We start from the raw sequence: 57,671 nt of genomic DNA on the forward strand, positions 1-57,671 counted from the left end.
GAATAATTCAAGTGAATTTGTTTGAAAGAAGAACTTTAAAAGCTTTATTTTCACCCGATAAAATACCCATAAAACAAGAGGAAGCTCAAATGAGCTTCCTCTTGTGAAAAATTGTGGGACAGCAGTGGCGTGGTCGCCTCTTTTTTATGCGGTAGGGATTAGAACTTTTCTAGATGTGCCATATTCCACATACGGAAATAGAAGTTTTCTTCATCTTTATTTTCACAACTGAGCAGCTCACCATCTTTTAACCAAAAATGTAGCTGTGCATAGTTTTTAATTTCACGGTTATTAATGCGCTGCGCTAGATGGTGTGCACGGATATCCGATGGATGTTGTAAACCTGCTGAGGCAATAAGTTCAGATAAACCATGCATGGTGTTTTTGTGGAAATTAAAAACACGTTCTGCCTTTGTAGGAACATGAATGGCTTTTTGACGGTCTTTGTCCTGTGTTGCAACCCCAACAGGACATTGGTTGGTATGACAGCTTTGAGCTTGAATACACCCGACTGCAAACATAAAGCCACGAGCTGAGTTCACCCAATCTGCGCCAATCGCCATGGTACTGGCAATATCAAAAGCACTAATAATTTTACCACTGGCACCGACTTTAATTTTTGCACGTAAGCCTGCACCAATTAGGGTGTTATTGACAAAGAGTAGGCCTTCACGCAGTGGTGTCCCCATATTATCAATCAGTTCAATCGGCGCTGCGCCAGTCCCACCTTCAGAACCATCCACCACGATAAAATCAGGTGTAATACCTGTGTGTAACATGGCTTTTACGATACTCATAAATTGCCACGGTTGCCCGATACACAGTTTAAAGCCTACAGGTTTACCTTCGGAAAGCTCGCGCAATTGCTGAATAAATTGCATCATTTCAATAGGGGTGCTAAAGGCAGGATGGCTAGATGGAGAGATACAGTCATGTTCACGGCTGACACCACGGATTTGAGCAATCTCTTCGGAAATTTTGTCTTTAGGTAAAATACCACCATGGCCTGGTTTTGCACCTTGAGATAATTTGATCTCAATCATTTTGACTTGAGGGTGCTTGGCTTGTTCAGCAAAACGTACAGGATCGAATTGACCATCAATGGTACGACAGCCAAAGTAACCACTACCGAGTTCCCAAACAATGTCGCCACCATTTTCCAAGTGATACGGACTAATACTGCCTTCACCGGTGTCATGGTAGAAATTGCCCATTTTTGCACCTAAGTTTAAGGCACGAATGGCATTGGCACTTAAGCTACCAAAGCTCATCGCAGAAATGTTTAATATCGATGCACTATACGGTTGCTTACATTGTTCATTACCGATGTTAATACGGAATGTTTCAGGAATGGCAGGAATGCAAGGTGACAAGGAGTGATTAATAAAGCGGTAATCATTTTGGTAAACATCAACAATTGAACCAAATGGTTTATCTGCATTTTGGTTTTTTGCACGTTGATAGACCAAACTACGCTGCATACGAGAAAAGGGCAGAGCATCTTGATCAGATTCAATAAAATATTGGCGAATTTCAGGTCGAAATTCTTCAAATAGAAAACGAAAGTGCCCCATGATGGGGTAATTTTTTAAGATCGAATGTTTGTTTTGTATGACGTCATACAAACCCAATAAACTCAAAAGCCCAGTAATGACCCAGATACTATTCAATAAGGTTTGTGGAATGAAATATTGAATATAACGAGGGGAATAACCTAAATGAAAACTCGAAATGAGTAGGAAGATAAAAATACAAGCAAACCAAATGGAATGCCGAGAAAAAAAAGTATTTAGTAGCTTGTGGCGAATAGTTTGCGCTGGACTGGCCATATTTTGAAAAATCTTATTCAGCTCATTTGCTCATAATTTGCCGAGTTTATGCACAATGCTCAAGCTTTAATTTGTTGATTCAGTGTAGCATTTATAAAAAGCAGCACTGAAGTTGGATGATTTTTTCATTTAAAGCCAAATGAGATAAGAAAAGCAGGAATGTTCTTTAAGAAAATTTATGAAAAGTAGCGCGGTTCTTGTTATTTCACAGTGAACAAAATGGAGGTTATAGTGATTTTACTTTCTAAACACGAGGTGCTGAATATGACTATGAAATCTATTCGTTATAATAATGCCGACCTAGCCTGCCTATGTCAGTAATTGATTATAGCCATGAGAAATTAGCGCTACGGCATAAGGTATTCAGCAGGTACTTATGCTGTAGTTCCTTTGACCTAAACGACTAAAATTACAAAAATATTCTAAGAAATTATCCAGTCCCAGCGTTGGGACTTTTTTATGTGTTGATATTTTAAGGGAAAATCTAAGCATAAATAATGTACTAGATATTCATTATGCGTTAGAAGTTGTCACCTCAAATAAAAGAATGATACGCGGTAAGGTCATCCGCAAGTGTTTGAGACAGGACTACATTTATTTAAAAATGTTTTTGCGATACTTTGAATAAGTAGACGTTAGTGAACGAGTTTTGCGGATGACAATGGTTTTGGGTACTTTTGCCGAAACAAAAGTACCTCCAGCCGAAGGCTAATTCCTTTATTTAAACCCTAGATGTAAGACTCCGTCGAATAGACTTAAAAATCATTTTTAAAATGCGAAATTACTTTTATGTGCGTAACATTAGTTAGTATTTAAGGTAGCAGAAAACCTTAGATCGGTTTAATCATTGCGTTGTTGTACAACTATAGCGACTTCTTCGGGTTCAATTTTCTGAATCTTTTTCCCAAAACTACGCAGCCACCATGTTAACTGAGAGGTAAATGGTACTGTTGCACTAACTTCAACCCAGCCATCTTCGGTTTTTTGAATCACTTGATCTTTACTTAGCTGACTTTCTTCAAAATAAACTGCTTCTGATTCCGACATGGTTAATTTGAGCTGAATCATTTCAGTCGGCTTATTGAAGTCCACACGGAAGCCAAGCGCTCCAGAGTCAATATAGGCATCAATATCAAAATCGACAGGGTGTAATGCACGTGAATTTAAGACTGTAGCTGATTTAAAACGATGTAAAGCAAAGGTTTGGATGTCTGTTTTGTCATGACGTGTGCACACCAAATAAATAATTGCACCTTTTTGGACCAACGCCAGTGGATTTAAAATATAGGTCTTTTCTTCGCTTTGTTGTCCACGACCTTGATATAGACATTCCAGTTGTTTGTCTTGTAGTAAGCCTTCATAAATCGATTGCTGTGCGACTTTTTCAACCACAGGAGGAATCAATGGCTGAGTAGCTGGCACGATCCGCACGCGGTTAATCCACTGACGGACATTATTTTGCGACGACAGACTTCGACGTGCGAGGTCAAACCAAGGATTCATTTCTTCAATTAAGCTCGGTGGAAGCAAATGCTTTAGATGCTCCTCCACCATCATAAAGGTGACCGCTTGCGAGCTGGTCATATGTGGCAAGCTTTGAATCGGTGCATCAGAACGCCAACGCCAGCCTTGCGGCGTTGTTTTACTGCTCTCAATTGGGAAACGTAGAGAAATTTGATTTAAGTCACGCTGAATGGTGCGTAGGCTGATATCAATGCCTTCACGGTTCAGTATTTCTTGTAATTCACGCGTACCCATCCACTTACCTGTGGACAGTCGTGAAAGAATTTGCCACTGACGATAGAGGCTGTTCGACGTTTCTTTTTCTTGTGAAGACATAATCTAGTGCTTGAACTTGGACTTAAATGAATAAAATGATGCTGTGGGACACAATAAGAAATCTTCCTGCGTTAAGCAAGTCTTCATCTAAAAAAACTAAGATGATTTTAATAACGCAATTTGACACAACTTGAGCAGTTACATGCTGTACCACTTTGCAAAAATGATGCATAAATAATCAAAGAGAAGCAACATATTTATTGATGGCATATATATTGCATTATCTAGTTCATAAAACATGACAAAAACATGGAGTTGCTATGCTGAAAGAAAATCGTAATACAACTTCAAATGGAATTGAGGGTTATGAGGCAAAGTTGGTTAATACTTCTGTCTCTACATTAAAAACTTTACCACTTGCTCGAGGATATGCGCTGTTTAATCAATTCAATTCGGATTTTTTTAATGAAATGCGCGACAGCAAAACGGTAGCTAAAGAATCATGCCAACGGATAGAGCAGTGGTTATCACAGCATACGCTTGATGAATTGAAGCAACTAAATCAGGTTGCAAAACAACATTTTCTCTATGAAGGCATTACTTTTACAGTGTATGGCGAAGATGAGGGCATTGAACGCACCATACCTTATGATCTTATTCCGCGTGTGATTGCACGAAAGGAATGGAATAATTTATCTCTAGGCTGCGCACAGCGCGTGAAAGCACTCAATCTGTTTTTACATGATGTCTATCATCAACAAGATATTTTAAAAGCAGGAATTATTCCTGAACTGCAAGTCTTAACCCATGAAGCCTATTTGCCACAAATGTATATGCATGGGCTAAAAGGTAAAATTTATAGCCAAATCAGTGGCATTGATATCATCCGAGATCAATCAGGCGAATTTTACGTCCTTGAGGATAATCTTAGAACACCGTCTGGTGTGTCGTATATGCTAGAAAGCCGTAAGATCAGTCAAAAACTGATGCCTGAACTTTGCCAGCAAAGCAACATCATGGGGATTGAGCAGTATCCGCAGCTTTTACGTGAAATTCTTGCAGAAAATGCCTACGTCGATAACCCGTTTATCGTGGTTTTAACCCCAGGGCGTTTTAACAGTGCTTATTATGAACATGCTTTTTTGGCAAGGGAGATGGATGTACCCTTAGTGACATCGCGTGACCTTTATGTAGAAAACGATAAGGTTTATGTGAAAACCATTAAAGGCCGACAACAGGTTGATGTAATTTATCGTCGTGTGGATGATGCTTTTCTCGATCCATTATGTTTCAAACCTGACAGTACTTTGGGCGTAGCAGGGCTCATGTCAGCGTATATGCAGCATAATGTGGTCATTGCAAATGCACCGGGAACAGGCGTAGCAGATGATAAATCGATATATCCTTATGTGGATAAAATGATTCATTTCTATTTAGGCGAACAAGTGATCCTGAAAAATGTGCCGACTTATCAATGTCGTGAGCAGAACGACTTGGACTATGTGCTGTCGAATATCGAAAAATTGGTGGTGAAAGAAGCACAGGGTTCAGGTGGATACGGCATGCTGATCGGTCCGCAAGCCTCTTTACAAGAATTAAATAGTTTTAAAGATAAGGTGGCCGCAGCACCACATTTATATATTGCACAGCCGACTTTAAATTTATCTGTTAGCCCAACCCTAAGTGAGGCAAATGTTTCGGAACGCCATATCGATTTACGTCCATTTGTACTGAGTTCACCATATCGAACTGAAATTGTACCGGGCGGCTTAACTCGTGTCGCAATGCAAGCAGGTTCATTGGTGGTGAATTCATCGCAAGGCGGCGGCATTAAAGATACGTGGGTAGTAGACGATTTACGCTCATAGCACTCCAGTGAAGGAGCAAAACATGATTTTATTAAACAGTAATGCAGAACATATTTTTTGGTTGGGGCGCTATTTAGCACGCACTCAATATTTATGCAGTATTTTTCCATTTCAAGATGTCGATATGGCATTGAACTATGCACATGCTTTTTGTTTACCAGCCTTCGATGCCGACTCAATGAATGAATTGGTTTTAAATGCGGAGCAACCGGCGTCATTTTCCAGCCAATTTAAATATGCCCAAAGTAATATACAGGACTTAAGGGGTGTGCTTTCAGCAAAAAGTTATGCAGAACTCAGCCGTTTAATTCGTAATGCGAATGATAACCCGGGTTATATCTGTGACGTGGTAACAGATTGCCAAGATGTTTTAGAGTCCGAATCTGAAGATGTATTTTTATTTTTTAGTTTAGGACAAGCCATAGAGCAGCTTGATCGTCAGCTACGCATGCAGCAGGAGATTCAATACACCATTGCGAAGATTGAACATATTGTCATGGCTTTGGTTCAGTTTGGCTGGGAAAGCGTGCAAGAGGCATGGCAGGCACTAAAGCAACAACCGAATAGCCAAAATTTTTACCATTTCAGTGATCATATCCAAAATATGTTTGAGGTGGCTGTATGAGGCTCATGATCAACCATCAGACCCATTATGTTTACACTGATGTGGTAAACAGAAGCATTCAATATATCAAAATGACCCCGTCCACCAATGCACACCAACAGGTGCAAAATTGGGATGTGAGTGTGCCGGGGCAGCGTGATATGCAATTGGATACTTTTGGTAATGTGTGGTTGACCACAACGCAGCGCGAACCTTATCTGCAAATGACCATTATGGCGCAGGGCATCGTAGAGATGAATTTGAGTTCAAATGATTCAAATGCGGATGATTTAAACCCGAAATTATTTTTACAGCCAACGCCGAGTACGCAGTGCGATATTCACATGAAAAGTTTTGCCGATTGTTATGTCCCTCGTATCAATCGTGCCAATCTGATTCGTTTGGCTGAAGCGATATTGGCGCATATTCCCTATGTTTCGAATCAGACATCTGTACATACTTCTGCAATAGATGCTTTTCATTATAAGCAGGGGGTATGTCAGGATCATACTCATGTCATGATCGCAATGTGTCGCTATTTGGGTATTCCTGCACGATATATTTCTGGGTATTTATTTGTACCGAATAGTAGCCATCTTGCTAGTCACGCTTGGGTAGAAGTCTATATCGAAAATAAATGGTATTGTTTTGATGTCAGTAATCAGCTATTTACACCACAATCACATATTTATGTCGCGATTGGGCGGGACTACTGGGATGTAGCTCCAGTTCGAGGCGTTCGTGATAAAGGTGGTATTGAGTCTATGAGCTCAATTGTACAAGTGCTGAGTTGTTAATCATTTGAGGGATAAAAATGACCTATTGTTGTGCATTACGGTTAAAAGATGGCATGGTATTTATCAGTGATACACGGACAAATGCAGGTGTTGACCATATTTCAGTTTTTCGCAAACTTTATTCCTTTGGTATTGTGGGTGAGCGATTTATTACCATCCAAACCTCTGGAAATTTAGCCACAACACAAGCGGTCATTGGGCATTTACAAAATCAGCTAGAGGTCAAACAAGAGCCGAATTTATATAGTGTAAATACGATGTTCGAAGTGGCTGAATTGGTCGGGCATACCTTAAAAAAAGTCATCTCAGATGTCACCTCAGATATTTTAGAACAAAGTAATTATTACTGTAGTTTATTGGTAGGCGGTCAAATTGGCAGTGCGGATATGCAGTTATATAACATCTATCCACAAGGCAACTTTATTTGTGCGACACCAGATACCCCATATTTTCAAATTGGCGAAAGCAAATATGGCAAGCCGATACTCGACCGAACTTTGCGTTACGATATGCCGCTAGATGAAGCAATGCGTTGTAGCTTAATTTCTTTTGATTCAACGATACGCTCAAATGTGTCAGTGGGTATGCCTTTAGATGCTTTGGTTTATAAAAAAGACAGTTTAGAAATACCAAATGGTAAGCGCATTTATGAAGAGGACCCATATTTCACCATGATCAGTAAAGGCTGGTCAGAAGCATTGCGTCAGGGTTTGATTGAATTGGCAAAACCAACAGCTGACTATTTTCAATAACCATTTGATCAACAAATCAATCAATTTAAAAAGTGAATAAAAAAAGCGAGATAAAAAAAAGCCCAGATTTGATCTGGGCTTTTTGATTTGGCGTAATTAAGCTAATTTACGTACAGGGCGCGCGCTCATACGGCATAATAATTCATAGCCAATGGTTCCGTTCGCTTCTGCAACGTCATCAACCAGACGATCTTTGCCCCAAAGCTCAACTTCAGTGCCTATCGGTGCATGCATACCGGTGATATCAATCGCAATCATATCCATGGCAACACGGCCAATCACACGCGTTTTCTGTCCATGGATGGATACATAGTTTTGTTTAGGGAAGGCACGTGGATAACCGTCACCATAACCAATCGACACAATCGCAAGATTCATTTCTTGTTCTGCAACGAAAGTCGATCCATAACCCACAGATTCACCAGCTTGAATGGTATTTAAAGCAATCACTTCAGCGGTAAAGGTCATCACCGGTTTAAGATCTAATGCTTCTACAGAACGGTCTGAGAAAGGTGTCGCGCCATATAGCATGATGCCTGGGCGAACAAAATCAAAATTCAGTTCTGGCCATTTGAAAATCGCAGCCGAGTTACAGCACGAACCCATGATTGGCGCACAAGCTTCTTTTACGTGTAAGAATTGTTCACGTTGTTGGTCATTTAAAGGATGATTTTCTGCGTCTGCATTGGCAAAGTGCATCGCCAGTACGCAAGTAAAACCTTCCGCCTTTAAAGCATTGATGACATCAATAATTTCAGGCACTTTAAAACCTAAACGGTTCATACCGCTGTTGAGTTTGACCCAAACTTTCAGACCTTGAGCAATATAGGCATCCTTATGTGCACGTAACCAATCTAGTTGTTGCTGATGATGCACCACACATTCAATTTTTTTATCGATGATAATTTGCATTTCATCATCTAAGAAAATGCCTTCAATTAAAGTAATGGGTTGTTCATAACCCAGTTCGCGAATTTCTAAGGCTTCTTCTAGGCAGGCAACACCGAAGGCATCACTGTCTTTTAAGGCTGCTAAGCAGTCTTTAACTCCATGTCCATAAGCATTGGCTTTCACCATGCTTACAATTTTAGCGGTTGGGGCAAGTTGTTTGACACGGTTTAAATTATATTGAAGTGCTTGTTGATCAATATAAACTGTAGCTTGGCGCACCCTAAATACTCCTACAGGGTCGATGAATTAATGGATGATAAAGAGTCTTTACTCTTCATCATCATACTGAGCATAAAACTCAGGGGAGAGGTTACTAAATTTGGTGTATTGACCTTCGAAGGCAAGACGCACAGTACCAATTGGACCGTTACGCTGTTTACCAATAATAATTTCTGCAGTACCTGCTTCTTTAGACTCTTTGTTATAAACCTCGTCGCGGTAAATAAACATGATCAAATCGGCATCCTGCTCGATCGCACCCGATTCACGTAAGTCGGACATCACTGGGCGTTTATTAGGACGGTTTTCCAGTGATCGGTTCAGCTGTGACAGTGCAATTACTGGGCAGTGCATTTCTTTAGCCAGTGCTTTTAAGCTTCTGGAAATTTCCGAGATCTCGCCAACACGGTTATCGCCCATACCGGGTACTTTCATAAGCTGCAAGTAATCGACCATGATACACCCGAGTTTACCGCCATGCATTTTTGCAATTCGTCGAGCACGGGCACGTACTTCCGTTGGAGGAAGTGCAGATGAGTCATCGATATACAAATTCTTTTCTTGTAAATGCACAATAGTACTGGTCACTTTTGACCATTCATCAGCATCCATTTTACCTGCACGTAAATGCCCTTGGTGTACACGACCGAACGATGAAATCAAACGCATCGCAATCGAATCCGCGGGCATCTCCATAGAGTAAACCAGAGCGGGCAGGTTGTTATTAAAGAGCACACTTTCAACCAAGTTCATGGCAAAAGTGGTTTTACCCATCGATGGACGGGCCGCTACAATAATTAAATCGCCTGCTTGCATACCTGAGGTTTTATTATCAAGTTCTACAAATCCAGTGGTTAAACCCGTGATACTGCCTTCAGTTTGTGAAAGTTCATTCAACTTATCAAAAACACTAGCAACGACAGAGTTAATGGCTTTAGGACCTTGTGCTTTTGCGTTGTTATTGTGTTGCTCGGCAATCGAGAAAATATTGGTTTCTGCCAAATCTAAAATTTCACTGACCGTACGACCTTTGGTGTCATAGGCATTTTGTAAAATCTCTGAGCTGACTTTAATCATGCTGCGTAAAGTGGAAAACTCTTTAATTTTTGCAGCATAAGTTTCAAGGTTATAGAAACTTGAAGGTGAATCTGACATCAGTTGCATCAGATATTCTTCACCACCTGCAGCATCCAGCAAGTTTTGTTTAATCAGCCAATCATTGACCAATACCGCATCATAAGGTGAGCTATCTTTTGACAGTTGATCGATTGCACGGAAAATATATTTATGACGGGTCGCATAAAAATCAGCTTCAGTCAGTACATCACCCACTTGCTCAAATGATTCTGCAACGGTCATCAGTGCGGCAAGCACAGCTTGTTCAATCGCTAGGTTATGGGGTGGGGTACGAAACTCTTTCAACGAACTTTGTTCTGTGGTTTTTGCTGTTGGCGTAGAGTTTGGCTTGCTGGCATTCGCCTGTGACATAAAAATCCCTGATGCTGAAACCATTTAATGTGATGGAAATGGGTGCTAATTACAGTTTTTTCAACTCTTCATTGAACTGAAATGATAGGCGTTTTCTACAGAAATGCGAACAAGTATTTCCGATTAATTCGTCATACATTGAATTGAATGAAGAGTTAAAAATATAAAAAAAGTTGGAGCACTATTTTTTACAGATAAAAAAAGAGCATGCGTAAGCATGCTCTTTTCTTTGCAAGAAATTACTCAGCTACGATAGTAACTAGAACTTCTGCAACAACATCATGATGCAGTTGGATTGCGATGTTGAATTCACCAGTGTTGCGAAGTGCGCCATTTGGAAGACGTACTTCAGCGCGGTCTACAGTAAGACCAGCATTTGTCAACGCGTCAGCGATGTCACGAGTACCGATAGAACCGAATAGTTTACCTTCGTCACCAGCTTTAGCAGTGATTACGATGTTAACTTCGTTCAATTGGTCAGCACGTGCTTGAGCAGCAGCTAAAACATCAGCTTCAGCTTTCTCAAGTTCTGCACGACGAGCTTCAAAAGCAGCTGTATTAGATTCAGTTGCAGCAACAGCCTTACCTTGAGGGATAAGGAAGTTACGACCGTAACCTGCTTTAACAGATACTTTATCGCCTAGTTTACCTAGGTTTTTAATGCGTTGTAATAAGATAATATCCACAGCTCAACCTCACTTATGATTGTCAGTGTAAGGGATCAAAGACAAGTAACGAGCTTGTTTAATAGCTAACGCTAATTGACGTTGGTAACGAGCTTTAGTACCTGTAATACGGCTAGGAACAATCTTGCCGTTTTCAGTGATGTACTGTTTTAAAGTGTCGATATCTTTGTAGTCGATGTACGTAACGTTCTCAGCTGTAAAGCGGCAGAACTTGCGACGACGGTAAAAACGTGCCATGTTATGTTCTCCTTATGCTTCAGCAGAGTCTTGAGCTTGTTGTGCTTCTTCACGTTGAGCTTTACGCGCACGTTTTTCTTCAGCACTCTTAGCCAATAGTGACTCTTCAGTGATAGCGTTTTCACGACGGATGATAAGGCTACGAATGATTGCATCGTTGTAACGGAACAATTCTTCTAGCTCATCAAGAGTAGTTTGACCACACTCAACATTCATAAGAATGTAGTGAGCTTTGTGGATCTTGTTGATTGGGTAAGCCAATTGACGACGACCCCAGTCTTCAAGACGGTGGATTTGACCTTCAGCTTCTTTGATGTGAGTTAGGTAACGTTCTACCATACCCACAACTTGATCGCTTTGGTCTGGATGTACCAATAGTACGATTTCGTAGTGACGCATTGTCAGCTCCTTACGGTTTAGGCAGCCCCAATCATTAATTGATTGAAGCAAGGAGTCACAACCAAAGTTGTGTCGCAATAATTGCGAAGCGTGAATTTTAGAGCGTTTAAGTTTGAAATACAAGGCATGGATTTAAAATGCTTGAGTTATTTATGGTTTAAGGCCGATTAGCGGTACGCAATAAAAACACCACATAACCTTTAAAATAAGGATCATTAATTAAATGTTGAGGTGCGTGCCAAAGGCCATTTTGTACAAGGCCTATTTTATAAGGTAGTTTCAATTTTGAGACTTTATTCAAATAGCTCGTGTAATTCTCGATCGTGACACTACCACGATAAGTTTGAATAGCGATCTCATCAATATTGCGTCGCAAAACACTGAGCGTTTGCTGATCTTGAATATTTGTCCAATCCATTAAACCAGTAATGCTTAAACGATATTTTTGAGGTAGTTGCTTTCGTATATTTTCAAGGAATAAGGCATATTGATGAATGTTTTTAGTTTTTGCGTCAAAATCGATTTGTAAGCCTTGGATCTGATTGCCGTTATTTTCCCAATGTTTTAGCCGCTGCAAAATTTGCTGAATATTGCTATTTGACCATTGTAAATGATGGCTACGGATTACAATCCAAATTTTCTGCTGTGGTTTATGGAGGACTTGAATGCCTTGAGGGATAAACTCGGATCGTTTTAAAGGTTTATTCCAATTCAATTCACCTTGTAAAATATAGAGCTCCGTGGCTTGCTGTAAGTAGGGGCTACTAGAAATATTGCCCCAAATCCAAAAACTTGAATAATGTGCTGCATCAACACGTTGCTGTAATTTGGTTTGAGCCTGTTGTGTTTTTCCAGATTGGGCAGGTGTGCAAGCAGAGCACAAACCTATACTCAAGATAAGCAAAAGTCGAAATGTTCTTGACCACTTGATCACCTGCAAAATCATCATCAATTACCAATAATATTTTAGAGATTTAGCCCAGCTGGTTTCTGGATAGTCGCGTTTGATTTGATCAAACCATTGTTTTCGAACCGACTTATTTACATCTTTGTCTTGGCATTCATTATTGCCACTTGGCGCATAACATTGAATGGCACGGTACAGCGCATAAGCCGTTAATTCAGATTTTGTCCCTGTTTTAATAATGTTTTTATATACATCGCCACGGGCAAAATAAGTACCCTTGAAACTTTGCAGTGAATGATCAGGCAGGTAGTTGAGATTTAGTATGGTATAGGCTTGTGAACTACGCGCATATTCACCTAAGCATAAATTAAGGCTCAGGTCTTTTGGGTTGACTTGCAATTGTTGGGTCAAAGTTGCCAAGTCAGGACATTTAATCGAATTGCTCACGCTTGCACCTTTCCATAAGAAATTTGCAAATGATGGCTGATTGCGAAACTTCTCCGCAGTGTTTTGTTCAGTATTAAATTGAGCCGCGTTGCTTGGTAATTCACGATACGCTTGGTTAAATAAATCAAAGTTTTGATAAGCCAATGACTTATTTAGTAGGGTATAAAGCGCAACATTTTTTTGATCTTGCGTGGCCACGTTATTTTTGACCACAGACATTAAACTTTGTTCATTCGCTGCATCGACTAAATATTGTTGCTGTAGATAAGCTTGCTTGATTTTGGCTGAAGAACCAATAAATTGTGCAGTATTTTGCTGTTGAGCATAGTAACGATACAGCATAAGTTCAGCCAATCCACGTTGTTCGGCGGTTTTGCTGATGGAAAGTAGGTTTTCCCAATATTTTTGAGTGGTTTGATTTCGCCCACTAGCTTCCAGAATGCGGCCTTTAAGTAGTAGCTGACTCAACTGTAGGTAACTGTTGATGCTGCTCGGTACTTGTTGTGGCAGATATTTGAGTGCTTCTTGTGCTTTGTTTTGCACATAAAATAAGTGATTTGCCTGCAAATACTGGAACAGTTCTAGTGAATCTTTAAAATAATTTTTCTGTGCGTTTAACTCAGCCCATGAAATGACCACATCATCTGCCGTTTCTTTTTTGCGCATATGCATAAGGTCATAAATGCTAAGAAAAAATGGATCTTTCAAATTTTTGACATTGAGTCTATTACTTTGAAAAACATGTCGATCTAATTCATAAGGTAGATTTGGCAATTCTAAATTATAGACGCTGGATGTTGGATGATTGATTTGCCAGACATATTCATTGATCAGTAAATCGTGTTTACCACTCAGCCAAAAACCACGTCTTAATAAACCGCGTGCGCTTGCTGCATATTGACCCTGCGGATAGAGCTTAAAGTACTGAGTAATGTTATTAAAAAAAGTGGTTAATAAGTTTTGATTGAGTTTGTCATGTACTAAATCACCATATTCACCAACACCACTTTGATAGGCTTCATTTAAGGTGCTACGAATCAGCATATATTGAGAAGTTTCTTTTAACCACGCTTGATCAACATTGGTTAGTACTGAATAAATCTTAGTCGCTGTGGAAAAGTGAGTATTATAAAAAGAGATCGTTGCATTTAGATAGGATACATATTGACGTGCAGCGGCAGACCAATTTGGATTCACGCTCAGTAAAGCTAATGTGTTTTCACAATTATTAATTTTTTCACGCTCATGGATCAACATGTCTTTTTCACTTCTTGAAAGCTTAGTGTCCGTTTTGACTTGTTGAATAAACGCGTGCGCACCATTTTGCAGGCTATTGCAATGCTCGTTATAGCTTAAATCTGGTGCTTTTAGAGGTTTGCGTGCATTTGGCAATTTATTGTGGCTATTCACTAAAAGACTGGAAACTTCAAAAGGAACTTTGCTATAGCTAGTTGTCCATAAAGTGGATTTTTCTTCTTGAATATTAAATTTGGCAATGCCTAAATCGCTAAGCAACAGCAGCATATTGGTTTGATTGTCATTTGCCGGCGTGAGCGCAGGCAATTCATTGCATGCAGTATAGGCAGTGGTCTGAATTTTAGTCGAAGGTTCACAATAGACATCCATACCTGCATGACTGTGTGCACTAAAGAAAATGCCAAAAGGAATACATGATGTGAAAAGAGCAGAGCGAAGAATTTTTTGTTGAGAAGACATAAGGCACAGTTATTTATAATTGTAGGTGCAATGATATCAAGTGGGGAAAGTTGATTGAAGATGCCTAGAAATAAAAAAAGATAGAGTAAAACTCTATCTTCTTTAAAAAAATACAATTGGCTTTAGAGGGGCAGTGGAGGTAAAACTAAAAATTAAACTAATCACTGTGATCAATTTGACCGAAAACATGAAATATTGTTTTGCCCAAACTTGATCATCTTCAGCTTTGAATCCTTGAATGGTTAAATAAATCCAATACAGACTTAAGGCATTCAGGACAATCATATAAATCCAATTGGCATAACCATAAAAGTATAAACCGTTCATGGTAATGCAGAACAAAATCACGTAAACCAAAGATTCAACCTTGGTTCGATGAATTGAACGTGCTACAGGTAAAATTGGAATTCCTGCATTTTTGTAGTCATCAAATCGGTAAACTGCAATTCCCCAAGAATGAGGCATTTGCCAAAATGCATAACCAATAAAAATCAGTAATGCACCTAAATCAAACTGGTTTGCAACTGCCGTATACCCGATTACAGGTGGCGCTGCGCCAGAAAGACTGCCGATAATGGTTTGATGGATTGTTGTTCGTTTTGTCCATAAGCTGTAAAAACCAACGTATACGACAAAACCAATAACAGCAAAAAGAAAAGCGTAAGCATTTACCCAGAACCATAAAATGCTAAAACCAATTACACCTAAAACTAAAGCAAAAACTAAAGCAACAGGAATCGAGATTGATTTTTTAACCATCGCACGATTTTGTGTGCGTTGCATTTTTGAGTCGATGTCTTGGTCAATAACGTTATTGACAACACATCCAGAAGCGACCACAAAGAGGGTGCCTAAGAGGGTAAGAAGCAACAGAAGGAAATCTACAGAACCTTGGGCAGCTACAAAGTAGCCACCCAAAGCGGTAACAAAGTTACCAAAGAGAATTCCTGGTTTAGTCAGGAATAAATACTTTTTCAGCATGACGACCAGTTTAGATCATCATATTGAAGTGAAGGTAGTTCATAATCCACACAGAACCTACTAAAAGGATAGCAATTGTGAGGATTGTATAAACAAATGCAATCACGTTCCAGCGTTGCTCTGAAGAAGAGTTCATATGCAGGAAGTAAACTAACTGAATAAGAACCTGAGCAACCGCAGTAATCGCGATTACGGCAACCAATAGACCGCGGCTAAAACCACCTGCCATTACCATACCGAATGGAATTACGGTAAGTAGAACAGAAAGGATAAAACCGATTGTATATTGTTTAACGTTACCGTGAGCTGCACCAGCAGAGTTATGATCGTGACTCATTAGATAACTCCCATCAAGTAAACAACGCTGAATACGCAGATCCAAACGATGTCAAGGAAGTGCCAGAACAAGCTTAGGCAAGCAAGACGACGAGTGTTTGGAAGTGTCAAACCATATTTCTTGATTTGGAACATCAACACAAGCATCCATACCAAACCAGAAGTTACGTGAATACCATGCGTACCAACTAGAGTAAAGAACGCAGATAAGAACGCACTTGTGCTTGGGCCATGACCAGCATGAACTAAATGGTTGAACTCATAAAGTTCCATGCCAATGAAGGCTGCACCAAATACCCAAGTAACTGCTAACCAAGTTAAAACTTGACCAACATTTTTCTTGTATGCTGCAAGAACAGCAAAACCAAAAGTTACAGAAGAGATAAGAAGGGCGAAAGTTTCAGTTAAAACGAAACCTAAAGATTCACCAAACAGCTCTTGTGCACTTGGCGTACCCACTGGAACGTGGCTACTTAATACAGCGAACGCGATGAAGAGTGTCCCGAAAAGAACCAAGTCACTCATCAAGTATGTCCAGAAACCAAAGACAGTGATGTCAGTATCATCGTGATGATGATGTTCGTCATGTCCGTGGTTGTCGTGATGAAGTACTTCAGCCATTGTCTTAGTCCTTCTTCAAATGTTTTTCAAGAAGCGCGTAGCGTTCATTTTCAATACGTTCAACTTCTGCAGCTGGAACATAGTAGTCAACTTTCTTAGTGAAAGAAGAAACGATGAAGCTGATAATTGAAGCAATGAAAGTTACAACGACTAACCACCAGATATGCCAGATTAATGCGAAGCCCATAACTGTAATAAACATTGCAATTACGAAACCTGCCGCACGGTTTGTAGGCATATGGATGTCTTCGTATGTAGTTGGCTTAGCGTAAGCAACACCATTTTCTTTGTCAGTCCAGAAAGTATCAATACCATTGATCTTTGGAAGATAAGCAAAGTTATAGAATGGTGAAGGAGATGAAGTAGCCCACTCAAGAGTACGACCATCCCAGATATCGCCAGTAACGTCCATGTTGTCTTTGCGTTGAAGGAAACCAACAACGATTTGCATAACAAAACAGAAGATACCGATAGCAACCAATACAGAACCAAATAAAGCGATCGCTAAGTACGGATCCCATTCAGGGTTGTCATATGTATTCAAACGACGAGTCATACCCATGAAACCAAGGATATAAAGTGGCATGAATGCAAAGTAGAAACCGAAGAACCAGAACCAGAACGCTGCTTTACCCCAAGTTTCATTCAGTTTCCAACCAAACATTTTTGGCCAGTAGAAAATGATACCCGCGAACATCGCGAACACTACACCACCAATAATTACGTTATGGAAGTGAGCGATAAGGAATAAAGAGTTGTGTACTAAGAAGTCCGCTGGTGGAACTGCCATTAATACGCCTGTTAAACCACCAATACCGAAAGTCACAAGGAAGCCAAGTGTCCAAAGCATTGGAGTTGTATAGGTGATGCGGCCCTTGTACATGGTGAATAACCAAGAGAAGATTTTCACACCAGTAGGGATCGCAATGATCATGGTCATGATACCGAAGAACGCGTTAACGTTGGCACCAGCACCCATTGTAAAGAAGTGGTGAACCCATACAACTAGTGAAAGAACACCAATTGCTACAGTTGCGTACACCATTGATTTGTAGCCGAACAACGCTTTGCGTGAGAACACAGCAGTAACTTCTGAGTAAATACCAAAAGCAGGTAATACCAAGATGTAAACTTCTGGGTGACCCCAAGTCCAAATCAAGTTTACATACAACATTGGGCTACCACCCATGTCATTTGTAAAGAAATGGAAGCCGAAGTAACGGTCAAGTGAAAGCATTGCAATAGTCGCAGTCAAAACTGGGAATGTTGCAACGATAAGCACTACAGTAACTAATGCAGTCCAAGTGAAAATAGGCATGTCCATAAGTTTCATGCCAGGCGCACGCATTTTAATGATGGTAACGAAGAAGTTAACACCAGTAAGAAGCGTACCTAGACCAGAAACCTGAAGTGCCCAGATATAGTAGTCTACACCTACACCTGGAGAGTATTCGATGCCAGAAAGTGGAGGGTAAGCCATCCAACCTGTTGCAGCGAATTCACCAATTGCAAGAGAAGCCATCATTAAGCCCGCAGCGCCGGCGAATAACCAGAAGCTAAGAGAGTTTAATAATGGGAATGCTACGTCACGCGCACCAATTTGAAGTGGTACAGCAACGTTCATTAAACCAACAACTAGACCCATTGCTACGAAGAAGATCATGATTACGCCGTGGGCAGTAAAGATCTGGTCATAGTGTTCTGGGTGTAAGTAACCTTCACCGCCACCTTTTGCAAGGAACAGTTGAAGACGCATCATAATCGCATCGGCAAAACCACGCACAAGCATGACAATTGACACGAGGATATACATGATACCAATTTTTTTATGGTCTACAGATGTGAACCATTCGTTCCACAAGTAGCCCCATTTTTTAAAGTAGGTGATACCAGCAACAACTGCGATACCGCCAAGGATCATCATTGCAACAGTAACCAACACGATTGGATCGTGTGGAATTGCATCTGGTCCTAACTTACCTAATAAGCTCATGTCTTATTCCCCTGCAACAGTCGCATGTTCAACGCCTGCATGAGCTTCAGAAGCAGCAGCTTCGTGTCCAACAGTAGCTGTATGATCAGCACCGTGGTAGTTACTCATGTATTTATTGATCACTGATTCGAACAATTTAGGTTCTACTGAAGAGTAATAAGTCACTGGATGTGGCTTAGTAGGGTAAGGCTTCATTGCTTCAGCTTTAGCCTTTTCTTCAGGAGTAGTTGCTCTAGCAACTAAAGCTTCGATCTGATGTTTAGAGCGGTCGCCGTCTTTAAGAGTTTGGAATTCAGCTTGGTCTAAAACAGTTTTTTGAACTGCTTGTGGATTCACTGAAGTACCATTACCAGCTTTAACAGCAGAAACCCATTCAGCAAACTGAGTATCTGTCACAGAGTGAGCGCGGAAGCGCATTTGTGAGAAACCGTAACCTGAGTAGTTAGATGAGAAACCACGGAAGCCTTCAGCAGGACTAAGTTCGTCAGCTAAAAGGTTCAGGTGAGTTTGCATACCCGCCATTGCATAAATCTGACCACCTAACGCAGGGATGAAGAATGAGTTCATCGTAAAGTTAGATGTAATACGAAGCGATACCGGAGTTTTCTCTGGGAAACGCATTTCGTTTACAGTCGCGATGCCTTGTTCCGGGTAGATAAAGATCCATTTAAATTGTTCAGCAATAACTTGAACTGTTAATGGTGCTTTTTCTGATTTTAATGGTTTGTATGGATCGTACTCGTGTGAGCCCCACCATGTTAATGCCGCTAAAATACCAATAATAATGACAGGAATACCCCAAACTACAACTTCAATTGCAGTCGAGTGTGCCCAAGTAGGTTTATAGTCTGCATCTTTATTTGACGCGCGATATTTCCAACCAAACCATAACGCCATAAGTGCTGATGGAATAACGACCAACAACATTAGGTAGATCGCAGTAAGCATGAGGTTTGATTGACCTTCAGCAACTGGACCTTTTGAGTTTAGAAGTACCATATCACCACCACACCCAGTTAAGAGTGCAGCGATCGCAGATAAAGACAATACAGCTAAAATTGTTTGTCTCATTTTACAACCTCGGTGAAGAGTCCCATTCCCTAAATTTAAAATTTGGGATAGCGAATAAAGTGTCGCATGATTGTGATTTTTTCAGACATGAAAAAACAGTCACAATGATGCGACACCGCTACGTTGTAGGGCATTATGCCTGATATCGGCAAACTAAGCTATACATAAAGATGCTTTAAATGACTGTATTAAAACCCTATTTTGCTAGTCAGGATTGTATTTTTTTTATCTAAATTTTATTTTAATTTCAATATAATGCACAAAAAAGGGATGAGAAATTCATCCCTGAATAAAAGTGAAAATTATTGGTTTATTACCTTGGTTTTTGCCAATTTGTCATGCAAGGTTTGACGCTTCTTGCCGAAAATGAAAACGGAATCGATGATTACGCTTAATGGCATTGATAAAAAGTTCAGGAAAATAAATAAAACACTGCGTAAAGTGAAGCCACGCATGAGGTTTACAGGTTGACTGGTTTCGGCATCTACAATTTTAATTTTGGTGATTTTTTTACCAATGCTTTGACCTGATTTAGCAATCAAATATGCTTGAATGAAAAGCATAATGAAGAGATACGCAAACATTGCAATCCAAGCTTGGTTGGGAAACATTTCAACCATTTGTGTTTGTAGTGCTTGTAAAACATTGGGGTCAGCATTTGGGGTCATCACAGCTTGCATAAACTGTTCATTCAGATTTGCAAATTGTGTCTTTTCACTTGGACTAAAAAATGCCGTTAAGATAAAAGTTGCTGGTATCCAAAGCAGTAAATCGACGATTTTCGCCAAAACACGTTTAGGAATACTAGCTAGGCTAGTTTGCTCTTGTACCGCTTGAGGCTGTGCATAGGTATTTGATGGCGTAGTTGCAGTTTGATTTGATTCGAATGCTGTTGGTGCAGTATATCCTGCAGGCATATAAACCAACTGACCTTGAGTGAGTTCACCCAAAGCTTTCCATTCGGTCATACCTTGGTGCCAAACCAAGTCCGTGAGTAACACTTGTTGGCTCGCGAGCATTTGGTTAAGTTGTTCTAAGGTGTAGGGACCAGCTTGTTGGTTATTTCGTGCCAAGTAAATCTGCATAAAACTAAAATCTCAAAAAACGTCTGTAAAAGTATAAATAAAAAAAAAAGACCCACATGTGGGTCTTTTTTTAACACAGTTTATTAAGCTTGTTGAGCTTTTTCTTCAGAAAGGAAGAACCAAGTGTCTAATACTGAGTCTGGGTTAAGCGAAACAGACTCAATGCCTTGTTCCATTAACCATTTAGCTAGGTCAGGGTGATCTGAAGGGCCTTGACCACAAATACCTACGTATTTGCCAGCTTTACGACAAGCATGGATTGCCATAGAAAGAAGTGCTTTAACGGCTGGATCACGTTCATCAAATAGGTGAGAAACGATACCAGAGTCACGGTCTAGACCGAGTGTTAACTGAGTTAAGTCGTTAGAACCGATAGAGAAACCGTCGAAGTGTTCAAGGAACTGTTCAGCCAACAATGCGTTAGTTGGAAGTTCACACATCATGATCACTTTAAGACCATTTTCACCACGTTTAAGACCGTTAAGCGCTAACAATTCAATAACTCGTTTCGCTTCAGCAACAGTACGTACGAAAGGAATCATGATTTGAATGTTAGTTAAGCCCATTTCATCACGTGCTTTTTTCAGTGCGCGGCATTCAAGTTCGAAGCAGTCACGGAAGTTGTCAGACACATAGCGGCTAGCACCACGGAAGCCTAGCATTGGGTTTTCTTCTTCAGGTTCGTATAACTTACCACCGATTAAGTTTGCATATTCGTTTGACTTAAAGTCAGACATACGAACAATCACTGGTTTGTCAGCAAACGCTGCAGCAAGTGTAGAAATACCTTCAACTAGTTTTTCAACATAGAATTCGATAGGAGATGCATAACCTGCAGTACGTGACATTACAGCAGCACGAGTTTCACGTGGTAAGCTGTCAATGTTAAGCAATGCTTTAGGGTGTACACCGATCATACGGTTGATGATGAACTCAAGACGAGCAAGACCAACACCTTCGTTAGGAATTTGAGCAAAGTCAAATGCGCGGTCAGGGTTACCTACGTTCATCATGATTTTGAACGGAAGTTTAGGCATAGATTCGATAGAGTTGCGTTGGATTTCAAAGTCCAAAGAACCTTCGTAAATAAAGCCTGTGTCACCTTCAGCGCAAGACACAGTCACTTCTTGACCGTCAGTCAATACTTCAGTTGCATTACCACAACCTACGATTGCAGGAACACCAAGTTCACGTGCAATAATCGCAGCGTGACAAGTACGACCACCACGGTTAGTGACAATCGCAGCAGCACGTTTCATTACTGGTTCCCAATCTGGGTCAGTCATGTCAGATACAAGTACGTCGCCGTCTTGAACTTTGTCCATTTCTTTGATTGAAGTCACGATACGCACGCGACCAGAACCAATACGTTGACCGATTGAACGACCTTCACAAATCACATTACCTTTTTGTTTAAGAAGGTAGCGTTCCATTGTGCCTACATTTTGACGGCTCTTCACAGTTTCAGGACGTGCTTGAACGATATAGATTTGGCCATCATCGCCATCTTTCGCCCATTCGATGTCCATTGCTGAACCATAGTGGTTTTCAATGATCAATGCTTGTTTAGCAAGTTCTTGAAGTTCGTGGTCATTTAAAGCGAATTGTTGACGATCTGCTTTTTCAACGTCTACAACAACCACTGACTTACCTGCAGCACCTTCTTCACCATAAATCATTTTTTGGTGTTTAGAACCAAGGTTACGACGTAATACAGCGTGTTTGCCTGCATTTAAAAGTGGTTTAGATACATAGAATTCGTCAGGGTTTACAGCACCTTGTACAACCATTTCACCCAAGCCATAAGAAGCTGTGATGAAAACTGCGTCGCGGAAACCAGATTCTGTATCTAGTGTAAACATTACACCAGCTGCACCTGTTTCAGAGCGAACCATGCGTTGAACACCTGCAGATAACGCAACGACGTCATGTGCGAAGTTTTGGTGTACACGGTAAGAAATTGCGCGGTCGTTATAAAGTGAAGCAAATACTTCTTTAATCGCAATAAGGACGTTGTCGATACCACGGATGTTCAAGAAAGTTTCTTGTTGGCCAGCAAATGAAGCATCTGGTAAGTCTTCTGCTGTTGCAGATGAGCGAACGGCAACCGCGATATCAGGGTTGCCGTTTGAAAGAGCTGTGAAAGCCTCACGAATTTCTGTTTCAAGTTCAGCTGTAAGCGGAGTGTCTACAATCCATTGACGGATTTTTGCACCAGTTTCAGCAAGTGCATTTACATCGTCAACATTGAGTGCAGCAAGTTCAGCGTTAATTTTAGCGTTTAGGCCACTTTGCTCGAGGAATTCACGATATGCTTGAGCTGTAGTAGCAAAACCACCAGGAACAGATACACCAGCATTTGCGAGATGGCTGATCATTTCACCTAATGATGAGTTTTTACCACCCACGAGTTCTACGTCGTGTTTCCCTAATTTTTCTAGACCAATTACGCGCGCTTCCAAAGTTGTTACTCCACTTTTGCAGTATTAATCACTATCTTGGCATGAAATTATAACAAATTACTTAGCATTCTAAATTTACTAAGTGACAGTCATGTAAGATGGTTTACTATAAAGATTATATAGCACTAAGACAAATTTTGGAGGAGAATTTTAATGTCAGAAGGTAAACAGATTCAGCGTAGTGTTTTCTTTGTTTCGGATGGGACAGCGATTACCGCAGAAACGCTTGGTCATTCACTGTTAGCCCAGTTCCCTCATGTAGATTTTGACATTCATATTATTCCATATATTACCTCTGAAGAAGCTGCTACAAATGTGGTTGCAGAGATCAATCTTAGAGCGCAGCAAGACGGTCAAAAGCCTTTGGTGTTTGATACCCTTGTAGACCCGTATGTACGTGACATTATTAATACTGCAAATGCGATAAATCTTGATGTTTTTGAAGGGCTTATTAGTAAACTGTCTGACGAGTTAGGTACTGCGCCTACGACTTTAGTCGGTCAAACCCATGCAGTAACAGATTCTGAGTCTTATAAAGCGCGTATTGATGCGGTGCATTTTGCTTTAGATAACGATGATGGGGCACGTACTCGTCATTATGATAAAGCCGACTTAATTTTAATCGGGGTATCACGTTCGGGTAAAACACCAACTTCCATCTATCTCTCTTTGCAATTTGGTATTCGTGTAGCGAACTATCCGTTGACAGAAGAAGACTTGGATGACAACCGTTTACCTGCAGTTTTACGTGAGCATAAACATAAGTTATTTGGCTTGATGATTGATGCAGAGCGCCTTGTAGCAATTCGTTCAGAACGTAAGGCCAATAGCCGTTATGCAAGTTTTAGTCAGTGCCAGATGGAATTACGTGCGATTGAAGGTATTTATATTTCAGAAGGAATTAAATACTTAAACGTGTCGGAAATGTCGATTGAAGAAATTTCAACACGTGTTTTACAAATGACAGGACTGAAACGTCGCATTGGTTAAGTGTAAATTGAGCTACTTCGGTGGCTCTTTTAATGATAATAAATTACTGTATAAATTATATAAAAATAGTATTAATTTTTGACTTGTCATACTTTTAATGAATGATAAATATTTAAAATATTGATGAAAATTTTTCTCAACATTTAGACTTAAAATTTAAGCAAATTCTGTATTCAAATGTGTACCAATTTGATGAATTTTTTTAGCTGAAAATTTATAAAATATGGCCTAATTGACAGCTTCAATCTTTTAAAATAATCCGTGTATTGCTGTGTTTTTATCTATGAATTAAGCCTGAATAATCTACTTGATAAGAGTAGTGTATATACTAGATTTAGCACATACAGTTTAATATTTGATCATAATTTTAAAAAATACTGATTTAAATGCTAAAAAAATAGGCAGAAAATAGAATAAAAAATAATCAAACAGTCGCTTTTAGGTGTTAAATCTCAAGAAATGGCATCATTTATTTAATTGATGTGGGTGGGGAATGCTCGAATTGAGACTATTTAGGCTTTAAAAGCAGATATGAAGTGATATTAAAATTGGATTTTTAGCAGTTATTTTCTTATTGAATATAGATTAGAACATAAGTAAATGTCGGCTGAATATGAGCATCGGTATAAATTTTCCTACTTATAATTAGTCATTAAAAGAGTTGTGTAAGACCAGATTAAGCGACTGAAAATTTATTGGTTTGAAATAAAATTTTCATGAAGAATTGATCATAACTATTCAAAAATCGCACTTCTATAAATGAACTGTAGCTGATGATGCAGGTCGGAGGCATGATTTAAGTCTGAGCGCTGAAAAAGCATGTAGCACGATTAAAGCTATTTTCATTTATGGATTTTTAAGAATCCTTAGCCTTACCGAATAGAAGTATTCAATAACGTAGGGGATCTAGCAAAAGCCACCAGAGATGGCTATTGGTGTTGTGAGTTTTGATCAATCGGATAAATTCTAGTAATTGTCATGTGAAAATAATTGCAATGTAATTACTTTTCTTTAGGCTGGTTAGATTCGCTGCGCACAATGACATCACACTCAAACGTATGCTCATCTAAAGCCGTGATTGAATTACTCTGAATTTTTGCAATAGGCCAAGTGTTTAAGATGCAGTTGGGCTGCTGTAATGCTGCATAATAATGATCCGATTTTAGGAAGGTTTTGTTCTGAATTGCGGTATTTGGACTGAGTAAATGTCTTAACCAATGGTTCGGCACTTGATCTTCTAAAAAGCGAATCGCCAAAATACTCTTAATACGATTGCTAAATAAACGTCGATTTTTTGCAATCAGTGGATGTTGAATTAATTTATTCAATAGACGTTCAGTACGCGGTAAAACAAATTGCGGTTTGATTTGATAGACCATGATGTTATCTGCAACCTGACATAGATGATGTAGTTCAGAGACCACATGCTGATCTATCCCAATAATGGCGATTTTTTGATTCTTAAAGTCATAATCTTTGATCTGTTCTGAACTGATGATCGTTCCACGAAAGTGTTCAAAATCCTCTAGATGATTATTAAAAATATGGTGGGTTGCATCCTGCTTGTTGGCCATATTTATTCCTTGTCTTTTGTTTTTTTAGTTGAGTCTTAGATAGGAATATATTCTGTGATGGGCCAGTCGGGGTAAAGCGTTTTTTCAGTCTGATGAGTCATACAATTTGTCTAGAATTGATTTGCTTGGCCCTTGTCATTTATACATTTCTAGGAGTGAACTGATTTTTTTATGCGTTGTAGTTCATTAACCGCTCAAGCAGATCGATAAAACAATGAGCGACCTGCATGAACAGCTTTTGAGATCTATAAATTTTGTGAGTTTTAAAGTGGTTCATCATCTGATGAGTTATAGTCAAGCTGACTCGGGGTTGAATGCTTAAGTTCGGGTTGGTCGGTATGTGTACGTAAATAGTCCATATCACGAATATTTTTTTGTACAGCAACTGCACCAAACAAACTCATTAGGAAAGCCATCATGTAAAACCCTTTTTCACTTAATGCCAGTTCAGCATTCCATAGACCAATGGCAAGAAGTACGAGGCAAATAATGACGGATGCCCAGCACAGTCCAAAGTAGATTGCAGTGACATGCATTCCTTCTAAACGGTCACGAATGATTTTTTGTAGTGAAACCGATGAAAATAATCCATAAAGCAATAAAATGAGATAAAAGCCTTTTTCATTCAGCATCATATTTGCATTGAATAAACCTATGCAAAACACTACAGCGCCTAAAATGAGTGCACACCAACTTGCTGCGATAAATGCGGGTGTGGGTTTATTAATATATTGGCTCATTTGCTTATTTTTCTCTTTGATTTGCTTATGTTTAATATTTATACAGGAATAAAAATGAGTAAAGCAATTATTTCGTTGAAGCAATGATGGTTTTTAAGTACAGGTTTGGTCGTTGTTAGCCGAAACCATATTATCTGTTGACTGCTATCCGTCTAAAGAACCACAAAACATGTAGTCACAATTCTGCCTTTAGACGGATTAAACGCTTGGATTAGATTATTAAGCTTAGAGTCTTAAGCGAGATCATTTTTGATTTGCATTAAACGTTCGAAATTTTCAATGCGCTTATCGGTATCGTAAATGTCGCAGGTGAAAATAAACTCATCAACGTCATATTTAGTGAGTAGGTTTTCTAAACCTGTTCGAACAGTTGCATTTGAACCGACTTGTCCCATAGCGTAGAAATTATCAACAGACAGCTTTTCTGCAGCAGACCATAAGCCTTGCATACTGTCGACCGGAGCTTTGAGTTTTAAACTTTGACCACGCATTAAACCTAAAACCCGTTGGTAAGCACTCGTTGCTAGATATTCTGCTTCTTCATCTGTTTCAGCAACAACCGTTGGTACGCCCATAGACACATAAGGTTGATCTAAATATTTGGATGCTTGGAAATTTTCACGATAGAGCTGAATTGCTTGTCCAAGCATGCGTGGTGCGAAATGTGAAGCAAATGAATAGGGTAGACCTAAACGTGCAGCGAGTTGTGCACTGAACAGACTTGAACCTAAAAGCCATACAGGAACATGTGTATTTTGTCCCGGTGTAGCAATGATGCGCTGCTGTGGCTCAGGTGCTTTAAAGTATTGCAATATCTCAAGGACATCTTGTGGAAATTGATCTTCGGTTTCCTGACGGCCACGGCGTAAAGCGCGCATGGTGGTTTGGTCAGTACCCGGCGCACGACCTAAGCCGAGTTCAATACGGCCGGGATATAGCGTTTCAAGCGTGCCAAATTGTTCAGCGACAACCAAAGGTGCATGGTTGGGCAACATAATCCCGCCTGAACCGAGCTTGATGGATTGTGTATTTGCTAAGAGATAACCGAGTAAAACCGCAGTTGCAGAACTTGCGATGCCATCCATATTGTGGTGTTCGGCTAACCATAGACGCTCATAGCCAAGTTGTTCTGCTTTCTGTGCTAACTGGAGTGCATGTTTGAGTGAAAATTCGATGGTTTTATCATCTCGAACAGGTGCGAGTTCAAGTATTGAAAATTTTGTATCGGCTAGAGTACGCATGTTTTCTCTCAGAGATCTTTATATCGAAATAATACGATATAAAACGCCTAATGTATATCGAATAAATTCGATATATTGGTTGGGCTGTGTAAAAAGTCAACTTTTGGTATATCTAAACTTTTTTTATAAACAAAAAAAGCACCCGAAGGTGCTGATTTTTTTCATTGAAATATCTCGATTAACGTTTACCGTTTTTGTACCAACCTAAGTGACGACCATTGTCTCCACGGTAGCCTCGGTCGTTGTAGCTGTAATTATTGGTACGATAGCCACGGTTGTTATAACGACGGTCATAGCGATCATCATAACGACCATTGTAGCGGTCATCATAGCGACGGTCTTCAGACACTTTTTTACCTAGTGCAGAACCACCAGCTGAACCAAGTGCAGCACCGATATAACCACCGTTTGTGCCGCCCATGTTTTTACCTACGGTATAACCACCTGCGCCACCAAGTGCACCACCGATGATGGCACCATTACGGTCACGTTTGTTTGCCGATGCTGCTGCACCTGCACCGCCACCAATTGCTGAACCAATCATTGCGCCAGTTTGGCCGCCAACTTGGTTACCGATTGCTGCACCAACAACACCACCTAAAGCAGATGTTAATGCAGTATTGGTGCTATTACCTGCATGTGTTGCAGTCATAGTAAGTGCTGAAGCGGCAATTGCTGCACTGAATAGAATTTTATTAATTTTCATTTTTAAACTCCTTACGAAGCATGATGTTTATCTGTTGATATCAATATATGAAAACACATAGCGAATATTTGGAGCGTGATGTGAAATAAAATACGTATTCCGTTGCTGCAATGTAAATTTTGCACTTTATTTCTACATGATTGATTACATGGATAGAGTGGATCAACTCTACATATTTGAGGTGCAATAAATAAAGTTGTATTTATCATTTGAAAAAAGGCGATACATAAAAAAAGCACCCGAAGGTGCTATTTTCACTATTCAATAAGGACTCACTAATTTTGAATTAGTGACGACGACGGTAACGTTTTTTGTATTTACGTTCTTGGTGTTTGTCGTAAGCTTTATCTTTAGAGATTTTATTACCTAGAGCAGCACCACCAGCAGCACCTAGTGCAGAACCAATGTAACCACCGTTTGTACCGCCCATGCTTTTACCAACGGTATAACCTGTACCGCCACCTAAAGCACCACCGATTGCAGATTCTGTACGGTTACGTTTATTACTTGCTACCGCAGCACCACCAGCACCACCAAGAGCAGCACCAATTGTAGCGCCGGTATTACCGCCCATGTTTTTACCAATTGCAGTACCTGCAACACTACCTAATGCACTAGCTGCAGCAACGCGTGTTGTACTATCTGCATTTGCAGACACAGTGAACATAGAAGCAGTTGCTAGAGTGGCTGTCATTAAAAGAGTATTCAGTTTCATAGTTCACTCCATGTCCTTCATAAACGCGAGGACTTTTTGATAATCATTTCGATGGCAGTAAATGTAACAAAACTATTCGCTATAAATATGGAGAGCTTTCTCTTTATTTGGTGATTTGAGTGTCTAGTTTGTATAAGTTTTATTAATATTGTGAAAAAAAAGGTCGAATGCTGAAAATCTGTACGACTTTATGGAGAAAGGTAGGAGTGATGAAGTTCACACTTTGATATTTAGGGTCATTGATAGGCCAAAAAACAATATATATGTCATTTCAGACCCATTATCGGTACACTAGCCCCATTATTTTGAATTTTGGCATATCCGTGAAAGTTTAGCGGTAGAGCCTGTGTATTGAGATTTTTTGAAAAATGAAAGAATCGTTACGTTTACGATTAGATCAGCTCTCTGACCGTCACGAAGAATTAAATGCATTACTCGCAGATGTAGAAGTCATTTCAGACAATAAACGTTTCCGTCAGTTGTCACGTGAGCATAGTGATTTATCTGAAATCACTGAAGTTTGGAAAAAATACCGTCAAGCAGAAGAAGATATTGAGACTGCTGAAGTGATGATGACGGATCCAGATTTCAAAGAAATGGCCGTTGAAGAAATTAAAGAAAATAAAGCTTTGATTGGTCAGCTTGAAGCAGACTTAAACATTCTGATGATTCCAAAAGATCCGAATGATGCGAACTCTGCCTATTTAGAAATCCGTGCCGGAACGGGTGGTGACGAAGCTGCCATTTTCTCGGGTGACTTGTATCGAATGTACAGTAAATATGCTGAATCACAAGGTTGGCGTATTGAAGTGTTGTCTGAAAATGACGGCGAACATGGCGGTTATAAAGAAGTAATTTGCCTCATCAATGGTGAAGGCGTATATGGCCGCTTAAAATTTGAAAGTGGTGCGCATCGTGTACAGCGTGTTCCTGCAACTGAGTCACAAGGTCGTGTGCATACTTCGGCATGTACTGTTGCGATTTTGCCGGAAATTGATGTAGACACCAGTGTAGAAATTAATCCTTCAGAACTACGTATTGATACCTATCGTGCATCAGGTGCGGGTGGTCAGCACATTAACAAAACTGACTCTGCTGTACGTATTACCCATATTCCAACGGGTACAGTTGTAGAATGTCAGGACGAACGTTCACAACATAAAAACAAAGCCAAAGCGATGGCGCTATTGGTTTCTCGTTTAGAAAATGCTAAACGCGCAGCGGCAGATGCAGCGACGTCTGAAATGCGTCGTGACTTGGTAGGTTCTGGTGACCGTTCTGAGCGTATTCGTACCTATAACTATCCACAAGGTCGTATGACTGATCATCGTATTAACTTAACACTGTATAAGTTAGATGCAGTGATGGAAGGTGATTTGACTGAATTGCTAGATAGTTTGCATCGTGAATATCAAGCCGATCAGTTGGCATTATTAGCACAGCAGAATGGTGGCTAATGAATATTGCACAGGCTTTGGCCTATCGTGGTGAACCTGAAAGTTATGAACGTCAGGAAAATGCGTGGTTGTTAGAGCACATCACCAAGATTGATTCTTTTGATTTAATCATGAAAAAGGATCAAGAATTGACGGCAGAACAAGAACAACTCTATGTCGACAGTCTTGCTCGTATTGCAGCAGGTGAGCCTTTGGCTTATGTCACAGGTTCTCAGCCATTTTGGACGCTAGATTTAAAAGTGACTAAAGATACTTTGGTTCCACGTCCTGATACGGAAGTACTCGTTGAAACTGTACTCCGTTTAGAACTTCCTGAAGATGCTCGTGTGGTCGATTTAGGAACAGGAACTGGTGCTGTAGCCTTGTCATTAGCCAGTGAACGTCCAGAGTGGTCAATTGTAGCTTCGGATATTTACGAACCTACCTTGGAAGTTGCTGAGTTTAATGCCAAAAAGCATGATCTTGAACATGTGCAGTTTGTCTTAGGTTCTTGGTTGAAACCCTTTGGTCGTGCTTTCTTTGATGTAATTGTGTCAAATCCGCCGTATATCGATGCTGATGATGTACACATGAAAGATTTGGCGACAGAGCCTGAACGTGCTTTGGTTGCGGACAATCATGGGCTTGCAGATATTGAGCAAATCATTCTTCAAGCCAAAAAACATTTAACCGTGAATGGGTGGGTGGTGCTTGAACATGGCTATGACCAAGGTGAAGCAGTCAGACATTTGTTCTTACGAGTTGGATATCGAAATGTTCGGACTGTAAAAGATTATGGTGGAAATGACCGTGTCAGCTTAGGTCAGTGGCAACATTGATTTGGTATTAGAGATAGTCAAAAATAAAGCGCATTGAATGCGCTTTATTTTTTTGTTTTTGATATTCGATCAATACTTACATTGGGTAGTCTTGTAAGCTATCGAAAACTTCAACTTGTTCTAAAGCTGCTGTTTCTACTGCAAGACAGTAAGCAATAATTTTTGCAGTTGCATTCACTAAATTTTCATCTTTTAGATTTGCACCTGCTTGAATTGCTTCAATGTCATCCGCTTGGATATCCAGTGCATGAGCAACTTCAACTGCATTTTCAGTGCTAAAAAATTGTGAGATCAAATTTTGCAAATCGATATCTGCGACAGTTTTAAGCTGTTCATGAAACAGTTCATCAATTGCGTCAATCTGAGTGAAAAGAGAATCTGAAAAGTTTTGAACAAGTTGTTGTTCAAGAACATCAATCATCTTAAGCATAGGATAGCCTTTCAAGGAGATGCAGGAGAATTGAAAAATAAATAAGCAAAGTGCTTTAAATTGAGTGAAAAATAACCTAATTAGACTAAAGTAGCAATCGTTCAAGGATGAATGGTCAGTCTATTTATTGAATATTTTTAAGTTATTGATTTTCTATTAATTAGATGAATATTCAATTTATAAATAGCGAATATCAAATTCTAGGCCTTGAATTCAGGCGCATTATTTTGTCGATACGCACCGGGACTGACGCCTGTCCATTTTTTAAATGCCCGATGAAAAGCACTCGGATCATGAAAATTTAGTTCTTCACTGATATCTTGCAAACTTTTATCGGTATGGGTTAAAAAATCGATGGCAGTATCACGTCGGATATCATTTTTGAGTTGTTGATAACTCACACCTTCACTTTTAAGACGGCGATGCATGGTGGCTTCCGACATATTCATTTTGACCGCCAACTCATAAAACTCTAACCATTCGGCAGGAGAAACGTCTAACAGTTGTTTACGAATTTGGCTACTGAGCGCATACGGGTTTTTAAAGCGCACCAAAAGGTTTTCAGGCGTTTGTTGTAGGAATTGATACCATGAACGTGTGTCTTGTTTGATTGGCAGGGTTAAATAACTGGCATCTAGTTGTATATAGTTTTGACTGGCTTGGTAATGAATATTTTCACAAAAGCGAACTTTATAGTCGTGATCATCAAGCGGCGCATCACATTTGAATTGGATTTGATTTAACAAAATTCGTTGTCCACTCAGCCAGCACAGTAGCGTATGGATGAGCATTAAATAAGTTGCATAGCTGAACATGCGTTTAGGCGCTTGTTGGTCATAGATCACGATATAAGCAAAGTGATCTTCAATGGTTAAATCACTATGCAATTCATCTAAAACCAGATTTAAAAACTGCAAAATTTGCTTGAGTGCATCTCCCAAAGTGCTGTTATGCATGACCATTTTTGAAAGCAGTTTGAAACTACCACGTCGCATGGCATGCCGATCCATGCCAAAAAATTCATCATCCATCACATCTGCAAGATGAGTCCATAAAGCCGCATATTGTGAAACGGAAACTCTGGTTTTACTCGATAGCAGTAACTCAGAGGGAATACCCGCCTTTTGTAAAATAGCAGAAATATCAAATTGCTTTTTTTGCGCATCGTATAATGCTTCATGCACCAAGTCGATTGAAATCGTCCCTTTGCTGTATTCGAGTCCATGCTTCGGCATATGTGCGGATAGGTCCTTGTTCAGAATTGTCCAAATACATCAGAAAAGATGCAACATTTGGAAATTGTACTGAATAAATTCTCTGTTTACTCTGCATCTTAAGTCGAATTTAAAACAAGACATCGTAAATAGGGAATTGATATGGACATTAAAGGAAAAGTTTTTGTTGTGACTGGTGGTGCATCAGGACTAGGCGCTGCGACAGCAACACATCTGATTGGCCTGGGTGCAAAAGTGATTATTGTGGATATGAATCATGAGCATGGCGAAGCGATGCAACGTCAACTGGGTGATCATGCCAAATTTGTTCAATTGGATGTTACCGATGAACAAGCGGTCGGTACTTTCTTTGTACAAGTTGAAGCGGAATTTGGTCAACTTAATGGCTTAGTGAACTGTGCAGGTATCGCACCCTCTGCAAAAGTTTTAGGTCGTGACGGATTACATGATTTGGCGATGTTCCAAAAAGTATTAAATATTAATGTTTCAGGCACATTCAATATGCTGCGCTATGCGGCACAACTGATTGCTAAATATGAATTAAAAGCAGGTGAAGAAGAGCGTGGCGTAATTGTGAATACGGCATCGGTAGCGGCTTTTGATGGTCAAATTGGTCAGTCGGCTTATGCAGCATCAAAAGGGGCAGTGGTTGCAATGACATTACCTCTTGCACGTGAGCTTGCACGTGAATCAATCCGTGTGATGACCATTGCTCCGGGCATTATGGAAACGCCGATGCTCAAAGGCTTAGCACAAAATGTACAAGATGCTTTGGGGCAAATGGTGCCTTTCCCTCCACGTTTAGCAAAACCACAAGAGTTTGCAAACTTAGTGACGCATATTTTTGAAAATGCTTATCTCAATGGCGAAGTGATACGTCTTGATGGCGCGATCCGTATGCAGCCTAAATAGTTATTTATTAAAACTGCTTATTCAGGCTTCTACGACGGAGTCTGATCGAGAATAACTTTGTTGACAGTAGCTCATCTTGTTACTTTTGTTTTAGGCAAAAGTAACCAAAATCATTGTCATTTGCAAAACTCGTCATCAAGTATTTATTGATTTACGGGTCGCAGAAACACTAGAGATTAATAGCGTCCTGCCTCAGACAGTTGTAAATGACGTCGTCGTGTATCCAACTTTGCTTTATACAGCCAAAGAATTTTTAATTCCGCAGTTATCCAACATTTAAAGCTATACGCGCTATAAAAGATTTAGAAAAGGAAGTCTCATGATTTTAAATGATGAACAAAAAATGGTTCAGGACATGATGCGAAGCTATTCGCAAGAAAAACTGAAACCAACGGCTGCAGAGCGTGACAAAACGGCAGCATTTCCTGCACAAGAGCTAAAGGAACTTGGTGAGCTGGGTGCTTTAGGCATGACGGTTTCTGACGAATGGGGTGGTGCAGGTTTAGACTATGTGTCTTTGGTTGTTGCCTTAGAAGAAATTGCTGCAGGTGATGGTGCGATTTCGACGATTGTCAGCGTACAAAACTCACTGCCATGTGGCATTACGCAGCGTTATGGTACAGAAGCACAAAAAGAAAAATACTTAAAAAAATTAGCCACTGGCGAATGGTTAGGTTGTTTTTGCTTAACAGAACCACAAGTGGGTTCAGATGCGAGTGCATTGGAATGTAAAGCGGAGCGTGATGGTGATGAGTGGGTGTTAAATGGCACCAAGCAATTTATTACCACAGGAAAACATGCCCAAGTTGCCTTAGTTTTTGCGGTAACGGACAAGTCTGCAGGTAAAAAAGGGATTTCGTGCTTTTTAGTACCAACGGATGCGCCAGGTTATATCGTATCGCGATTAGAAGACAAAATGGGTCAGCATTGTTCCGATACAGCAACTATTGTTTTAGATGACTGTCGTATTCCTGCGGATAGTCTTTTAGGCCAAGAGGGGGAAGGCTATAAAATTGCCTTATCAAACCTAGAGTCAGGTCGAATTGGTATTGCTGCGCAGTCTGTGGGTATGGCCCGTGCGGCATTAGATGCGGCTGTTGAATATGCCAATGAACGCAAGGCATTTGGGGTGGAGATTGTACAGCATCAGGCCGTGGCATTTCGCCTAGCAGATATGGCCACCCAAATTGAGGCGGCACGCCAATTAATCTTCCATGCAGCGACTTTAAAAGATGCCGGTTTTCCATGTTTAAAAGAAGCCTCAATGGCGAAACTTTTTGCATCGACGATGGCTGAACGAGTGTGTTCAGATGCGATTCAAATTCATGGGGGCTATGGTTATGTATCTGATTTCCCAGTAGAACGAATTTATCGTGATGTGCGTGTCAGTCAAATCTATGAAGGTGCGTCGGACATTCAACGTCTGGTGATTGCACGTGAAGTAACCAAAGGATAGCTGGTTAAGAAATAGACTTTGGTCGATGTTCAAACCCTGCAATGGCGTTGATGGTTATGGAAATTGCAGGGCACATCCAAACATGGTTATCTAGGTATAGACAGTCTAAAAATAGGTAGTTTACGAATAGATTGTCGAAGAGTATAAGTTTCAAAACTAAAAAACCGACATTGCAATCGGTGTATGGAAAAGCAGTTAAAGCGGATGTGGCAAAGGAATCGTCACTAGTACGCAGTGGTACAACAACAAGATGAATAAACCTCAAAGTCTTGCACTTTGAATCATAGAGAACAGGATAGGAATTGTCGTCATGAAGACACTAGAACAAGCATATCGTGATTTTAATTTTGAAAAGATGGTTACAGAACAATTGGTCGGTACGCCAAGTTCAATCAATGCTTATGATGAATGTTGTGGGCGCTATGTTGGGCAAAATAGAACTGCGCTGATCTGGGAAGGTAAAAATGGTGAATCTGAGCAATGGACTTTTGAGCAATTAGATTTAGCTTCTGCACAATTGGCAAATTATTATCAGCGCATTGGATTGAAAGCAGGTGATTGCATTGCAGGTCTATTACCCCGTACAGCAGAGTTATTGATCACCGTATTGGCAACATGGCGTATAGGGGCAATTTATCAGCCTTTATTTACGGCATTTGAGTCCAAAGCGATTGAGCATCGGGTGCAAACTGCGGGAACAAAGCTGATTGTAACCAACACTGAGCAACGATCAAAACTCAATCATATTGATTTACCACATATTTTAACCGTGCATGCCGATCAAGCGATTCAGACAGATCCTGACTTTTGGTCAGAGCTGCAACTTCATGACACCGCATATAACTCAGTACCCCGTTCTTTTGATGATGAATTTTTAATGATGTTTACCTCAGGGACGACGGGTTTAGCCAAGTCTGTACCTGTGCCACACAAAGCGTTGTTGGCATTTAAAGGATATATGACACATGCGGTTGATTTGCGTGATGAAGATTCATTTTGGAATTTAGCAGATCCGGGTTGGGCTTATGGTTTGTACTATGGAATTGCAGGGCCTTTAAGTTTAGGGCACAGCATTATTATGGATGAACGTGCTTTTAGTGTTGATCACGCACTTCAAGTCATCAAAAAATATAAAGTCAGCAATTTGACCGGTTCACCAACGGCTTTTCGTATGTTCTTTGGGTTTAAAGAAAAATTTGATGAATCCATAAAATCACATTTACGGGTTGTGAGTAGCGCAGGAGAGCCACTAACTCCCGAAGTGATTCAATGGTTTAATCACGACTTAAACGTCAATATTTATGACCAATATGGACAAACGGAACTCGGTATGGTGATTGCAAATCATCATGCTTTAGAACACTACAAAAAAGTGGGTTCAGCCGGTTTTGCTATACCGGGACATCGTTTCGCGGTGCTTGATAAAGACCATCAAGAAATTGAACGTGGTGGGATTGGAACATTGGCATTAGACTGGTCGCAATCTCCACTCATGTGGTTCACGGGCTATGGCGGCAATAACCGTAAAGCCTTTGTCGGGAACTACTATTTAACTGGTGATACTGTTAGGTTAAATGAAGAAGGCGGCATTGATTTTGTGGGTCGTGCTGACGATGTCATTACAACGTCAGGCTATCGTGTAGGGCCTTTCGATGTGGAAAGCACATTATTAGAGTGCGAAGAGGTTTTAGAATCGGCAGTTGTCGGTAAGCCTGATCCTGAGCGTACAGAATTGGTCAAAGCTTTTGTGGTATTGAAACCACAATATCAAGCAAGTTCAGAACTCATGGATAAGCTACAAGCCTATGTGCGATCTCGTTTATCCAAGCATGCTTATCCAAAAGAAATTGAATTTGTAGATGGGTTGCCTAAAACATCGAGTGGAAAAATCCAACGTAATCTGTTGAAACAACAAGAAGTGGCCAAAGCGCAATTAATGCAAAAGGTCAGTTAAGTTTAGGCTGAGATAGATTAAAGGAAAGGCTGCGTAAATGCAGCCTTTTTTGATTTGCTTATTTAAGTTGGATAATAATTATTTTTGAGTTTGCAATTTTAATGCTGAGACATCGGTAAATGTTTTGGAAAGCTAATGAGGCAAAGCTGTGCAGAAATAAGTGCACAAGCAAACATGATTGTGACTAAACCTAAGCTGCCAAAATTACTAAATTTACCGGTTAAAGTTGTAATGATCGCACCAAAGCCAAATTGTAAAGCACCTAATAATGCAGATGCTGTACCAGCATTTTTATGCTGAAACATAAGAGCCAAATGGCTTCCGGTAGGCATAATGAAACCTAAAAGTGCAACGGCGATAAATAGTGCGCTACAGAAGAATATTAGATTTGAATAGCCTGAGCATTGTGCAAGGAGCAATACAGCCATAATGAGTAAGAAACTGCTGTTCATGATTTTATAGGCATTCAGTGGTCCAAATTTTTCATGCACTTTGGGGTTAAAGATTGCAGCAGCAATTAAACCAAATGCATTGAATGCAAAGAGCAGGCTAAATTGGGTAGAACTCAACTGATACTCACTGATAAATACACTGGCTGAACCAGCGATATAGGCAAAGAAGCCAGCTTGTGCAATACACAGTGTGAGTGAGTAAATGATGAACTTACGATCCCTGATAATTTGCCCATATAATTTGATGGTTTGTGAGAGCTTGAATTGTTGACGCAATTCCACTTGACGTGTTTCAGGGAGTAGCATTGCAACGGCTGCCAATACAATCGCGGCATATACGGCTAAAAAAATAAAAATATTTCGCCATGAACCTAAAGCCTGTAAGCCATCGCCAATTAGAGGTGCAGCCACCGGTGAAAGGCCTAATATCGCCAAAACCATTGACATCATTTTGCCCATTGCCGGGCCTTGAAACTGATCTTTGATAATCGCAAAGGCAATCACCATCCCAATTGAACCACCTAAACCTTGAATAAAGCGAATCCATTGTAATTGTTCAACGCTTTGTGCAAATGTGCAGCCGATCGAGCCTAAAATATAAATCCCTAAACCTAAGTAAATAAGCGGCTTACGGCCAAATTTATCCGATAGTGGGCCATACATCAGCTGGCCAAGCATTAAACCCACAAAAAATGTCATCAAACTCAGTTGGATCGCACCTTCGCTACTCCCTAAAGATGTTGCCATAACGGGAATGCTTGGTAGGTACATATCAATACCTATCGGGCCGATGGTTGCGAGTAATGCAATGAGTATGGGCATTGCACGTGTATTTGATGCTGTCATAATGTGGTTGGATCTTGTGGAAAGCAGCGCATTCTGAAACTTATCGGTTTCCTAAGTCAAAGAGAGCAGCATTGGCAAAACTAGGCCGTCCTTTGGTCATGTCGGCAGAACAGCGGCGTGCAGAAATTTTTTCTATTGCAGAACAACTCTTTGGTGAGAAGGGCTTTGAAAATGTCACCATGTCTGAAATTGCGACCGCAGCAGGTATGTCTAAAAAAACGCTATATGTGTATTTTTCTGATAAACGTGAACTGCTTATTTCATTGGTTGAGTCGTCCTATATCTGGACTGAAGATGCTTTTGATGCCAATAGTTTAGATCGTGTGTTGGCCTTGCAGAATCAGTTGAAGAAAATCGCTGAGCATGTCCTGTCCGAGCGGCATATTAAGTTGTGCCGACTGGCGATCGCAGAGCGTGTTGGTGTTGATGGAATAAGTGATACTTTTTATGAAAAAGGTATCGCCAAAAGCCGAGATCATTTGATTCATACTGTGAGTCATATTCCAAGTGCCCAATTTGTATTGAACTTAAATGCAGATATCATGGCGGATATGTTATTTGGTGCAACCATTTCGAAGCCTTTCGTCGATTTACTATTTTTAAATCAGCAGATCGATATGCAGCAGGTAAATACGGCAATTGAACAAAGTATTCAGGCTTTGTTTAAAATGTGAATGCCTAAATTTTCATAGCAAAATTGAATATTTATTTTCGTCCTTATCTTTGGATTGCTCGTTATAATGGCCTCGGTTTTATGTTTTAAATGAGATAGCAGAACATGGATGCACAGCTCGATCTAGATTCAGACATGGAATTAAGTGATGATGAAATGCATCTATACAGCCGTCAAATATTGCTTGATGGTTGGGACATCGATGCGCAAGAGAAGCTAAAACTTGCCAATGTACTCATCGTAGGGTGTGGTGGAATTGGTTGTACTACAGCCGAATTATTGGCACGTGCAGGCGTTGGCCAAATCACTTTGATCGATGCAGATCGCATTGAAATCAGTAATTTGCAACGACAAATCGCGTATATCGAACACGATGTAGGTTTTTATAAAGCTGAAATTTTGGCTAAACGTTTACAAACGATTAACCCGTATATCCGTGTGCAAAGCTATACCTCAAAATTAGATGAAAGCAATGCAAAGGCATTGATTTCACAGCAAGATTTGGTTCTCGATGGTTGTGATAACTTCAGCACACGTTATTTGGTCAATGCGAGCTGTGTAGAAAATAATGTGGCGCTGATTAGTGCTTCAGCAATTGGCTTTCAAGGGCAGTTATTTATGGTTGAAGCCGATGCTGCCTGTTATGAATGTCTATTTCCAAAAGAACACCATGCCAGTGAAAGTTTACGCTGTGCAGACTCGGGTGTACTTGCAACTACACCAAATGTTATGGCAAGTTTGCAAGCACATCATGCCTTGCTCTATTTGGGTTTAGGGACGACAGCACTGAAACAAAAACTTTTGTTGTGGGATGGTCTGTCAATGAAACAAAAAATTCTCGCTTTTGAAATAGATCCCGATTGTCCAATCTGTCAGGCAAGATAAAGCAGCAAGCCCTTATTTTTTTGCTACACTCACGTTAATTATTTTTTTCTAAGACATTATGAAAAACAATATCTGGTTAGATGGAATTCGCTCGGTTGCCCGCATGGGTGAGACCGCTGTCGTTGCGGCAAAAGCCGGCTTTAAATATGCAACTGAAAAACCAAGTAACGCAAAATTAATGCGTGAAACTTTTGAATCACTAGGTTCAACCTATATTAAATTGGGTCAATTTATTGCCAGTACACCTTCTTTATTTCCGCGTGAATATGTCGAAGAGTTCCAAGGCTGTTTAGATCAGACACCGTCATTGCCGTTTAGTTATGTGCAGCAGGTATTGGCTTCAGAATTTGCTGGTCGTAATTTAGATGAAATATTTGCTTCAATTGATGAAAAGCCTTTGGCTTCTGCATCGATTGCACAGGTGCATGCCGCTAAATTGGTCACTGGTGAAAATGTTGTTATTAAGGTGCAAAAACCGGGTGTCGAGACGATTCTCTATACAGATTTAAACGTCTTACATTGGGCTACTAAACTGGTCGAAAAAGCTGTACCCAAAGTCAAATTTGCTTCACTTGCAGATATCGTTGAAGAAATTAAAGTTCGCATGGTACGTGAGGTGGACTTTATTGAAGAAGCTCAAAATCTTGACGACTTTGTGAATTATCTGAACGTAACTCAAAACAAAGCCGCAACAGCACCAAAGGTTTATCACCAATATTCAACACGTCGTGTCTTAACCATGGAACGTTTATACGGCGTGCCATTGACCGATTTTGACGTGGTCAAGAAAGTCGCTAAAGATCCATCGCAAGTTTTGGTGACAGCGATGAATACATGGTTTGGCAGCTTGATGTTATGTAACAGTTTCCATGCAGACTTACATGCAGGCAACCTGATGCTGCTAGAAGATGGTCGAGTAGGCTTCATCGATTTTGGTATCGTGGGCCAGTTGAAACCTGAAGTGTGGACAGCATGTATTGCGTTTATGGATGCCCTACAAAAAACTGACTACAACTTGATGGCTGAAAACATGCTGAAAATGGGCATGACGGCTGTCAAAATTGACACACAAGTCTTAGCTGCCGATTTAGAGCGTTTATTTAGCGGTGTGCTTTTGGCTGATCCACAGGAATTATTAACCTCAAATCCTGCCGATTTGAATGACATCATGATGGATATGGTACAAGTCGGAGAGCGTCATGGTATTCGCTTCCCACGTGACTTCGCTTTATTATTCAAACAAATGTTGTACTTCGATCGCTTTATGCGCATCCTTGCGCCATATACCGATATTTATGCAGATCAGCGTATTCAGATGGTGCAGACTATGGATCCTAATTTATTGTTGAAGCAATAATTTAGCCGCAAGATATAAATAAAATCCTCTTGCTTAAACAGGAGGATTTTATCGATGTTTAAGATTTTATTTTGAGTGTAAGAATGGACGCAATTATCATTGAAGGTTTGAAAGTTGAAACTGTAGTCGGCTGTTTCAATTGGGAGCGTCAGATTATTCAGCCTTTGATGCTCGACCTCAATATTCAAACCAGTTTAGCGCAGGCGGCTCAGTCAGATGAGCTTGAAGATACCTTGAATTATGCTGAAATTTGCGAAATATCAGCCAAAGTCATTCAAACTGCTCAACCTAAATTGATCGAACATGCAGCAAAACTGGTGATTGATGCACTTTTTGCTACCTATGACAGCATTGAATCTATTATGATTAGCATCCGGAAGCCTGCCATTATCGCGCAAGCCAATTCTGTAGGAATTCGTCTTGAACGCCACCGAAACGATTTTCGCCCTAGCTCTGGCGAGTAATTTCAATCCCAAACCGCATTTTCAACAGGCTTTACGTCAAATTCAGGCTTTGGGTCATGTTGAATTTTCCAAAATTTATGTGATTCCTTGTCGTGATGGCATTGGGGCGGATTATTGGAATGCAGCTTGTTTGGTGAAAAGCAGTTTATCTGTAGATGAAATCAGCACCTTACTGAAAAAAATGGAAGCAGACTCAGGTCGTGTTCGTCCGTCTCATAATATCGCTTTGGATCTAGATCTGATCGCGTGGGGCGAAGGCTTAGCGCACATGCAATTTAATCCGAAAAAACTGCCATTAGCACTCGATGTTAAAATTCCAATGTTCGACATTTGGAAAAATGAGATGTTTGAACATCCAGCACATCAATTTCCTATGGTGAGTTGTCAAAAAGTTTTAGTGGATTGAGCGAATGAAACGCAATGTTTTCAATGCACATGAGTGGTATTTCAAACTGACCTAACTATGCTAGATAAACAATAACAAAAATATTCAAATCCTGTCATGGTATGCGCTAGCGTATAGGCTGTCGCAGGATTACATTATCTTTTTTAGCTTCAAAATAATGATATGAACTGGACGGATCTGATTCAGCATTATGGCTATATTGCGATTTTTATTGGCACATTGTTTGAGGGAGAAACAGTGCTGATGATTGGCGCCTATGCCGTCCATCAACACATACTTCATTTTCCAATGTTGATTGCAGTGGCGATGTTGGGCAGTTTTATTGGCGATCAGTTTTATTATCAAATGGGCGCTCGCTATGGGCAAAAACTTATCCAGTCGAATGCAGAATTTGCACAAAAATTCGATCGTGCGAGCCAGTTTATTGAACGTTATCCTATTTTGACCATTTTATTTATGCGCTTTGCTTGGGGTTTTAGAACTATTTTACCTATTGCAGTCGGTGTGCGTGCTTATCCTGTTTGGAAATATGTGCTGATTAATCTAGTTGCCTGTTTTATTTGGGCGATGTTAGTCGCAACGATTGGCTTCCAAATCAGTCATTATTTACATCTATTTTGGGCGAAAATGCTGCCTTATCATCAAGATATTTACATCGTTATTGCCGTTATTTTATGTATCGTATTCTTCCGTGTGCTCTATACGGTGTTGAAGTGGTGGCGTAAGCATCATCAACATTGATAAAGTGCAAGTGTTTGATCTGATAAAGTCGTCAAAACATAATTAAAAGATTTAAAGGGATATTTAGTGAGAGCAATATGGGCTTAGGTTATGGTGCGGGTGCGGGAGGTTTCCTTATTATTTGCTTTGCGATTTTGGTGCTATTTATTGTCATTGCGATTTGGTTGAGTTGGAATAATTGGTATAAAAAGCAAAAAAATCGACCATATAAAGTAAATGCGGCACTTAAAATTGGCTTATCTGGCGTATTGTTTTTCCCTTTATTTGTTGCAGTAACGCTTGGATTGTTCGTGATTTCAGATCTTATTTCTGACTATGCAGAGTTGCAGCATCAAAAGAAAATTCATATACAGTTGCAGGAACCTTTAAACTTTGGAGAGGTTGTACTGCCTGAAGGCACGTGGATTAACCGATCATTTGAAACCGATTATACTCTGGAACAGATGACTGATATTCGTCAAGGTTTGACATCGGCTCGTTTTCCACAGCCGATTCAAATAGCTGGATTTGATGTTATTGCATTTGAGCTGCATCGCCATTTATTGCTTGAGTTGGCACATGATCAAACCGTTATGATGAATAACCAAAAGGAAATTTGTCCGGCAGGATGGCTGCTTGAGTTAGGTGGAGCAGGTTATCCGTCCACTGCACAACGTTATAGTTTGAATTTTGATTGGTTTACACCAAGTCGATGGCAGCCTATAAACTGTTTTGATGGCGAAGGAATTATTGTATTAAAGTCAAAAGATTTCTCATAAAAAAGCCTGCATCATTGCAGGCTTTTTTTTCACTATTTATAAAACTTAGCGACAATCATTAGAAAATCATTAAATGTAATAACTGGTTTTGGTCATCAGCTTTGAAATACCAGTCATGGCAATACGAACTGGAACAGGAAGGTCTACACCACCTGCATTGAGTGCTGTATCACGGTGATGCAGCTCATCTTCATTCATTTGCACTAAGATTTTACGTGAACGTTCGTCTTGTTCAGGAAGTTGGCGGATGTGATCTTCTAAATGCAGGCTCACTTGACGCTCAGTTTCAGCGACAAAACCTAGGCTGTATTGATCACCGGCAATACCTGCCAATGCACCCATCCCAAAAGAAAGGCCGTACCAAACAGGGTTGAGCAGACTGGTATGGCTGTCTAATTCTTTTAAGCGGTCTTCACACCAAGCCAAATGATCTTGTTCTTCAATCGCAGCTTGTTCCATTTCACGGCGTACATTTGGAAGTTTCGCGGTGAGGGCTTGGCCATGATAAAGCGCTTGAGCACAAACTTCACCACTATGGTTGACCCGCATTAGGCCTGCCACATGGCGTGCTTCGCTGACTGCAAGTTGAGTCTTTTCAGCGACAGACGGATTTTCACGATGTGCAGCCGTTGCTCCGGGAACTAAACTACGTAAGGCCTGATCAAATGAGTGAATAAGTTTGTCGACACCTGTAAATTGACGCATGGATTAATCCTCCAGAGAGACTTGCGTAGTTTGAAGCAAAGGTTTGATGCGTAATAGCAGCCAAATACAAAAAATTGCACTGAGCACTGCAGTTATACAAAAAAGTATTTTAATATCAATCTGTAATATGCTCAAAATAATAATACAGAATAAAGCAGAAGATACCATAAATACCGCATTTAAGATGTTATTAGCGGCAACTACTCGTGCACGATGTGAGCGAGGTGAATAAGCTTGCATCATCGCATAGAGCGGAACGATATAAAAACCACCACTGATTCCCAATAGCGTCACTGCAATCATGACATGGTAATAACTCCAACCTTGACTGAAAACTTCAGAAAGGGTGATTAATGGACCTGTATGTTCGGGTACAAAACTTAAGCTTGCAGCCAAATAAAGTGCAAAAACAGTTAAACCCACAGCACCAATCGGCACCATTTTAATATTGACCTGACTTCCACCAAGTCTGCGACATAGCAATGAGCCGACGCCAACACCCACAGAAAAGAAAGTGAGTAACAGACTCACAACATTTTCTGAAGCATGCAGGTATTGCTGGGTCATTTGAGGAATTTGAGTTAGATAAGCCGCACCATAAAACCAATACCATGAATTACCGAGTAAAATTGTGAAGACTAAAGGCAAGCTTTTAGCGTATTTGATGGTTTGATAACTTGTTCGAAAAAAATTCCAGTCGATCTTTAAATCTGGGGCAGTCACATTTTGCTTAAGGATAAAACGACTTGAGATATAACCCAAAATAGCAATGCTTAAGACTGTCAGGCTGATCCAAGTGAGATTGCCATTTGAAGATGCAATGACAGTTCCACCTAAAATCATACCGATCAAAATTGCCATGGATGTACCAGATTGGAATAAGGCATTTCCAGACATGAGTTCATTTGGCTTTAAAATTTCAGGCAAAATGGCATATTTGATTGGACCAAAGAAGGTGGAATGGATTCCCATCATAAAGAGTGCCAATAACAATAACCAAATATGTCCTGTAATGAAGCCCAAACTCCCAATCATCATGATGATAATTTCTAAAATTTTGATACCACGGATAAGTTGTGAACGTTCAAACCGATCTGCGATCTGTCCCGCTGTCGCTGAAAATATAAAGTAGGGTAAAATAAAAAGTAGTTGAGCTAGATTTGTAAGCGTACTTACTTGAAATGCTTGCTGTTGAATTAGTCCATAAGTGATAACGAGTAGTAAAGCCTGTTTATAGACATTGTCATTGAGCGCCCCAAAAAATTGGGTCAAAAACATAGGCAGGAAACGGCGTGTACCTAGCAGATGTTCGTTGTTATTCATAAGCGTCTTGCTACATTAAGTTTTATTAAGAAATGTGAGTGATTGGTAAAATCTCTAAAAAAATCATGTAATATGTTTTTGAGTTTGGGGATGGCGAAAAACCAATAGATATAAGATCTTTAGCTCTACATCTGATTGACTAAGTCCATTACATAATGAAATTTGTTAGAGTTTGCTATGCCTGCAAAAATCAAGTTTAAAAAAACAATGCTTCATCACAGTATGGCTCACTGCATACGACAGCATCATAGCAATAAAAGTCTATATATGAGCATCTTTTTGACCTTGTGTGCTCAGCATAGTTTCGCCCAAACTCCCGCAGAAACGGTTCCAACATCTACCGATACAAAAGCAGAGATTGTTGCTGAAATCAAGGATGAGGCTGTAAAGCAAGGGCTATCGACGCCTGAAGCAATTGAAAAAATTGAAAATATAAATGAACCAGAAGAATCTGTTGATAGCATGAAAATGCTGCAAGAACAGCAGCAAGCAGGAACTCAACTACAAGAATTTAAACCCATTGAGTTTGAAGATTTAGAAAACTTACCCGTGACACCTGTTGATCAAAACATGGCGAATGAAATCTTCCAAGTTGCTGAAGAAGCCAAACGTCAAGCGCAGGAGTACCGTGCAACACAGCAAACAGAAGTTGCTGTTGCAGATATTACCCAAAAAGAGTTAACGGAAATTAACCAAGCGCCAGTCAATATTGATCAGCTCATGGGTGAAATTCGTTCGGATAATGAAATTACCGCGACACGAAATGAAAATGCCAATACTCTGCAAGAGCTGCATAACCCAACAGTTGAGGATGATGCAGAGCCGGGTATTTTCAAGCGCTTATTATATAAAGTACGTCCGCCACGTCAGATGAACACGGCAAAAGTGCCACGAATTAGTGCGGATGTTGAAATTACATCAGCACATAATACCAGTCAAACGTCGAGTAAAGCCTACGGTGCGGCACTGGAAGATCTCAAAGCCAATATTAAAGGCAAGCTTTCAAGTTTTACTCAAGAATCCTTTAGTGATTTTCCATCAGCTTTGCCTCAATTACGTAGCTTGTCCAATCAAGCCGCGCAAGCCGTGGGTTTCTATCAATCTGAATTCAAATTTGAAAAAGTGTCTGACAGCAAAGTTCGTGTATTGGTTACACCAAATACGCCTGTGCAAATTGAAAAACAGAATGTTGAATTTTCTGGGGCTGGGGCGAACCAAGCTCAGTTTCAGGTGATTGGTGTATTACCAGATCAGGAAGAAGGTGACATTCTTAATCATGGTAAATACGAAACCACGAAAGGCCGAATTAATGATGCAGCGACCAATAACGGTTATTTCGACTCGTACTGGCGTTTGCACGATGTAAGAGTGGCGCAACCACAAAATACAGCCGATATCAATTTGCGCTTTGAAACGGGCGAGCGTTATAAGCTGGGCGAAGTCGAATTTAGAATGAGTGATCCGAATGCAGAGTTTCCATTGGATCGCGATATTTTAGAAAGCTTGGTGACGTGGAAAGACGGTGCTGACTATACTTTCTGGCGTGTGAATGGTTTGGCCAATAACCTGACCAACTCGCGCTATTTTAACTACACCTTGGTTGATGCGATTCGACCAGACCCGATTGAAAAGCCGCTTGAACTGCCACCAGATATTCAGACCTTGGTTGATCAAAATCAGTTGTCTGAAAGTTCACAAGTGGTGAAAGATAAAACTGAAGTGATGTCGAATAAAGAAGTCACGCAAAAAGTGGTTGATGAAGACCAATTTGCGGGGGTGAATGATGCAGAGCAATCCTCTAAATTACGCAGTTTGCAAGATACGCAAGATGCCAAACAAGCAGAACAAGATCGCTTAAAAGCGCAAGCACGCGAAGATAAAAAAGTCCCTGTGATCGTGACACTGAATGCAGACAAGCTGAATAGTGCAGAAATTGGTGCAGGTTTTGGTACTGATACAGGCACACGTGTTCGTGGCCAGTATCGCCGTGCCATCGTGAATAAACGCGGTCATTCTTTTGACGCCAACATGGAAGTATCCAAAATCCGTCAATCGATTGATGGACGCTATAACATTCCATATAACCACCCATTAAATGACTATGTCAGCTTAGTCGGTGGTTATGAACGTGAAGAACGTGATGATGTCGGTCAAGGTGTTAATCTTTCCATTGAATCTGCTGTAGCGGGTGTGGACCGGATTATTAAAAACCCCCGTGGTAGTTGGCAGCATACCTTTGGTTTACGTTATCGTTTGGACCGTATTACTGATGACGGACTTAATCCTAGTGATGACATTCCAGATGCATTCTTGGTGAATACCAACAATGAACAACAGTCCTTGATGTTTGGCTATGAAATTTCTCGAACCGACTCTGATAAACGTGTGAATCCGAGTAAAGGGATCAAGCAAACCTATAAAGTTGAAGTCGGAAGTGAAAGCTTACTTTCAGATGCTGATATGGCGATCTTGAATGCGGGCTGGCGCTTTATTTATTCGTTGGGTGAAAATGATAATCACCAAGTCGTTGGGCGCAGTGATTTAGGTTATATTCTGACAGAGAACTTTGATAAAGTTCCTTATAACTTACGCTACTTTACCGGTGGTGACCAAACCATTCGCGGCTTTGACTATAAGAGTTTAGCGGCCGAAGAAAATGGCTATAAAATTGGTGGTCAAGTCTTGGCAACGGGTTCATTAGAATATAACTACCAATTTAAAGAAGGCTGGCGTGCTGCGGTCTTTAGTGACTTTGGTAATGCGTACGATAAAGACTTTAATACACCGACTGCATATAGCGCAGGTGTGGGGATTCGTTGGGCTTCTCCAATTGGCCCAATTCGTTTAGATGTCGCTACTGGACTTTCTGACGACAGCAAACCAATTCGTTTACATTTCTTTATTGGTTCACAATTATAATTTTTAGGTGATGTGTTTTTTATGACTGAACAAGAACAGCAAGAACCAGAAAACGAAACGCCGGTAGAGCAACTGCCGAAGAAGCGTCGTATTCTTCGAAGTGTCATTTTGACCTTCGTGTTCGTGCTTATCTTTTTGGTGGCTGCATTAGCAGTTATGTTCTCTACAGACAAAGGCAGTAAGTTTTTACTTGACCGTGTTCTGGAACGTCAGCAAATCATTCACTATGAATATGAAGGTGGTAACCTGTGGCGGGGCATTATTTTACGAAATGTCCTCGTTACGCTAAAACCTGTCGATGTAAAAATTGACCGTGCCGATATTACACTCGGTTGGCGCGCCATTATTAATAAAGAAATTCATTTAAATAAAGCAGATGTTAAAAATCTGCAAATTATTACCAAGACCCCACCTAGCGATAAACCTTTTGCATTTAGTGAAATCCGTCTGCCGTTCGTACTTCGTGTCGATCATGCAGATCTAGATCATATGCTGATTAAAACCCATAGTTCAGGTGTGGATTTTTATGACATTGAATTAAATGAAGCGCTTTGGTCAGGGACGGAATTAAAATTCGAAGATACCCGTATGGATATGGGCTATTTATCTGTGCGTCAAGCTTCGGGAAATATGAAATTTGAAGGCAAATATCCGCTAAATGCTGTGGGCATTGTCAATTTACCTTCACTACGTGAAAGTCTGAATATTCATGATATTCAAGTGGTGGCTAAAGGATCGTTGGATACGATACAAGCCGGTGTAGCAACCCATACCCCAGATCTTCTAACTGGTTGGGCTGTGGTCCATCCGATGCGTCCACATGTCCCGATGTTTGGTGCACTCAAATTTAAAAACTATCATTTACCTTTACTGACGGAGCAAAAGCTTTTTGCTAAAAATGGTCTGGCAAAATTCAAAGGGGATATTCAGCGTCTTAATTTAGATTTAGACACGGACCTGAGCGGTGCCAATATCCCTGAAGGTAAATATACTGCGCTCATGAGTACGGACTTGGTCAACCAACTTGATATTACTAACCTAAATGGTCAAGTGATGGGCGGCGCTGTCAATTTGGGTGGCGTGGTGAGTTGGAAAGATCAGGTCACTTGGGATGTAAGCGGTCGTTTAGATAAAATTAATCCAAAACATAAGCTGATCCCGCAAGTGGTTCAAGATTTTCTACCTGTAAATTTAAACAGTAAGATTGCGTCTAAAGGGACCCTTGAAAAAGGTATGCACCTGACGGCGTTGGTGGATTTTGACCAATATGAAACTTGGAATTTAAAACTTGATCAAGCGCCTGCTAAAAATAATAAAGCTCAGCCGATGCTGATGGATGTGTCTTGGAAAAATATAGACCGTGCAGTGCCATATGTTGGATGGTTGAGTAGTGATTCGGGCAATGTGCAATTGGCACTTACAGAAGGTCAGCAAAACATTAATGTGGCGACCACCGTGTCAAGACATGAAAAAGGTGCTCTGCCTGCTGGACAATATCAAGCCAAACTGAATCTGAAAAATAACAATCTCAATGTCCCTGCCTTTAGTTATGTGGCCGACAAAGGTCAGCTCAAAGGTAATGCAGTTGTAGAATTGCCTGATCAAAAACGTATGCTGAAATGGCAAGCCAATGTACAAGCACAGCAGTTCAATCCGCAAACCATCGTAGCTGCTGCGCCTGTCGATCAAATTACAGGGTCATTAAAAGCCAATGGTTATGCAAAACCAAATCAACAGATTATTCAGCTGAATAATATTGATTTGTTAGGCCGACTAGCACAGCAAAATGAAACGGTTCATTTAACAGGTAAATCTACTGCTGCGCTGACTTTCCATGATGAGAAACAAGGTGGAGGCTTTAAAGCTTTTGCTGTGAATTATGATGGTGGCCTCAATGCAAGCCAAGTTGCCGCAAGTAAAGGCAGTTTGATTTTCAAAGTATCTGGCACACCTGAATTAATTAAAATAGCCGAGCTGCGTCATGATGGCGTGGCAGGTAAAATTTCTGCCAATGGACAAGTTTTACTACAAAAAGCCATTGGTTGGGATATTAATGCATCACTGGTGCATTTTAAGCCGCATTACTTTGCCTCAAATGTACGGGGTGAATTATCTGGAAATTTAAAAACCAGTGGTGTGTGGTCAGATACGCTAAAACGTATTCAAATTGAACGTCTGAATTTGGCAGGTATGATCAATAACAAACCTGTCCGTGGTCAAGGTAACTTGGCGATGGTGATTAATTCAAATCAATCCGGCTTTATGCCAAAACAGTTTGAAGCGAATAATTTACTGTTGGCTTATGCCAATAACCAAATTCAAGCCACAGGTAATGCACAAAATTTACAATTGAAAATTAATGCACCGGCATTATATGAAATTTATGCAGGCCTACGTGGACGTGCTTATGGCTACTTAAATGTTCAAGCACAACCACGACTGCAAGCATCTGCCAATATCGCAATAGATGATTTTGCTTTTAATAATTTATTCAGTGTGAAAAAAATACGGGTGCAAGGCGAGTTGCCAACTTCTGCGACTTCACCAAGTTTATTAACGGCAACGATGGATAATTTACGTAGTAACAACCGTGAGATTGTGAAAGGTCAAATTTCACTGGCCGGTACACGTAATGCGCATTTATTAAAAGTCAGTGCTGAAAATAAATTATCAAAATTTTATGTGCAGTTAGCTGGTGGTTTTAACGCACAAAATAATTGGCTTGGTCAGATTCAAAAAGGCGATTTTGACTCCTTACGTACCCGTCTTGTGCAGCGTCAAAATGCATCGATTATTTACAACACTGCACAGTCTGACTTATTTGTTGGCGCACATTGTTGGATGAGCCAGCAAAGTGAATTATGTTTTGATCAGCCGATTCGTGTGAATAAAAACCGCGGCAATGTATCCTTTGTGACAAAGAACCTAGACTTAAATGATTTTGCAGCATTTATGCCTGAAGGCCTGGCGATTACGGGTAAAGTGAATGGTTATGCAAAAGCGTCTTGGGCGAAAGGTGCAAAACCTAAAATTGATGCACGTTTAGTGACTCGTGACGGTTTACTTGGTTTAGCAGCTGAAGATCCACAGTATTTAGCATCCACTTTAAAATATGACGAAGTAGGTTTGATTGCGAAAAGTGTCGCTGAAGGGTTACAGATTCGACTCGATACCAAAGCTCCTGATATTGGTACAGGTTATGCCAATATTATTATTGATCCGTATAAAGCCAATAAACCGATCCGTGGTGAAGTAGCCTTTAACCAAGTTCAATTGAAAATCTTAAAACCATTTATACAAGATGTCCGTTCAATGGGCGGTACGTTGTCTTATGCGGCAAAAATTAGCGGAACATTGTCACAGCCTTTAATGGATGGTGAGATTCGAGTGAAAAATGGCTCGATTAGCATGATTTCATTGCCTGTGAACTTGACCAATATTCAGTTGTATTCTGCTGTACGTCAAAACCATGCGACGATTGATGGTGCATTTAACAGTGGGCGTGGTGTGGGCAAATTAACCGGAAATATTGACTGGAAAAATGATCCACGTATCCAGTTGAATTTAACGGGTAATGAAATGTTAGTCCGTCAAGCGCCATTGATCACCGCTGTTGTAACGCCTGATTTATCTTTAGATGTGCTGCCTTTCAGTAAGAAATTAACCTTAAAAGGTAAAATTGATGTGCCGCGTGCATTGATTTCGATGCCGGAATCTTCTGCAACAGTGGTTGGGGTATCTTCAGATGTACGTGTGGTACATGAAGGTGATAACCAACTTGAGATCTTAAAATCGGCACGTCCTTGGGATATTCGCGCTGACGTACAGGTAAATATTGGTAATCAAGTGATTTTCCAAGGTTTTGATAGCCGAATTCCGTTGATTGGTCGTTTGAATTTGACACAACGTGGTTTAGAAACAGCAATGCGTGCCAATGGTGCAATCGGTGTTTCTCAGCGTGTGAAAATCGAAGCTTATGGTCAAAGTCTTGACTTGAACCGTGCGATTGCCCGTTTCAATGGACCATTGGCGAACCCAACTTTAGATATTGATGCCAATAAAGCCGTACAAGGCAGTACCGTTGGTGTTCGTGTGACGGGTACAGCATCAAGTCCTGCAATTCAGGTGTATAACGATGCAGGTCTGTCTGAACAAGAAGCCTTAAATGCCTTAATTACAGGTCGTATCAATGAAGGAAGTTCAGGTTTAAGTCAGGCGGAAGGTTTCCGTTCTGATGTGAACAATACGATTGCTGCAGCCGGTATTAGTATGGGCTTGGGTGGTACACGTGCATTGACCAATCAAATTGGTCGTACATTTGGTTTGAGTGGTTTGGCATTGGATGCTCAAGGAACAGGGGATGATACTCAGGTTTCTGTGACGGGTTATATCACACCTGACTTATTCATTCGTTATGGCGTCGGAGTATTTACACCAGTGAATAAACTGACCTTACGTTATCAAATGAATCAACGTTTGTACTTGGAAGCGAGTCAGTCTTTAGAACGAGCAATCGACTTGTTCTATAATTGGCGCTTCTAAGAGAAGTCAAAATTTGAGTATAAAAAACGCAGCTTAGGCTGCGTTTTTTATACAAATGATGAGCTGAGAAATCAATCTTTAAACGTATCATTCAGTGCCTGTTGTACCGCTTCAACACGAGACTTACAGGCTTTATAGGCTTGCATCGACTCTTCAACGATTTTCATAAGATTATCAATGTCGGGTTCTTGCTGAGATTCGAGTAATTCAGCATTACGTTTTAAAACTTCATAGCCTTCTTTAAAACTTAGTGTATCAGTCGTCATGATTTTTTACCTGTATATGTTGAATGTCAGCCGTGATGACACCGTCTTGCATTTCAATTTCAATCGGTGAATGCGTTGAAGGCTGAAGATTTTTCGTTGCACGAATGGCGTGACCTTGCTGCCGGACGATGGCATAACCTTTGGAGAGCACATGTGCAGGGTTTTGCAGCAAAGTCTCACGCATGAGTATTTCAATATTCTGTGCAGCTGTTTTAAGTTGTAACTGAGCAAAATAAGCAGTGTTATCTTGGTATTGCTGTAAGAGCCGAGTTGAGTCATTGATTTGACTTTGAGCCAAGGTCTTTATGACCTGTAGCAACTGATCATTTTGACTTTGATACAGAGCAATTTGATGTTGAGAGCGCAGTTGAATGCTTTGTAAGGCCTCTAAAACTTCTTGTGTTCGCTCAACAATATGATTACGAATCCCCCCAATCACTTTACTCGGGGTGTCGAAAGAGCGATGTGCAACTTCATCTAAGATCGTGCGGTCTTTTTCATGGCCGATACCGACCCAAATTGGCACGCTACGCTTAGATAAAAGTGCAGCCAAATCATAATCATTCAGATAAGCAAGATCGTTAACAGCACCGCCACCACGAATAATCACGATCAAATCTGGCGCAGTTTGAAAGTCATTGGCCCATTGTCTTAAACCCAGTGCTAAAGCATCTCGGATACTTTGTGCTGCGGTATTCCCTTGAAAGGTTGCAGCATGATAGACAAATTCACACACGCCAGCATGTTGTAACGCATCTGCATCTTTTTTAAAGTCACCCAAGCCTGCTGCATTTTCAGGTGCGATAACCAAGACATGCTGAATATCAAATGGCGCAGGCAAGTTTCGATTTTTATGAATCAGACCTTCGCTGGTGAGTTTCTCTAAAATTTGTTGATAACGTCGAGCCAGATCACCCAAAGTAAAACTCGAATCAATTTCTTCGATATTGACCGAAAAACCATACTGCGGGTCAAATTTGGCACGCACTTTAACCAAGACATTTAAGTCACGACTGAGCTCAATGCCGCTTTCACGTTCAAATTTTCCGACAACTTTATTTGCAGTAAATTTCCAAATTGTGGCCTTACAACTGGCAATGACTCTATCACTTTCTTGTTCTTTTTCAGCCAATTCTAAATAGTAATGTCCACCTTTGATGTTTAAATTTCGAATCTCGGCTTTGACCCACACGGCATCATCAAAAGCCAATTGAATGACTTCTTTGACCGCAGATAGATATTCGCTCAGCGTTAATTGAACATCAGACATAATTTAAAATAGGAGAATATAAAAATGAATATTCATTTAAATACTAAATAAATATTCAGCAATTGCAAATGATCATTTCGGTTAAAACAATAGAAGGACTAAGCGGCGCTACAACATAGCGTTTCAATCAAACGTTTTATTTCACACGGAGCAGTTCGTTCCAATTACTCAGGTAAGCGGGGGAACACAGATTTTTTTTCATCCGCCATGTTGCAGCATCGTCCTGCGCTAAGCCGATCGAGACAAAATGATGCCCAAATTTTTTTTGAATATCGTCGATGGTGTCGGACAGTTTCAAACGGCTTTGTCTTAACGCCATATCGCAAAACAAATCTGGGGTAAAGTTTTGTTTTGGAATGATTTCTAATAACACCACACCGGCTTTTTTATATTTAAATCCTGCTTTAAAGATTTTTTCGACGGCACGCGTTGCTGCTTGGGTGATACTAATTAAGTCATCGGTATGCTCATTCAGTGTAATGGCCAGATAAGGTGCGTATTTTTCAGCAGAATTAAAGCGACTCGTTTGAATAAAAACTCCCACCATACGACATAGAGAATGATCTGCTCTTAAACGTGTGACGGCTCGCGCGATATATACACGAATAGAGGCCTTAATATCTTCCAGTTCGTAGACAGGCTGACCATAGGAACGACTACTGATAATTTGCTGTTTGCTCGGCGCTTCTTCTTCAATAGACAGACAAGATAGACCTTGCAGTTCCAAGACGGTTTTTTCCATCACCACACTAAATTTTTTTCGAATATCTTTAGGCTGTGCATTGATTAGATCTAAAACATAATGAATGCCAAGCTGATTCAGGGCTTTTGTATGATTCCGACCGACGCCCCAAACTTCATTGACTGGTGTCTGCGCAAGGAGTTGTTCTGAGGAACAAGGGTCCATTTCAACTAAATTGCACACACCGTTCAAATAAGCATTTTTTTTGGCAAAATGGTTGGCCATTTTGGCTTCCGTTTTAGAGCGACCAATCCCGACACAGCAGGTTAAACCTAGCCATTTTAGGATCGTATCTCGTATTTCTTTAGCATATAGGCTCAAATCAAACAGTTCTTGATAGGCAGTGAAATCTAAAAAACATTCATCGATCGAGTAAACTTCACGGTCTTCGGGGCCGACATACAGGCCTAAAATATTCATAAATCGATTAGACATTTCGGTGTAGAGAGCATAGTTACTCGACAACACCTGAACATGATGCTGTTGGATTAAATCCTGAATTTGATAGACTGGCACAGCCATTTTAATCCCGAGGTCTTTGGCTTCCTGACTTCGAGATACAACACAGCCATCGTTATTGGACAGCACGACGACAGGGACATTATTGAGCTTTGGGTTAAAGACACGCTCACAACTGACGTAGCAGTTGTTAAGGTCAACTAACGCAAATATTTTATTTGCAGCTTTCATGGTGAATTCTTGTGTTTAGGTGTGTGATGAGCGCTTATAAAATTGCTTTAAATTAAAAGTCACGACACCCTGAACAACGATAGATTCGCTATCTGAAGGGATAATATGCGCATAGGCTGGATTTTCTGCTTTTAGCCAAATTTTGGGTAAGACTTTATTGGGGTCACCAAAAATGTCGGCAATTTCTTCTTTTGACATTTTTGCGGTGATCATCAATCGCTTTAAGGTGATTTCACGATTATCAATCAGTGCAACCACGATATCGCCATGTTTGGCTTCTAAGCTACGATCGACTAAAAAAGTATCATTAATTTCAAAGCCGGCATTGAGTAAAGACTCGCTATCGACATGCGCAATAAATGTAGCGAGCGGGTTAATTACCAAATAATCATTTAGGTCTAAGACTTTTTCAAAAACATCTTTATTGGCGAAAGCTGGGCCAGCAGGAATACGTTCCAAGGCAACGGGAAGTTCAATACGGGTATTTTTCTGAACAGGCTGAACATTGAGCGAAGAATCCAAAAATGGATCCATAGATAGTTCTTGAGATTGCCTTTCAAGCAGGGCATTGATGGTGGGACTGGGTTTGCCATCTGCGCCCATGAGCTGTTGCAAAGACGACCAAGCTTCGTCCGAAAAATAAATCGGCAGTTTTTTTGACATATTTTGCTCCTACGCAACGTGGCGTGTTTGAAGAAAAGTACTTTTTTAGCATACGCGTTGAGCAGGTCATTTTTCAAATTTATAAAACCTTTAAAATCAAAGCTGCGACAAGTTTAGTCGTTTTAAATATTGCAAAAATCATCATCAGTTCAAAGAAAATGACGTTCTGTATTTTGAACATAGGGCACATTGCTGCCTAATTACAGAACGTGGAATGACAGCTAAAAACTGCAATAAACAACTCGTTTATTTACCACAAACTTGATAAGTTAAATTTTTATATTCAGAAATAGACATGATGAAAAATATATGGATTTTAGTTGCACTGACAGCACTTATGGCGGGTTGTAGTACAACACAACAAACTGAAACGACACCAGAAAAAATTGGTATGGCAAATCCAGCCAGCCAATATTGTGTCGAGCAAAAAGGTAAACTTGAAATTCGTGATGAAGCAAATGGTCAGGTCGGGTATTGCCATCTGCCAAACGGACAAGTGGTTGAAGAGTGGGT

General features: G+C 40.3%; 50 protein-coding genes (1 of these 50 running past the window's edge). 20 read left to right on the forward strand and 30 right to left on the reverse strand.

Annotated elements, in window-relative coordinates:
• Positions 1–158: 158 nt before the first annotated feature.
• Both FTV03_RS05295 and FTV03_RS05300 read right to left on the reverse strand, forming a co-directional pair.
• Positions 159–1,829 (reverse strand): FMN-binding glutamate synthase family protein, encoded by a 1,671-nt coding sequence (locus tag FTV03_RS05295; protein ID WP_180040358.1) that lies wholly within the window; start codon positions 1,827–1,829, stop codon positions 159–161.
• 840 nt (positions 1,830–2,669) lie between these two features.
• Positions 2,670–3,668, reverse strand: coding sequence for a YafY family protein (locus FTV03_RS05300; protein WP_168377745.1), 999 nt, complete (start codon positions 3,666–3,668; stop codon positions 2,670–2,672).
• 260 nt (positions 3,669–3,928) lie between these two features.
• Between FTV03_RS05300 and FTV03_RS05305 the strand changes: the two genes are divergently transcribed.
• Genes FTV03_RS05305 through FTV03_RS05320 form a run of 4 tightly spaced genes read left to right on the forward strand, consistent with a single transcriptional unit; the run spans position 3,929 to position 7,629 of the window.
• Positions 3,929–5,476, forward strand: coding sequence for a circularly permuted type 2 ATP-grasp protein (locus tag FTV03_RS05305; protein ID WP_180040360.1), 1,548 nt, complete (start codon positions 3,929–3,931; stop codon positions 5,474–5,476).
• A 22-nt stretch (positions 5,477–5,498) separates the two neighbouring features.
• Positions 5,499–6,101 carry an alpha-E domain-containing protein gene (locus FTV03_RS05310; protein ID WP_180040362.1) on the forward strand — a complete coding sequence of 201 codons (603 nt, stop codon included), beginning with the start codon at positions 5,499–5,501 and terminating at the stop codon, positions 6,099–6,101.
• Positions 6,098–6,877, forward strand: a complete 780-nt coding sequence (locus tag FTV03_RS05315; protein ID WP_180040364.1) for a transglutaminase family protein — start codon at positions 6,098–6,100, stop codon at positions 6,875–6,877. The genes FTV03_RS05310 and FTV03_RS05315 overlap by 4 nt, the downstream gene beginning before the upstream one ends.
• 17 nt (positions 6,878–6,894) lie before the next feature.
• Positions 6,895–7,629, forward strand: coding sequence for a proteasome-type protease (locus FTV03_RS05320; RefSeq protein WP_168377741.1), 735 nt, complete (start codon positions 6,895–6,897; stop codon positions 7,627–7,629).
• Positions 7,630–7,725: 96 nt separating this feature from the next.
• Here FTV03_RS05320 and alr read toward each other — a convergent pair whose 3' ends face one another.
• The 14 genes from alr to ppsA form a co-directional block, all read right to left on the reverse strand.
• Positions 7,726–8,799 (reverse strand): alanine racemase, encoded by a 1,074-nt coding sequence (gene alr, locus FTV03_RS05325; RefSeq protein WP_180040366.1) that lies wholly within the window; start codon positions 8,797–8,799, stop codon positions 7,726–7,728.
• 48 nt (positions 8,800–8,847) lie between these two features.
• Positions 8,848–10,287 carry a replicative DNA helicase gene (dnaB, locus tag FTV03_RS05330; protein WP_078188586.1) on the reverse strand — a complete coding sequence of 480 codons (1,440 nt, stop codon included), beginning with the start codon at positions 10,285–10,287 and terminating at the stop codon, positions 8,848–8,850.
• 239 nt (positions 10,288–10,526) lie between these two features.
• Positions 10,527–10,973 carry a 50S ribosomal protein L9 gene (rplI, locus tag FTV03_RS05335; RefSeq protein ID WP_180040368.1) on the reverse strand — a complete coding sequence of 149 codons (447 nt, stop codon included), beginning with the start codon at positions 10,971–10,973 and terminating at the stop codon, positions 10,527–10,529.
• A gap of 9 nt (positions 10,974–10,982) precedes the next feature.
• A complete protein-coding gene (gene rpsR, locus FTV03_RS05340) occupies positions 10,983–11,210 on the reverse strand; it encodes a 30S ribosomal protein S18 (RefSeq protein WP_004278792.1) in 228 nt (75 codons plus the stop codon).
• Between the two features lie 12 nt (positions 11,211–11,222).
• Positions 11,223–11,609, reverse strand: a complete 387-nt coding sequence (gene rpsF / locus FTV03_RS05345) for a 30S ribosomal protein S6 (RefSeq protein WP_004696436.1) — start codon at positions 11,607–11,609, stop codon at positions 11,223–11,225.
• Positions 11,610–11,766: 157 nt separating this feature from the next.
• Positions 11,767–12,555, reverse strand: coding sequence for a DUF3142 domain-containing protein (locus FTV03_RS05350; RefSeq protein ID WP_180040406.1), 789 nt, complete (start codon positions 12,553–12,555; stop codon positions 11,767–11,769).
• A gap of 6 nt (positions 12,556–12,561) precedes the next feature.
• Positions 12,562–14,679 (reverse strand): hypothetical protein, encoded by a 2,118-nt coding sequence (locus FTV03_RS05355; RefSeq protein WP_180040370.1) that lies wholly within the window; start codon positions 14,677–14,679, stop codon positions 12,562–12,564.
• Between the two features lie 102 nt (positions 14,680–14,781).
• Complete coding sequence (cyoE, locus tag FTV03_RS05360; RefSeq protein ID WP_078188583.1) at positions 14,782–15,660, reverse strand: heme o synthase; 879 nt, start codon at positions 15,658–15,660, stop codon at positions 14,782–14,784.
• Between the two features lie 10 nt (positions 15,661–15,670).
• A complete protein-coding gene (locus FTV03_RS05365; RefSeq protein ID WP_078188582.1) occupies positions 15,671–15,997 on the reverse strand; it encodes a cytochrome o ubiquinol oxidase subunit IV in 327 nt (108 codons plus the stop codon).
• A complete protein-coding gene (gene cyoC, locus FTV03_RS05370; protein WP_078188581.1) occupies positions 15,997–16,617 on the reverse strand; it encodes a cytochrome o ubiquinol oxidase subunit III in 621 nt (206 codons plus the stop codon). Before cyoC ends, FTV03_RS05365 begins: the two co-directional genes overlap by 1 nt.
• A gap of 4 nt (positions 16,618–16,621) precedes the next feature.
• Positions 16,622–18,610, reverse strand: a complete 1,989-nt coding sequence (gene cyoB / locus FTV03_RS05375; RefSeq protein ID WP_067767311.1) for a cytochrome o ubiquinol oxidase subunit I — start codon at positions 18,608–18,610, stop codon at positions 16,622–16,624.
• Positions 18,611–18,613: 3 nt separating this feature from the next.
• Positions 18,614–19,681 carry a ubiquinol oxidase subunit II gene (cyoA, locus tag FTV03_RS05380; RefSeq protein ID WP_078188579.1) on the reverse strand — a complete coding sequence of 356 codons (1,068 nt, stop codon included), beginning with the start codon at positions 19,679–19,681 and terminating at the stop codon, positions 18,614–18,616.
• A gap of 302 nt (positions 19,682–19,983) precedes the next feature.
• The gene (locus FTV03_RS05385; RefSeq protein WP_180005233.1) at positions 19,984–20,766 is read right to left on the reverse strand and encodes an RDD family protein; all 783 of its coding nucleotides are present in this window, start codon (positions 20,764–20,766) and stop codon (positions 19,984–19,986) included.
• Between the two features lie 83 nt (positions 20,767–20,849).
• The gene (gene ppsA, locus FTV03_RS05390) at positions 20,850–23,228 is read right to left on the reverse strand and encodes a phosphoenolpyruvate synthase (protein ID WP_180005234.1); all 2,379 of its coding nucleotides are present in this window, start codon (positions 23,226–23,228) and stop codon (positions 20,850–20,852) included.
• Positions 23,229–23,381: 153 nt separating this feature from the next.
• Between ppsA and FTV03_RS05395 the strand changes: the two genes are divergently transcribed.
• Positions 23,382–24,218: a pyruvate, water dikinase regulatory protein gene (locus FTV03_RS05395; protein WP_078193964.1), complete on the forward strand. Its 837-nt coding sequence runs from the start codon at positions 23,382–23,384 to the stop codon at positions 24,216–24,218.
• 1,001 nt (positions 24,219–25,219) lie between these two features.
• Here FTV03_RS05395 and FTV03_RS05400 read toward each other — a convergent pair.
• The 5 genes from FTV03_RS05400 to FTV03_RS05420 all read right to left on the reverse strand — a co-directional run bounded on the left by FTV03_RS05400 (position 25,220) and on the right by FTV03_RS05420 (position 29,194).
• A complete protein-coding gene (locus FTV03_RS05400) occupies positions 25,220–25,792 on the reverse strand; it encodes a flavoprotein (protein WP_180004943.1) in 573 nt (190 codons plus the stop codon).
• 263 nt (positions 25,793–26,055) lie between these two features.
• Positions 26,056–26,532: an inner membrane protein YiaA gene (gene yiaA, locus FTV03_RS05405; protein ID WP_078193962.1), complete on the reverse strand. Its 477-nt coding sequence runs from the start codon at positions 26,530–26,532 to the stop codon at positions 26,056–26,058.
• A 233-nt stretch (positions 26,533–26,765) separates the two neighbouring features.
• Positions 26,766–27,773, reverse strand: coding sequence for an LLM class flavin-dependent oxidoreductase (locus FTV03_RS05410; protein ID WP_180022017.1), 1,008 nt, complete (start codon positions 27,771–27,773; stop codon positions 26,766–26,768).
• Between the two features lie 178 nt (positions 27,774–27,951).
• Positions 27,952–28,479 (reverse strand): hypothetical protein, encoded by a 528-nt coding sequence (locus FTV03_RS05415; protein ID WP_168377731.1) that lies wholly within the window; start codon positions 28,477–28,479, stop codon positions 27,952–27,954.
• 286 nt (positions 28,480–28,765) lie between these two features.
• Positions 28,766–29,194, reverse strand: coding sequence for a glycine zipper domain-containing protein (locus tag FTV03_RS05420; RefSeq protein WP_078193959.1), 429 nt, complete (start codon positions 29,192–29,194; stop codon positions 28,766–28,768).
• Positions 29,195–29,562: 368 nt separating this feature from the next.
• Here FTV03_RS05420 and prfA point away from each other — a divergent pair, with 368 nt between their 5' ends.
• Both prfA and prmC read left to right on the forward strand, forming a co-directional pair.
• Positions 29,563–30,651 carry a peptide chain release factor 1 gene (gene prfA, locus FTV03_RS05425; RefSeq protein WP_078188570.1) on the forward strand — a complete coding sequence of 363 codons (1,089 nt, stop codon included), beginning with the start codon at positions 29,563–29,565 and terminating at the stop codon, positions 30,649–30,651.
• Positions 30,651–31,469, forward strand: coding sequence for a peptide chain release factor N(5)-glutamine methyltransferase (gene prmC / locus FTV03_RS05430; RefSeq protein ID WP_180040372.1), 819 nt, complete (start codon positions 30,651–30,653; stop codon positions 31,467–31,469). Before prfA ends, prmC begins: the two co-directional genes overlap by 1 nt.
• A gap of 76 nt (positions 31,470–31,545) precedes the next feature.
• Here the strand turns inward: prmC and FTV03_RS05435 are convergent, their stop codons facing one another.
• A complete protein-coding gene (locus FTV03_RS05435; RefSeq protein ID WP_078188566.1) occupies positions 31,546–31,899 on the reverse strand; it encodes a hypothetical protein in 354 nt (117 codons plus the stop codon).
• 200 nt (positions 31,900–32,099) lie between these two features.
• Complete coding sequence (locus FTV03_RS05440) at positions 32,100–33,134, reverse strand: AraC family transcriptional regulator (protein WP_180040374.1); 1,035 nt, start codon at positions 33,132–33,134, stop codon at positions 32,100–32,102.
• A 141-nt stretch (positions 33,135–33,275) separates the two neighbouring features.
• Between FTV03_RS05440 and FTV03_RS05445 the strand changes: the two genes are divergently transcribed.
• The 3 genes from FTV03_RS05445 (at position 33,276) to FTV03_RS05455 (ending at position 37,456) form a co-directional block, all read left to right on the forward strand.
• Positions 33,276–34,046, forward strand: a complete 771-nt coding sequence (locus tag FTV03_RS05445) for an SDR family NAD(P)-dependent oxidoreductase (protein WP_180040376.1) — start codon at positions 33,276–33,278, stop codon at positions 34,044–34,046.
• 319 nt (positions 34,047–34,365) lie between these two features.
• On the forward strand, positions 34,366–35,502 hold the full coding sequence (locus tag FTV03_RS05450) for an acyl-CoA dehydrogenase family protein (RefSeq protein WP_078193952.1): 1,137 nt from the start codon (positions 34,366–34,368) through the stop codon (positions 35,500–35,502).
• 310 nt (positions 35,503–35,812) lie between these two features.
• Complete coding sequence (locus FTV03_RS05455) at positions 35,813–37,456, forward strand: AMP-binding protein (protein WP_180022023.1); 1,644 nt, start codon at positions 35,813–35,815, stop codon at positions 37,454–37,456.
• 98 nt (positions 37,457–37,554) lie between these two features.
• Here FTV03_RS05455 and FTV03_RS05460 read toward each other — a convergent pair whose 3' ends face one another.
• Positions 37,555–38,754 (reverse strand): multidrug effflux MFS transporter, encoded by a 1,200-nt coding sequence (locus FTV03_RS05460; protein WP_257220683.1) that lies wholly within the window; start codon positions 38,752–38,754, stop codon positions 37,555–37,557.
• Positions 38,755–38,825: 71 nt separating this feature from the next.
• Here FTV03_RS05460 and FTV03_RS05465 point away from each other — a divergent pair, with 71 nt between their 5' ends.
• The 7 genes from FTV03_RS05465 (at position 38,826) to FTV03_RS05495 (ending at position 44,038) form a co-directional block, all read left to right on the forward strand.
• Positions 38,826–39,428 carry a TetR/AcrR family transcriptional regulator gene (locus FTV03_RS05465; RefSeq protein ID WP_180022024.1) on the forward strand — a complete coding sequence of 201 codons (603 nt, stop codon included), beginning with the start codon at positions 38,826–38,828 and terminating at the stop codon, positions 39,426–39,428.
• Between the two features lie 104 nt (positions 39,429–39,532).
• The gene (locus FTV03_RS05470; protein ID WP_180040378.1) at positions 39,533–40,312 is read left to right on the forward strand and encodes a HesA/MoeB/ThiF family protein; all 780 of its coding nucleotides are present in this window, start codon (positions 39,533–39,535) and stop codon (positions 40,310–40,312) included.
• A 58-nt stretch (positions 40,313–40,370) separates the two neighbouring features.
• Positions 40,371–41,669, forward strand: coding sequence for an AarF/ABC1/UbiB kinase family protein (locus tag FTV03_RS05475; RefSeq protein ID WP_180040380.1), 1,299 nt, complete (start codon positions 40,371–40,373; stop codon positions 41,667–41,669).
• Between the two features lie 83 nt (positions 41,670–41,752).
• The gene (folB, locus tag FTV03_RS05480; RefSeq protein WP_180004951.1) at positions 41,753–42,133 is read left to right on the forward strand and encodes a dihydroneopterin aldolase; all 381 of its coding nucleotides are present in this window, start codon (positions 41,753–41,755) and stop codon (positions 42,131–42,133) included.
• Positions 42,090–42,539, forward strand: a complete 450-nt coding sequence (locus tag FTV03_RS05485; RefSeq protein ID WP_180040382.1) for a 2-amino-4-hydroxy-6-hydroxymethyldihydropteridine diphosphokinase — start codon at positions 42,090–42,092, stop codon at positions 42,537–42,539. Before folB ends, FTV03_RS05485 begins: the two co-directional genes overlap by 44 nt.
• 162 nt (positions 42,540–42,701) lie before the next feature.
• Complete coding sequence (locus FTV03_RS05490) at positions 42,702–43,280, forward strand: DedA family protein (protein ID WP_257220684.1); 579 nt, start codon at positions 42,702–42,704, stop codon at positions 43,278–43,280.
• A 77-nt stretch (positions 43,281–43,357) separates the two neighbouring features.
• Positions 43,358–44,038 (forward strand): hypothetical protein, encoded by a 681-nt coding sequence (locus tag FTV03_RS05495; protein WP_180010355.1) that lies wholly within the window; start codon positions 43,358–43,360, stop codon positions 44,036–44,038.
• Positions 44,039–44,107: 69 nt separating this feature from the next.
• On the opposite strand, the gene coq7 is transcribed toward FTV03_RS05495, so the two are convergent.
• Both coq7 and FTV03_RS05505 read right to left on the reverse strand, forming a co-directional pair.
• Positions 44,108–44,743 (reverse strand): 2-polyprenyl-3-methyl-6-methoxy-1,4-benzoquinone monooxygenase, encoded by a 636-nt coding sequence (gene coq7, locus FTV03_RS05500; protein WP_168377720.1) that lies wholly within the window; start codon positions 44,741–44,743, stop codon positions 44,108–44,110.
• Between the two features lie 3 nt (positions 44,744–44,746).
• On the reverse strand, positions 44,747–46,066 hold the full coding sequence (locus tag FTV03_RS05505; protein ID WP_180040384.1) for an MFS transporter: 1,320 nt from the start codon (positions 46,064–46,066) through the stop codon (positions 44,747–44,749).
• A 177-nt stretch (positions 46,067–46,243) separates the two neighbouring features.
• Between FTV03_RS05505 and FTV03_RS05510 the strand changes: the two genes are divergently transcribed.
• On the forward strand, positions 46,244–48,985 hold the full coding sequence (locus FTV03_RS05510) for an autotransporter assembly complex family protein (protein ID WP_180040386.1): 2,742 nt from the start codon (positions 46,244–46,246) through the stop codon (positions 48,983–48,985).
• Positions 48,986–49,006: 21 nt separating this feature from the next.
• Positions 49,007–53,527, forward strand: a complete 4,521-nt coding sequence (locus tag FTV03_RS05515; RefSeq protein WP_180040388.1) for a translocation/assembly module TamB domain-containing protein — start codon at positions 49,007–49,009, stop codon at positions 53,525–53,527.
• 71 nt (positions 53,528–53,598) lie between these two features.
• Here FTV03_RS05515 and xseB read toward each other — a convergent pair whose 3' ends face one another.
• From xseB to FTV03_RS05535, 4 genes are all read right to left on the reverse strand, one after another.
• On the reverse strand, positions 53,599–53,793 hold the full coding sequence (gene xseB / locus FTV03_RS05520) for an exodeoxyribonuclease VII small subunit (RefSeq protein ID WP_180004957.1): 195 nt from the start codon (positions 53,791–53,793) through the stop codon (positions 53,599–53,601).
• Positions 53,783–55,063 (reverse strand): exodeoxyribonuclease VII large subunit, encoded by a 1,281-nt coding sequence (gene xseA / locus FTV03_RS05525; RefSeq protein WP_180040390.1) that lies wholly within the window; start codon positions 55,061–55,063, stop codon positions 53,783–53,785. The genes xseB and xseA overlap by 11 nt, the downstream gene beginning before the upstream one ends.
• A 136-nt stretch (positions 55,064–55,199) precedes the next feature.
• On the reverse strand, positions 55,200–56,495 hold the full coding sequence (locus tag FTV03_RS05530; RefSeq protein WP_180040392.1) for a Y-family DNA polymerase: 1,296 nt from the start codon (positions 56,493–56,495) through the stop codon (positions 55,200–55,202).
• A 15-nt stretch (positions 56,496–56,510) separates the two neighbouring features.
• Positions 56,511–57,158, reverse strand: a complete 648-nt coding sequence (locus tag FTV03_RS05535) for a LexA family transcriptional regulator (protein WP_078193940.1) — start codon at positions 57,156–57,158, stop codon at positions 56,511–56,513.
• 295 nt (positions 57,159–57,453) lie between these two features.
• Here FTV03_RS05535 and FTV03_RS05540 point away from each other — a divergent pair, with 295 nt between their 5' ends.
• Positions 57,454–57,671, forward strand: partial view of an I78 family peptidase inhibitor gene (locus FTV03_RS05540; RefSeq protein ID WP_180040394.1) — the beginning only. The gene runs 220 nt beyond the window's last position; 218 of the gene's 438 nt are visible here — the first part of the coding sequence; it begins with the start codon at positions 57,454–57,456; its stop codon lies beyond the right edge, outside the window.

The organism is Acinetobacter sp. YH12218, assembly GCF_013417925.1.
GTDB lineage: Bacteria > Pseudomonadota > Gammaproteobacteria > Pseudomonadales > Moraxellaceae > Acinetobacter > Acinetobacter amyesii.

Excerpts from the sequence above, each read along its gene's own strand:
- cyoB (WP_067767311.1), bottom strand. The coding sequence starts at position 18,610 with ATGAGCTTATTAGGTAAGTTAGGACCAGATGCAATTCCACACGATCCA.
- FTV03_RS05400 (WP_180004943.1), bottom strand. The coding sequence starts at position 25,792 with ATGGCCAACAAGCAGGATGCAACCCACCATATTTTTAATAATCATCTA.
- FTV03_RS05310 (WP_180040362.1), top strand. The coding sequence starts at position 5,499 with ATGATTTTATTAAACAGTAATGCAGAACATATTTTTTGGTTGGGGCGC.
- cyoE (WP_078188583.1), bottom strand. The coding sequence starts at position 15,660 with ATGCTGAAAAAGTATTTATTCCTGACTAAACCAGGAATTCTCTTTGGT.
- FTV03_RS05435 (WP_078188566.1), bottom strand. The coding sequence starts at position 31,899 with ATGCTTAAGATGATTGATGTTCTTGAACAACAACTTGTTCAAAACTTT.
- FTV03_RS05505 (WP_180040384.1), bottom strand. The coding sequence starts at position 46,066 with ATGAATAACAACGAACATCTGCTAGGTACACGCCGTTTCCTGCCTATG.
- FTV03_RS05385 (WP_180005233.1), bottom strand. The coding sequence starts at position 20,766 with ATGCAGATTTACTTGGCACGAAATAACCAACAAGCTGGTCCCTACACC.
- prfA (WP_078188570.1), top strand. The coding sequence starts at position 29,563 with ATGAAAGAATCGTTACGTTTACGATTAGATCAGCTCTCTGACCGTCAC.
- FTV03_RS05355 (WP_180040370.1), bottom strand. The coding sequence starts at position 14,679 with ATGTCTTCTCAACAAAAAATTCTTCGCTCTGCTCTTTTCACATCATGT.
- cyoC (WP_078188581.1), bottom strand. The coding sequence starts at position 16,617 with ATGGCTGAAGTACTTCATCACGACAACCACGGACATGACGAACATCAT.
- FTV03_RS05365 (WP_078188582.1), bottom strand. The coding sequence starts at position 15,997 with ATGAGTCACGATCATAACTCTGCTGGTGCAGCTCACGGTAACGTTAAA.
- FTV03_RS05455 (WP_180022023.1), top strand. The coding sequence starts at position 35,813 with ATGAAGACACTAGAACAAGCATATCGTGATTTTAATTTTGAAAAGATG.
- yiaA (WP_078193962.1), bottom strand. The coding sequence starts at position 26,532 with ATGAGCCAATATATTAATAAACCCACACCCGCATTTATCGCAGCAAGT.
- FTV03_RS05315 (WP_180040364.1), top strand. The coding sequence starts at position 6,098 with ATGAGGCTCATGATCAACCATCAGACCCATTATGTTTACACTGATGTG.
- rpsF (WP_004696436.1), bottom strand. The coding sequence starts at position 11,609 with ATGCGTCACTACGAAATCGTACTATTGGTACATCCAGACCAAAGCGAT.
- FTV03_RS05445 (WP_180040376.1), top strand. The coding sequence starts at position 33,276 with ATGGACATTAAAGGAAAAGTTTTTGTTGTGACTGGTGGTGCATCAGGA.
- FTV03_RS05410 (WP_180022017.1), bottom strand. The coding sequence starts at position 27,773 with ATGCGTACTCTAGCCGATACAAAATTTTCAATACTTGAACTCGCACCT.
- FTV03_RS05510 (WP_180040386.1), top strand. The coding sequence starts at position 46,244 with ATGCCTGCAAAAATCAAGTTTAAAAAAACAATGCTTCATCACAGTATG.
- FTV03_RS05395 (WP_078193964.1), top strand. The coding sequence starts at position 23,382 with ATGTCAGAAGGTAAACAGATTCAGCGTAGTGTTTTCTTTGTTTCGGAT.
- xseA (WP_180040390.1), bottom strand. The coding sequence starts at position 55,063 with ATGTCTGATGTTCAATTAACGCTGAGCGAATATCTATCTGCGGTCAAA.
- FTV03_RS05475 (WP_180040380.1), top strand. The coding sequence starts at position 40,371 with ATGAAAAACAATATCTGGTTAGATGGAATTCGCTCGGTTGCCCGCATG.
- FTV03_RS05415 (WP_168377731.1), bottom strand. The coding sequence starts at position 28,479 with ATGAAAATTAATAAAATTCTATTCAGTGCAGCAATTGCCGCTTCAGCA.
- FTV03_RS05470 (WP_180040378.1), top strand. The coding sequence starts at position 39,533 with ATGGATGCACAGCTCGATCTAGATTCAGACATGGAATTAAGTGATGAT.
- FTV03_RS05495 (WP_180010355.1), top strand. The coding sequence starts at position 43,358 with ATGGGCTTAGGTTATGGTGCGGGTGCGGGAGGTTTCCTTATTATTTGC.
- FTV03_RS05450 (WP_078193952.1), top strand. The coding sequence starts at position 34,366 with ATGATTTTAAATGATGAACAAAAAATGGTTCAGGACATGATGCGAAGC.
- prmC (WP_180040372.1), top strand. The coding sequence starts at position 30,651 with ATGAATATTGCACAGGCTTTGGCCTATCGTGGTGAACCTGAAAGTTAT.
- folB (WP_180004951.1), top strand. The coding sequence starts at position 41,753 with ATGGACGCAATTATCATTGAAGGTTTGAAAGTTGAAACTGTAGTCGGC.
- cyoA (WP_078188579.1), bottom strand. The coding sequence starts at position 19,681 with ATGAGACAAACAATTTTAGCTGTATTGTCTTTATCTGCGATCGCTGCA.
- coq7 (WP_168377720.1), bottom strand. The coding sequence starts at position 44,743 with ATGCGTCAATTTACAGGTGTCGACAAACTTATTCACTCATTTGATCAG.
- dnaB (WP_078188586.1), bottom strand. The coding sequence starts at position 10,287 with ATGTCACAGGCGAATGCCAGCAAGCCAAACTCTACGCCAACAGCAAAA.
- rpsR (WP_004278792.1), bottom strand. The coding sequence starts at position 11,210 with ATGGCACGTTTTTACCGTCGTCGCAAGTTCTGCCGCTTTACAGCTGAG.
- FTV03_RS05300 (WP_168377745.1), bottom strand. The coding sequence starts at position 3,668 with ATGTCTTCACAAGAAAAAGAAACGTCGAACAGCCTCTATCGTCAGTGG.
- FTV03_RS05530 (WP_180040392.1), bottom strand. The coding sequence starts at position 56,495 with ATGAAAGCTGCAAATAAAATATTTGCGTTAGTTGACCTTAACAACTGC.
- FTV03_RS05295 (WP_180040358.1), bottom strand. The coding sequence starts at position 1,829 with ATGGCCAGTCCAGCGCAAACTATTCGCCACAAGCTACTAAATACTTTT.
- xseB (WP_180004957.1), bottom strand. The coding sequence starts at position 53,793 with ATGACGACTGATACACTAAGTTTTAAAGAAGGCTATGAAGTTTTAAAA.
- FTV03_RS05515 (WP_180040388.1), top strand. The coding sequence starts at position 49,007 with ATGACTGAACAAGAACAGCAAGAACCAGAAAACGAAACGCCGGTAGAG.
- FTV03_RS05535 (WP_078193940.1), bottom strand. The coding sequence starts at position 57,158 with ATGTCAAAAAAACTGCCGATTTATTTTTCGGACGAAGCTTGGTCGTCT.
- FTV03_RS05440 (WP_180040374.1), bottom strand. The coding sequence starts at position 33,134 with ATGCCGAAGCATGGACTCGAATACAGCAAAGGGACGATTTCAATCGAC.
- FTV03_RS05350 (WP_180040406.1), bottom strand. The coding sequence starts at position 12,555 with ATGATTTTGCAGGTGATCAAGTGGTCAAGAACATTTCGACTTTTGCTT.
- FTV03_RS05490 (WP_257220684.1), top strand. The coding sequence starts at position 42,702 with ATGAACTGGACGGATCTGATTCAGCATTATGGCTATATTGCGATTTTT.
- FTV03_RS05305 (WP_180040360.1), top strand. The coding sequence starts at position 3,929 with ATGCTGAAAGAAAATCGTAATACAACTTCAAATGGAATTGAGGGTTAT.
- FTV03_RS05460 (WP_257220683.1), bottom strand. The coding sequence starts at position 38,754 with ATGACAGCATCAAATACACGTGCAATGCCCATACTCATTGCATTACTC.
- FTV03_RS05420 (WP_078193959.1), bottom strand. The coding sequence starts at position 29,194 with ATGAAACTGAATACTCTTTTAATGACAGCCACTCTAGCAACTGCTTCT.
- FTV03_RS05320 (WP_168377741.1), top strand. The coding sequence starts at position 6,895 with ATGACCTATTGTTGTGCATTACGGTTAAAAGATGGCATGGTATTTATC.